General features: G+C 65.4%; 47 protein-coding genes and 5 tRNA genes (2 of these 52 running past the window's edge). 37 read left to right on the forward strand and 15 right to left on the reverse strand.

Translation table 11 applies throughout. From position 1 onward, the window contains the following. Positions 1–28, reverse strand: partial view of a helix-turn-helix transcriptional regulator gene (locus CHEID_RS10535; protein WP_112768876.1) — the start only. Its footprint begins 155 nt before the window's first position; only the first 28 of its 183 coding nucleotides appear in the window; it begins with the start codon at positions 26–28; the stop codon falls past the left edge of the window. 121 nt (positions 29–149) lie between these two features. Between CHEID_RS10535 and CHEID_RS03060 the strand changes: the two genes are divergently transcribed. Continuing rightward, on the forward strand, positions 150–455 hold the full coding sequence (locus CHEID_RS03060) for a helix-turn-helix domain-containing protein (RefSeq protein WP_112768907.1): 306 nt from the start codon (positions 150–152) through the stop codon (positions 453–455). Here CHEID_RS03060 and CHEID_RS03065 read toward each other — a convergent pair. Beyond that, positions 418–493, reverse strand: a tRNA-Lys gene (locus tag CHEID_RS03065). The genes CHEID_RS03060 and CHEID_RS03065 overlap by 38 nt on opposite strands. A gap of 458 nt (positions 494–951) precedes the next feature. Here CHEID_RS03065 and CHEID_RS03070 point away from each other — a divergent pair. Both CHEID_RS03070 and CHEID_RS03075 read left to right on the forward strand, forming a co-directional pair. After that, positions 952–2,256, forward strand: a complete 1,305-nt coding sequence (locus CHEID_RS03070; RefSeq protein ID WP_112768877.1) for a L,D-transpeptidase — start codon at positions 952–954, stop codon at positions 2,254–2,256. 45 nt (positions 2,257–2,301) lie between these two features. After that, on the forward strand, positions 2,302–2,526 hold the full coding sequence (locus CHEID_RS03075; protein WP_238599238.1) for a heavy-metal-associated domain-containing protein: 225 nt from the start codon (positions 2,302–2,304) through the stop codon (positions 2,524–2,526). Between the two features lie 137 nt (positions 2,527–2,663). Here the strand turns inward: CHEID_RS03075 and CHEID_RS03080 are convergent, their stop codons facing one another. The 5 genes from CHEID_RS03080 to CHEID_RS03100 form a co-directional block, all read right to left on the reverse strand. Then, positions 2,664–3,176 (reverse strand): flavin reductase family protein, encoded by a 513-nt coding sequence (locus CHEID_RS03080; RefSeq protein ID WP_112768878.1) that lies wholly within the window; start codon positions 3,174–3,176, stop codon positions 2,664–2,666. Positions 3,177–3,683: 507 nt separating this feature from the next. Then, a tRNA-His gene (locus CHEID_RS03085) sits at positions 3,684–3,759 on the reverse strand. A gap of 288 nt (positions 3,760–4,047) precedes the next feature. Then, positions 4,048–4,713: an oligoribonuclease gene (gene orn / locus CHEID_RS03090; RefSeq protein WP_420536394.1), complete on the reverse strand. Its 666-nt coding sequence runs from the start codon at positions 4,711–4,713 to the stop codon at positions 4,048–4,050. A gap of 71 nt (positions 4,714–4,784) precedes the next feature. Continuing rightward, on the reverse strand, positions 4,785–5,660 hold the full coding sequence (gene cmrA, locus CHEID_RS03095) for a mycolate reductase (protein WP_112768880.1): 876 nt from the start codon (positions 5,658–5,660) through the stop codon (positions 4,785–4,787). Positions 5,661–5,801: 141 nt separating this feature from the next. Continuing rightward, positions 5,802–5,875 (reverse strand) — tRNA-Arg (locus CHEID_RS03100). Positions 5,876–6,112: 237 nt separating this feature from the next. Between CHEID_RS03100 and CHEID_RS03105 the strand changes: the two genes are divergently transcribed. The 5 genes from CHEID_RS03105 to CHEID_RS03125 all read left to right on the forward strand — a co-directional run bounded on the left by CHEID_RS03105 (position 6,113) and on the right by CHEID_RS03125 (position 12,765). Further along, entirely contained in the window at positions 6,113–8,353 is a 2,241-nt protein-coding gene (locus CHEID_RS03105) for a bifunctional copper resistance protein CopD/cytochrome c oxidase assembly protein (protein ID WP_420536381.1), read from the forward strand. Between the two features lie 344 nt (positions 8,354–8,697). Next, positions 8,698–9,294 carry a single-stranded DNA-binding protein gene (locus tag CHEID_RS03110; protein ID WP_112768881.1) on the forward strand — a complete coding sequence of 199 codons (597 nt, stop codon included), beginning with the start codon at positions 8,698–8,700 and terminating at the stop codon, positions 9,292–9,294. A gap of 175 nt (positions 9,295–9,469) precedes the next feature. Next, complete coding sequence (gene ettA, locus CHEID_RS03115; protein ID WP_112768882.1) at positions 9,470–11,140, forward strand: energy-dependent translational throttle protein EttA; 1,671 nt, start codon at positions 9,470–9,472, stop codon at positions 11,138–11,140. A gap of 206 nt (positions 11,141–11,346) precedes the next feature. Beyond that, complete coding sequence (locus CHEID_RS03120) at positions 11,347–11,868, forward strand: acyl-CoA thioesterase (protein WP_112768883.1); 522 nt, start codon at positions 11,347–11,349, stop codon at positions 11,866–11,868. A 102-nt stretch (positions 11,869–11,970) separates the two neighbouring features. Continuing rightward, entirely contained in the window at positions 11,971–12,765 is a 795-nt protein-coding gene (locus tag CHEID_RS03125; RefSeq protein ID WP_146743817.1) for a DUF8185 domain-containing protein, read from the forward strand. Positions 12,766–12,907: 142 nt separating this feature from the next. On the opposite strand, the gene pepN is transcribed toward CHEID_RS03125, so the two are convergent. Next, complete coding sequence (pepN, locus tag CHEID_RS03130; protein WP_112768885.1) at positions 12,908–16,048, reverse strand: aminopeptidase N; 3,141 nt, start codon at positions 16,046–16,048, stop codon at positions 12,908–12,910. A gap of 200 nt (positions 16,049–16,248) precedes the next feature. Here pepN and CHEID_RS03135 point away from each other — a divergent pair, with 200 nt between their 5' ends. Continuing rightward, complete coding sequence (locus CHEID_RS03135) at positions 16,249–16,872, forward strand: mycothiol-dependent nitroreductase Rv2466c family protein (RefSeq protein WP_112768887.1); 624 nt, start codon at positions 16,249–16,251, stop codon at positions 16,870–16,872. 41 nt (positions 16,873–16,913) lie between these two features. Continuing rightward, complete coding sequence (locus tag CHEID_RS03140; protein ID WP_112768888.1) at positions 16,914–17,387, forward strand: ribose-5-phosphate isomerase; 474 nt, start codon at positions 16,914–16,916, stop codon at positions 17,385–17,387. A gap of 52 nt (positions 17,388–17,439) precedes the next feature. On the opposite strand, the gene CHEID_RS03145 is transcribed toward CHEID_RS03140, so the two are convergent. Beyond that, complete coding sequence (locus CHEID_RS03145) at positions 17,440–17,661, reverse strand: hypothetical protein (protein WP_112768889.1); 222 nt, start codon at positions 17,659–17,661, stop codon at positions 17,440–17,442. A 315-nt stretch (positions 17,662–17,976) separates the two neighbouring features. Between CHEID_RS03145 and CHEID_RS03150 the strand changes: the two genes are divergently transcribed. Both CHEID_RS03150 and CHEID_RS03155 read left to right on the forward strand, forming a co-directional pair. After that, positions 17,977–19,734 (forward strand): pyruvate dehydrogenase, encoded by a 1,758-nt coding sequence (locus CHEID_RS03150; RefSeq protein ID WP_112768890.1) that lies wholly within the window; start codon positions 17,977–17,979, stop codon positions 19,732–19,734. A gap of 73 nt (positions 19,735–19,807) precedes the next feature. Then, positions 19,808–19,882: transfer RNA gene (locus CHEID_RS03155), tRNA-Gly, on the forward strand. A 99-nt stretch (positions 19,883–19,981) separates the two neighbouring features. Here the strand turns inward: CHEID_RS03155 and CHEID_RS03160 are convergent. The 3 genes from CHEID_RS03160 to CHEID_RS03170 are packed head-to-tail and all read right to left on the reverse strand — an operon-like array spanning position 19,982 to position 22,977. Further along, entirely contained in the window at positions 19,982–20,656 is a 675-nt protein-coding gene (locus CHEID_RS03160) for a LutC/YkgG family protein (RefSeq protein ID WP_112768891.1), read from the reverse strand. Continuing rightward, entirely contained in the window at positions 20,657–22,156 is a 1,500-nt protein-coding gene (locus CHEID_RS03165) for a LutB/LldF family L-lactate oxidation iron-sulfur protein (RefSeq protein ID WP_112768892.1), read from the reverse strand. It lies immediately after the preceding gene. Then, positions 22,153–22,977 (reverse strand): (Fe-S)-binding protein, encoded by an 825-nt coding sequence (locus tag CHEID_RS03170; protein WP_112768893.1) that lies wholly within the window; start codon positions 22,975–22,977, stop codon positions 22,153–22,155. Before CHEID_RS03170 ends, CHEID_RS03165 begins: the two co-directional genes overlap by 4 nt. Before the next feature lie 225 nt (positions 22,978–23,202). On the opposite strand from CHEID_RS03170, the gene CHEID_RS03175 reads away from it, so the two are divergent. From CHEID_RS03175 to ndk, 10 genes are all read left to right on the forward strand, one after another. Next, a tRNA-Pro gene (locus tag CHEID_RS03175) sits at positions 23,203–23,276 on the forward strand. A gap of 221 nt (positions 23,277–23,497) precedes the next feature. Next, positions 23,498–25,123 carry a trigger factor gene (tig, locus tag CHEID_RS03180; RefSeq protein ID WP_112768894.1) on the forward strand — a complete coding sequence of 542 codons (1,626 nt, stop codon included), beginning with the start codon at positions 23,498–23,500 and terminating at the stop codon, positions 25,121–25,123. Positions 25,124–25,303: 180 nt separating this feature from the next. Further along, positions 25,304–25,900 carry an ATP-dependent Clp protease proteolytic subunit gene (locus CHEID_RS03185; RefSeq protein WP_112768895.1) on the forward strand — a complete coding sequence of 199 codons (597 nt, stop codon included), beginning with the start codon at positions 25,304–25,306 and terminating at the stop codon, positions 25,898–25,900. A 3-nt stretch (positions 25,901–25,903) separates the two neighbouring features. Next, positions 25,904–26,524 (forward strand): ATP-dependent Clp protease proteolytic subunit, encoded by a 621-nt coding sequence (locus tag CHEID_RS03190; RefSeq protein ID WP_112768896.1) that lies wholly within the window; start codon positions 25,904–25,906, stop codon positions 26,522–26,524. Between the two features lie 250 nt (positions 26,525–26,774). After that, on the forward strand, positions 26,775–28,049 hold the full coding sequence (clpX, locus tag CHEID_RS03195) for an ATP-dependent Clp protease ATP-binding subunit ClpX (RefSeq protein ID WP_112768897.1): 1,275 nt from the start codon (positions 26,775–26,777) through the stop codon (positions 28,047–28,049). A 149-nt stretch (positions 28,050–28,198) separates the two neighbouring features. Beyond that, positions 28,199–29,194 (forward strand): malate dehydrogenase, encoded by a 996-nt coding sequence (locus tag CHEID_RS03200; protein ID WP_112768898.1) that lies wholly within the window; start codon positions 28,199–28,201, stop codon positions 29,192–29,194. Between the two features lie 111 nt (positions 29,195–29,305). Further along, positions 29,306–32,068 carry a valine--tRNA ligase gene (locus CHEID_RS03205; RefSeq protein WP_238599241.1) on the forward strand — a complete coding sequence of 921 codons (2,763 nt, stop codon included), beginning with the start codon at positions 29,306–29,308 and terminating at the stop codon, positions 32,066–32,068. Beyond that, positions 32,065–33,585, forward strand: a complete 1,521-nt coding sequence (folC, locus tag CHEID_RS03210; RefSeq protein WP_112768899.1) for a bifunctional tetrahydrofolate synthase/dihydrofolate synthase — start codon at positions 32,065–32,067, stop codon at positions 33,583–33,585. The genes CHEID_RS03205 and folC overlap by 4 nt, the downstream gene beginning before the upstream one ends. A gap of 154 nt (positions 33,586–33,739) precedes the next feature. Beyond that, on the forward strand, positions 33,740–34,204 hold the full coding sequence (locus CHEID_RS03215) for a DUF4233 domain-containing protein (protein WP_112768900.1): 465 nt from the start codon (positions 33,740–33,742) through the stop codon (positions 34,202–34,204). A 70-nt stretch (positions 34,205–34,274) separates the two neighbouring features. After that, positions 34,275–34,685 carry a nucleoside-diphosphate kinase gene (ndk, locus tag CHEID_RS03220; RefSeq protein ID WP_112768901.1) on the forward strand — a complete coding sequence of 137 codons (411 nt, stop codon included), beginning with the start codon at positions 34,275–34,277 and terminating at the stop codon, positions 34,683–34,685. A gap of 190 nt (positions 34,686–34,875) precedes the next feature. On the opposite strand, the gene CHEID_RS03225 is transcribed toward ndk, so the two are convergent. After that, entirely contained in the window at positions 34,876–35,565 is a 690-nt protein-coding gene (locus CHEID_RS03225) for a hypothetical protein (RefSeq protein ID WP_146743818.1), read from the reverse strand. 556 nt (positions 35,566–36,121) lie between these two features. On the opposite strand from CHEID_RS03225, the gene CHEID_RS03230 reads away from it, so the two are divergent. From CHEID_RS03230 to holA, 14 genes are all read left to right on the forward strand, one after another. Continuing rightward, the gene (locus tag CHEID_RS03230; protein ID WP_238599239.1) at positions 36,122–39,460 is read left to right on the forward strand and encodes a translation initiation factor IF-2 N-terminal domain-containing protein; all 3,339 of its coding nucleotides are present in this window, start codon (positions 36,122–36,124) and stop codon (positions 39,458–39,460) included. A gap of 11 nt (positions 39,461–39,471) precedes the next feature. Continuing rightward, positions 39,472–40,266, forward strand: coding sequence for a hypothetical protein (locus CHEID_RS03235; RefSeq protein ID WP_112768904.1), 795 nt, complete (start codon positions 39,472–39,474; stop codon positions 40,264–40,266). 325 nt (positions 40,267–40,591) lie between these two features. Continuing rightward, positions 40,592–40,894 (forward strand): 50S ribosomal protein L21, encoded by a 303-nt coding sequence (gene rplU, locus CHEID_RS03240; RefSeq protein WP_112768905.1) that lies wholly within the window; start codon positions 40,592–40,594, stop codon positions 40,892–40,894. Positions 40,895–40,995: 101 nt separating this feature from the next. Next, positions 40,996–41,304, forward strand: a complete 309-nt coding sequence (rpmA, locus tag CHEID_RS03245) for a 50S ribosomal protein L27 (protein ID WP_112768906.1) — start codon at positions 40,996–40,998, stop codon at positions 41,302–41,304. Positions 41,305–41,492: 188 nt separating this feature from the next. Next, positions 41,493–43,001 carry a GTPase ObgE gene (gene obgE, locus CHEID_RS03250; protein WP_273661242.1) on the forward strand — a complete coding sequence of 503 codons (1,509 nt, stop codon included), beginning with the start codon at positions 41,493–41,495 and terminating at the stop codon, positions 42,999–43,001. 33 nt (positions 43,002–43,034) lie between these two features. Beyond that, a complete protein-coding gene (gene proB, locus CHEID_RS03255; RefSeq protein ID WP_112769802.1) occupies positions 43,035–44,399 on the forward strand; it encodes a glutamate 5-kinase in 1,365 nt (454 codons plus the stop codon). Between the two features lie 44 nt (positions 44,400–44,443). Then, positions 44,444–45,733, forward strand: coding sequence for a glutamate-5-semialdehyde dehydrogenase (locus CHEID_RS03260; RefSeq protein WP_112769803.1), 1,290 nt, complete (start codon positions 44,444–44,446; stop codon positions 45,731–45,733). Between the two features lie 32 nt (positions 45,734–45,765). Next, positions 45,766–46,374 carry a nicotinate-nucleotide adenylyltransferase gene (nadD, locus tag CHEID_RS03265; RefSeq protein ID WP_112769813.1) on the forward strand — a complete coding sequence of 203 codons (609 nt, stop codon included), beginning with the start codon at positions 45,766–45,768 and terminating at the stop codon, positions 46,372–46,374. Positions 46,375–46,497: 123 nt separating this feature from the next. After that, on the forward strand, positions 46,498–46,974 hold the full coding sequence (gene rsfS, locus CHEID_RS03270; protein ID WP_112769804.1) for a ribosome silencing factor: 477 nt from the start codon (positions 46,498–46,500) through the stop codon (positions 46,972–46,974). Positions 46,975–46,979: 5 nt separating this feature from the next. Then, a complete protein-coding gene (locus CHEID_RS03275) occupies positions 46,980–47,747 on the forward strand; it encodes a histidine phosphatase family protein (protein ID WP_112769805.1) in 768 nt (255 codons plus the stop codon). After that, complete coding sequence (locus tag CHEID_RS03280) at positions 47,744–48,655, forward strand: DegV family protein (RefSeq protein WP_112769806.1); 912 nt, start codon at positions 47,744–47,746, stop codon at positions 48,653–48,655. Before CHEID_RS03275 ends, CHEID_RS03280 begins: the two co-directional genes overlap by 4 nt. 231 nt (positions 48,656–48,886) lie before the next feature. Beyond that, complete coding sequence (locus CHEID_RS03285) at positions 48,887–49,771, forward strand: ComEA family DNA-binding protein (protein WP_238599357.1); 885 nt, start codon at positions 48,887–48,889, stop codon at positions 49,769–49,771. A gap of 181 nt (positions 49,772–49,952) precedes the next feature. Further along, the gene (locus tag CHEID_RS03290; protein ID WP_112769807.1) at positions 49,953–51,989 is read left to right on the forward strand and encodes a ComEC/Rec2 family competence protein; all 2,037 of its coding nucleotides are present in this window, start codon (positions 49,953–49,955) and stop codon (positions 51,987–51,989) included. Between the two features lie 43 nt (positions 51,990–52,032). Next, positions 52,033–53,001: a DNA polymerase III subunit delta gene (gene holA, locus CHEID_RS03295; RefSeq protein ID WP_112769808.1), complete on the forward strand. Its 969-nt coding sequence runs from the start codon at positions 52,033–52,035 to the stop codon at positions 52,999–53,001. On the opposite strand, the gene CHEID_RS03300 is transcribed toward holA, so the two are convergent. Both CHEID_RS03300 and rpsT read right to left on the reverse strand, forming a co-directional pair. Next, the gene (locus CHEID_RS03300; RefSeq protein ID WP_112769809.1) at positions 52,998–54,032 is read right to left on the reverse strand and encodes an ADP-ribosylglycohydrolase family protein; all 1,035 of its coding nucleotides are present in this window, start codon (positions 54,030–54,032) and stop codon (positions 52,998–53,000) included. The genes holA and CHEID_RS03300 overlap by 4 nt on opposite strands. A gap of 59 nt (positions 54,033–54,091) precedes the next feature. Further along, positions 54,092–54,355, reverse strand: a complete 264-nt coding sequence (gene rpsT, locus CHEID_RS03305) for a 30S ribosomal protein S20 (RefSeq protein WP_112769810.1) — start codon at positions 54,353–54,355, stop codon at positions 54,092–54,094. Between the two features lie 365 nt (positions 54,356–54,720). On the opposite strand from rpsT, the gene CHEID_RS03310 reads away from it, so the two are divergent. After that, positions 54,721–57,671 carry the 5' portion of an exonuclease domain-containing protein gene (locus tag CHEID_RS03310; RefSeq protein WP_112769811.1) on the forward strand. 850 nt of this gene lie beyond the right edge of the window, so only the first 2,951 of its 3,801 coding nucleotides appear in the window; the start codon lies at positions 54,721–54,723; the stop codon falls past the right edge of the window.

Genomic DNA, 57,671 nt, shown 5'->3' on the forward strand with positions numbered 1-57,671 from the left:
CCTCTTTTGTCGTTAGTGGCCGGGGCATGAACTAGAAGTTAGCGCAATCACTAGAAGTTCCGCAACCACAATTTAGTGAACTAGCTAAATTCATCCGCTCTAGGTGTGTCTCATTGCTAGAATCTGCGCTGGTGGGTAGAGTTAGCGACATGACTAATGCGACGCATTTAGCTGGCGTTATACCGGCCTGGGAAGTCCGTCACCGTATTCAGCGGGCTCGGGAAGTTGCGGGTTTACGGCAACCGCAACTCGCGGAGGCTATCGGCGTGTCACGTGCAACTCTTGCGAACGTTGAACAGGGTGTTCGCGAACCCCGTCGTGGTGAACTAATCGCTATTGCGTTCGCTACAGGGGTAGATCTTCAGTGGCTAGAGACGGGCAACGCCCCCGCCGGGAATGATCCCGAGGGGGGCGTGATGGTGGGTCATCAGGGACTCGAACCCCGAACCCGCTGATTAAGAGTCAGCTGCTCTGCCAATTGAGCTAATGACCCAAAGCGGAACACGATTGCTCTCGCGGAGACGGTAGCGCGAGGGCGTGTGCAACGAGAAAGAACTATAGCCCGCCTTGTGCTACGCAGCCAAATCAGCAGCTCCCGGCACTTCTTGGTTCATCCGGCGGGGCGCGTTCTCCCGCGGGGGGAGTGGAGGGGCGCTGGGTGAGGGTGGCGTCCTCAAGAGAAAACACATTGCCACCCCAGGCACCCGGCAATCGCCCCACGGCTTTCCGCCGGGCTGCAAACTCGCTGCGTAACGGTTTGGACACAAGTGCGCCGAAAAGCACCGTGATCGTAGCCACAGGCGCCGTCGTGGGTTTAAGGTTCCAAGAGTACGTCAGTAAGCCCCCTGGCCGCCGCCGGAAACTGCTCAAGCTGTGCAAAGACCTCGTGAGATGCCCAGCGCTGTGCACGCCCGGGGGCGGCCAGACACATCGACACGAGCTTGGAGCACCATGCCGCTAACCGGACCCCGCCAGCACCCAACCAGCCGCGCAAACCAGCGCCGTCTGGCGCTGTGGCGGAGGCAAACACCGGCGGCGTTCGAAACCCAGGCCGCCGGCACCCAGGCCCCCAAAACCCAGGCCCGCAAAGCCCCCGCCGTGACGATCGCTGCCCTCCTCGCCACCGGCGGCCTCCTAGCAGGCTGCACTGTCGGCGACCACGGCCAGGACAACTCCGGCAACGCCGGCAGCTCCGCCAAGCCCGGCGACGAAGCCGGCAGCATCAAGGCGAACATCAAAGACAAGGCCAAGGCCGCCGACGTCAACGAGCCTGTCACGGTCACCGCCGATGAGAAACTGGACTCCGTCAAACTCACCAACGACGCTGGCCAGGACGTCGCCGGAACCTACAACCAGGACCACACCAAATGGACCGCCAACGAAAAGCTCGGCTTCGGCCGCCAGTACAAGCTCGCCGTCAAGGCCGGGGAGCACAAACTAAACAACTCCTTTACCACTGTTAGCCCGGACTACCAGGTCAGTTCCAGCCTCGCCCCGGTGGAGGGGGCGACCGTCGGCGTGGGCCAGGTCATCGCCATCCGCTTCGACTCGGTCATCGAAGACCGCAAAGCCGCCGAAAAGGCCATCAAGATCGAGACTGACCCGCAGGTGGAAGGCGCCTTCTACTGGATCAACGGGCAGGAAGTGCGGTGGCGCCCGAAGGAGTACTGGAAGCCCGGCACCAAGGTGAAGATCAAGGCCAACCTCTACGGCACCAAGCTCGGCGACGGGATGTACGGCGCCGAGGATCTTTCCGCCAACTTCACCATCGGCGACGACGTGCGGGCCATCGTGGACAACAACTCGAAGACCATGAAGATTTACCGGAACGGCAACTTGCTGCAGACGATGCCCGTCTCCTTGGGCACTGACGGTGGCCGATGGGCCACCCCGAACGGCATCTACCGCGTCGGCGAGCAGAACGAGTCCCTCATCATGGACTCCGCCACCTTCGGTCTCCCGCAGTCCCAGGGCGGCTACCGGACCCCCGTGCAATTCGCAACGCAGTTAAGCTACTCCGGTATCTATATCCACGCCGCGCCGTGGTCCGTGTGGGCGCAGGGCAGCCAGAACACCTCCCACGGCTGCGTGAACGTCTCCACGCAGGACGCCCAGTGGGTCTTCAACAACATGAAGCGTGGCGACATCGTGGAGATCAAAAACACCGGAGGTGGCCAGCTCGATGGCACCGACGGCCTTGGCGACTGGAACATCGACTGGGCGACGTGGACCAAGGGAAACCCGGCGCAGGGATGAACGGGGCAGTGACTGGAAACCCGGCGCAGCAATGAGAGGAGCGCAATGATGCTAAACGGACCGACAACCTTCGACGTGAACGGCATGAGCTGCGAGCATTGCGTCCGCGCCGTCACGGAGGCGGTGAGTGCCATCCCCGGCGCCAGCGACGTGCGCGTGGATCTCAGCGGCGGGACGGTTGCGTTCGTGGCGGCCGATGTGTCCGAGGCCGCCGTCGTAGATGCGATCGATGATGCGGGGTACGACGCCACCCTCCACCACGCGCCCTAAGACTCCCCGCGGGGGTTGGTTGCTTCTTCGTGGGCGCAGTTCTGGGGCGCGGTGTTGGTGATCGCAGTGGGTGGACGTTGCTTCTCGGGGCGGTGCTGGAGCGCGGCGTTGGGGGCGTCCGGAAATGAGAAGAGCCGCTACTCGGAGGCCAACGGCGGGGTACGGCGCAGGCTGAAGAACCGGTGGTTTTTGTAGACGAGGGGGTCGAAGTGGGCGTCGGCGTTTTGGTTGAGGGTGACGCCGAGGACTTCCGCTGCGACGAGCGTGGCCGGGCCGCTGCGGATCGTATCCATGGTGCGCGCGCGGAGGACGGCGCGGGCGGCGGGGAGTAGCGGCTCGCCGGTCTCCGCCGTGGACCAGCCCTGATCGGGAGTGAAGCGGGGGCCGTCCGGGCGGGCGAAGGCGGCGGCGACCGCGGCTTGACCCGCGGTGAGCAGATGGATGAGGAACGTGTCCGCCGCCAGGAGTTTGCCCGCCGAGCCGGTGTGTTTCATCAGTGAGAAGCTGACGGCGATGGGGTCCAGGGAGAGGCTCGAGACGGAGGAGGCGGTCAGGCCGAACGGTTGGCCGTCGACAGTGGCCGTGATGATGCTGACGCCCGCCGGGTGCGCGCGGAAAGCCGCGCGGAACAGAGATTCTGTGTCCGGCACCGGTTCTCCTTCCGCGGGTAACGGGGCGGGCCTGTGGCTAGCAGCAACATAAGCTGACGCCGCCGACAACCTTCCGGGCCCATGGCATGTTTCCTCCAATTTAGCGGGCCACCCCGGCCCCTCTTTGAGGCGGGATAGCCCGTTTTATCGGTTCGATGTCGCGAAGTGGGGGATTTTCTGCACGAAACCGGTGAAAACGCAGGGCTCCCTACGAGTGATTCGGGGTGAGGTAGCGCTGAGGGGCGTTTTCCCGGACACTTCTGGCGGGTTCGAGGGGTGTTTTGCCAGGTGGTGGGTTCGAGGGTGTCCGGGGTTTCGCCCCTTTAAGCGCTTTCGTGGAGTGTGCGGCTGGCTGATAATGCGTCCTGAGCGTAGGGACGGGCTAGCTGGCACAGCACAGGTGGGAAACTAACGGTTACGGAGCGATTGCGGGAATGGGCCGGTGCGGGTTGGGGCGGACACGCGCTAGGCCCCGAACCAACATGATCGGTTCGGGGCCTGATGCTCTGGGGTGACTGACGGGACTCGAACCCGCGACACCCAGGATCACAACCTGGTGCTCTACCAGCTGAACTACAGTCACCATTGCGCCACCCTCGCGCCATAAGGCGCGTGAGCAGCGAGGTACATGTTAGACCAACCGCCGCCTAGCAACCAAAAGTGCTAGTCAGGCGGAGACTAGGTGGCTTGCACGGGATGCGTTGACGGGGCGCCGGGGTGGCTGCCGGCTGGGCGTGTTCGCACCGGCGGGATGCGTTGATGGGGCGCCGGGGTGGCTGCCGGCGGGGTTCGGTGGTGGGCTGATTGAGTGATTGCTCCGGTGGGATGCGTCGGTCGGCCGGGTGTCAAAGCCGCGCTCACCCAACCCCATCTACACCTGCCCGCCGGGCGCGCCGTCGACGTGGATCGCGTCGGCCGCCTGCCGGATGCGATCGGCGTCCGGCTCCTCGGGAACCAGCATCGTGCGACGGTAGAACTCCAGCTCGCCAATGGACTCCCGAATATCCGCCAGCGCACGGTGCGCCAACCCCTTCTCCGGCTGCCCGTTGTACACGGCGGGGAACCAGCGCCGGGCCACCTCCTTGAAGCTGGACACGTCGATCATCCGGTAGTGCAGGAACTCATCGAGCCGCGGCATGTACCGCGCGATGAAAGTCCGGTCCGTCGCGATCGAGTTACCAGCCAGCGGAGCGGAGCGAGCCTGCGGCACGAAACGCTGCACATACGCCAGCACCAGCCGCTCCGCCTCCGCGAGGCTCAGCGTCGACGCCCGGATCTGCTCCGTCAAACCCGAGTTGCCGTGCATCGCGACGACCACGTCATCCATCTGCGCCAGCTCCTCCTCCGTCGCGTGAATGACCAGGTCGATCCCCTCGTCCAGCGGCGTGAGCTGCGCGTCGGTGACGATCACAGCAATCTCCACCAGCACGTGCCGGTCCGGGTCCAAGCCCGTCATTTCGCAGTCCGCCCAGACGATGCGGTCGTTCTTCGCGATCTGGTTGGGGGTTGTGTACGCCTCCGGGTTACTGGACGCCAATTCCGGGGCGCCGGACCCGGCGCCTCGCTTCGGCGTTGACGAATCCTGGGTGGGGTGCTGTGTTGGGGGCGTCATGAAGACATTCCTTCCGATCCACTTTGACGGGCCTGCGCACTTTTCTGGGCTTGTTGCCCAGCGACCTCGGCCGCCATTTTCCCGTACAGCTTGCCCATGAGCGGGGCGGAGAGGCGGTGTGGAACATAAAGGCCAAAAACATTCATCAATTTGGACAGCGGGCCGGGGACCACCCGCACCTTGTTGGCGGCCAATGCGTTCAACGTATCCACCGCGCAATCCTCGTAGGTAGTCCAGATGAAATCCGGAGTAACCCGATCGATACCCGTTCGCTTTTCTTCCTCCTTGCGGGCCTCCCGGACCGGCCCCGGGGCCAGCAGCGTGCACTTCACCCCGGTGCCCAGCAGCTCGTAGTGCAGGGACTCCGTGTACAAGTTCACCATGGCCTTGGTGCCCACATAAGTCGCGTTATTCGGAATCACCATGTTCCCGGCAACCGAACCGACGTTGACAATGCCCCCCTCCCGGCGCTCCACCATTCCCGGCAGCACTGCTGCAGTGAGTTCGAATAGGGCCGTAGCGTTGAGTTCGAACTGGGAGCGCTCGAAATCGTAGGGCAACTGGTGGAATTTGCCGAACGTGGCGATGCCTGCAGAGTTGACGATCATATGTACCGTTGTGTCCCGCAATTCCGTAAGGAACTCGCCCCGGGCCGCCGCGTTTGCGAGGTCCACGCTGCGAATTTTCACGTCGCGCTCCGGCAACTGCTCCGCGATGAAGCTCATAGGGGGCACGGTGCGGGCGACCAGAATGAGGTCGTGACCCCGGCGGCCCAGCTCGAGGGCAATGGCCTGGCCGATGCCAGAGGAAGCCCCTGTCACCACGGCGTATGAACCCGGGCGGGGGGAGGGGAGGGAATTATTGTCAGACATGCGGTGGGGAACTCTCCTTCATCGGACTATTCGGTCAGCGGTGATCTGCGCCGATTTGCTGCCCACGTTACCGGGATGTTCTGAAGCACTCGAAGGAGGACACCGAGGCCAAACTGGCTGGCACATCGCGAAGAAACTTTGTGCCCCCGGCAGGATTCGAACCCGCGACACATGGGGTAGAAACCCACTGCTCTAATCCACTGAGCTACGGAGGCTGAGGGGCCGGGTCGGCCACGTTGGGTCGCCCCAGAATCAGAGACTAGCGGACCCCTCGCATCAACGGAAAAGGCCACCTGCGGCCGAACCGTCTCCGTATGGGGTTACAGACCGCGGGTATACCGCTCAGGGATCTCAGGCGACGGTGAGATCGAACATGGGCTTCAAATGTAAATTTGGGCATTCTGTTATCGGCCGGTAGGGGCTGCGAGGCCCTGGGCGGTAAGGTCAGACCTATGGCAACCACGCACGTGGAACAGCAACCCCGCACCGCTGACCAGCCCGCTGAGCGCCCGACCCCGGCGGGCCCAACTGTGATGCGTACCCCGGCCATCGTGTACCTCGCGGCGGCGCTGATCGCAGGCATCGTTGGAGCCCTGATCGGCTTCGTCTACCTCGGTGATTCGCTGCGAGCGCTCGGCATTCCCGACCCGGGAGCCCTAACTTCCGTGGGCCTGCCCTTCCTGCGGGCGGCGGCGACCGTCATCGCGTGCCTCGGTGTGGGATCGTTCCTCATGGCGGCGCTCGGGGCCCCGCCCCGCAAGGACGGCATGCTTGACCTCGACGGCTATCGAGCGTCCCGCACCGGCACATGGTGCATGTTCCTCTGGGCCGTCTCTGCGCTCGTGATGATCCCCCTGTCCATGTCTGACGTTTCCGGCGCGCCTCTATCCCAGACCCTGAAACCAGATTTGTGGGGGCCCGCTATCCAACAGGTTTCCGCAGCGCTGGCATGGCTGTGGGTGGCGATCTTCGCCGGGTTCCTGTGGCTCGTGTCCCTGCTGACCCGCCGGTGGATCTGGCAGCCAGTCTTTCTCGCACTCAGCGTGCTCACCCTCGTACCCCTCGGACTGGAGGGGCACTCCGCGTCCGGGGGTAATCACGATTTCGGGGTGAACTCGCTTTTGTGGCACATCGTCTTCACCGCGCTGTGGGTGGGCGGACTGATGGCGCTCATCGCCCATGCCAAGCGGCGGGGCCCGCACCTGGCGGTCATCACCTCCCGCTACAGTTTCCTGGCCCTGTTTGCAATCATCACGTTGGCCATCTCCGGTTTGGTGAACGCCGCGCTGCGGGTGAAGTTCAGCGAGTGGTTTACCACGGACTATGGTCGGATCATCGCTCTGAAAGCGCTACTGATCATCGTCCTGGGCGTTTTCGGATGGCGCCAGCGGCAGCGCATCCTGCCGCAGTTGCAGGCAGCCGAGGGGCCCAAGGGGGCCATGACGGATGCGCAGCGGGCACCCTTCATCCGGCTGGCAATCGGCGAAGTACTGGTCATGGCGGCGACAATCGGGGTAGCCATATCTCTTTCCCGAATTCCCCCGCCACTGCCGGAACAGCTGGACCTGACGGTTCAAGACGTCCTGCTGGGATTCACTCTGACCGAGCCCCCGTCGATCGGTGCTTATCTCACCCATTTCCGGTTTGACCTCGTCTTCGGAACGGGTGCGTTGATCTTCCAGGCTGGATACATGTGGGCTTATCTCAGCCTGCGGAAGAAGGGCGTAGAGTGGCCCATCTCCCGACTGATTTGGTGGACGCTGGGCAACATATCCCTCATCCTGGCGACCTGCACCGGGCTGGGCATGTATGCCATGGCAATGTTTGCCCCGCACATGCTGCAACACATGATGCTCTCCATGCTGATCCCCGTGTTCTGGGTGCTCGGAGGACCCATGACGCTCCTGCTCCGGGCGCTTCCCGCAGCCGGTCGGGATGGGGTGCCGGGACCTCGGGAGTGGCTCGTGGTCTTCATCAATAACCCGGTTTCTCGATTTCTAACCAATCCCATCGTGGCCGGGATTCAATTCGTCATCGGTTTTTACTACCTCTATCTCTCCTCGCTGTTCGATTGGATGGCGCCGGAGCACGCGGGTCACCTGTTCATGATGATCCACTTCATTATCTCCGGATACGTTTTCTACTGGGTGATCATTGGTGTAGATGCTGCCCCGCGGCAGCTAAGCCCGTTTATCAAGATGCTGACCCTCTTTGCAGTTGTGGCTTTCCACGCGTGGTTCGGCATCGCGATGATGCAGATGAGCACTCCACTAAACCAAGACTTTTACAACGAACTGAACCTTCCGTTCGCCGTGGACCTCATGCAGCAACAGAATACCGGGGGTGGAATTGCGTGGGGGCTGGGTGAGATTCCGCTTGTTCTGGTCAGCGCTGCCCACGCTGTGCAGTGGATGCGTTCAGATCGGCGGGAGGCCTCCCGCTACGATCGCAAGGAAGAGCGAACTGGTGACGCTGACCTCGAAGCTTACAACGCCATGTTGGCGGGCTTAGCCTCCGGCGAGGGGACAGAGGCCGATCGTGCCTACTACACAGGCGAGTACACCGACCAGCAGGTCCAATCCGCGCTGCACTCCGACCGACACCGTCATCAACACGCAGCGCGAGCACATGTAGCTAGGGCCAGGGAAGACTCCGGGCTTGATCGGCAGAAATCCGACGGCCAGAGTCAATAGGGGCTTAAACCGTTCGTAATCCGGCCGGCAGGCGTCAAGCACCTTGACTGCTAGTTGTGTAAAGACCCGCTCCGAACGCCGTTTTTCCCCACCGCTGTCGGACCGCGGCCGAGGTGCCACCCGCCCTGCGTGTCACGATGGTCTTACTGAAGCCACCGGGGAGCTAAGCGCCAGTCCGGCATCGGGAGATACACGAGCTGGGTGCCCTCCTCCTCGGCGGCCTCAGGGACATTAGGGCCCTTCGTCGCATCTGCGGCCACCGGGAAACGGTGGAGTTGTCGGGGATATTCCGGCTTAGCCCACCGCAGGGGCGGGGCCTACACCACATTAGGGAGGGGAAAACTATGGGCAGCAACGTTTCCAGCATTCACTTGACCGGCAATGTCACATCGGCGCCGTACATCGTCAAGAAGGACACCACCGGCACTCTCGTGGCTCTACGAGTCGCCGTAAACCACCGCTATCGCACGCCAGAAGGGGAGTGGCGCGACGGGGAGGCCATGTTCCTGGATGTGCAGTGTTGGGGCCAGCTCGGCCTCAACGTGCTGAGCTCCATTATTAAGGGCACGCCCATCCTCGTCATCGGTCGGCTGATTCAGTCCACCTGGAAGGTGGAGGACGCCAAAACCGGAGAATGCCAGAACCGCTCCGTGTTAAAGATCAAGGCCAGCCATGTGGGAGTGGACCTAAACACCCGCCGTGTGGATGCGTTCCGCGCTACCGCAGGGCGGGAGGAATCCGAGCGGGACGCCGCTACCGGGGCGCAGGTCGGTACCGAGCACAATGGTGCCGGCGGCCCTGCTCGGTCCACTGACATGAGCGGTGCCGGGGCCACTGGGTCCCCGCAGATGCCAGCCGAGGCGGAGGACAACGGTGCCGGGGAGAACCTGTGGGACGAAGTGGATCGCGGAGAGGGGGAGCGTGAGCTGAGCAGTATCTAGGCTGCGGTGAACACCTCGAGTCCCCGCAGCCTGGGCGAGGGCACTTCGGCACGTACACTAGACCGCTAGATGCAGTGGCGGGTTGATCGTCGCGGCTTGCGGGAGCACCTAGCTCCGCGGGCCGCGCAGCCGCCACGGAGCTGGGACTACGACGGAAAGGTGTGCAGAAGTCACCGTGGGCGAATTCATTTACACGATGAAAAGCGTGCGCAAGGCGCACGGGGATAAGGTCATTCTGGACAACGTCACGATGGCGTTCTACCCGGGGGCCAAGATTGGCGTGGTGGGACCTAACGGTGCCGGTAAGTCCTCCATCTTGAAGATCATGGCGGGGCTGGACCAGCCCTCCAATGGGGAGGCGTTCCTCGATCCCGGCGCGACGGTGGGGATTCTTCAGCAGGAGCCGCCCCTCAACGAGGACAAGACGGTGCGCGAGAACGTAGAAGAGGGGATGGGGGAGATCTTCCAGGTTCGACAGCGCTACGAGGCCATCGCCGAGGAAATGGCCACCAACTACACCGATGAACTCATGGAGGAGATGACCGAACTCCAGGAGAAGATCGACGCGGCGGACGCGTGGGAGCTGGATTCCAAGATCGAGCAGGCCATGGATGCGCTGCGTTGCCCGCCGGGGGATTCGGGTGTGACAAAGCTTTCCGGTGGCGAGCGCCGCCGCGTCGCCCTGGCCAAGCTGCTGCTCAGCGAGCCGGATCTGCTGCTGCTGGATGAGCCGACCAACCACCTGGACGCAGAAAGCGTTCTGTGGCTCGAGCAGCACCTGGCCAACTACCCGGGCGCCGTGCTGGCCGTCACCCACGACCGTTACTTCCTTGACCACGTCGCCGGCTGGATCTGTGAGGTGGACCGAGGCAAGCTCTACCCCTACGAGGGCAACTACTCCACCTACCTGGAGACGAAAGCGAAGCGCTTGGAGGTCGCCGGACGCAAGGACCAGAAGCTGCAGAAGCGGCTCAAGGAGGAGCTCGCCTGGGTTCGTTCTGGTGCCAAGGCTCGCCAGGCCAAGAACAAGGCTCGCCTCCAGCGCTACGAGGAGATGGCCGCGGAGGCTGAGCAGTACAAGAAGCTCGACTTCGAGGAGATCCAGATTCCCACTCCGCCGCGCCTGGGCAACCAGGTGGTGGAGGTCACCGGGCTCAACAAGGGTTTCGATGGCCGAACCCTCATTAAGGATCTCTCCTTCACCCTCCCGCGCAACGGGATCGTGGGCGTGATCGGGCCGAACGGTGTGGGTAAGACCACCCTGTTCAAGACCATTGTGGGCCTGGAGCAGCCCGACGGTGGCGAGGTGAAGGTCGGCAAAACCGTCAGCCTTAGCTACGTGGATCAGAACCGCTCTAACATCGACCCGGAGAAGACCGTGTGGCAGGTCGTGTCGGATGGCTTGGACCACATCGTGGTGGGCCAGAATGAGATGCCTTCCCGCGCATACCTCTCCGCCTTCGGATTCAAGGGCCCGGACCAGCAGAAGCCTGCGAAGGTTCTCTCCGGTGGCGAGCGCAACCGGCTCAACCTCGCACTCACCCTCAAGCAGGGCGGAAACCTGATCCTCCTCGACGAGCCGACCAACGACCTCGACGTGGAGACCCTCAGCTCCCTGGAGAATGCGCTGGAGAACTTCCCCGGTTGTGCCGTGGTCATCTCCCACGACCGCTGGTTCCTCGACCGGACCTGCACGCACATTCTGGCGTGGGAGGGCAATGTCGCCGAGGGGCAGTGGTACTGGTTTGAGGGCAACTTCGAGGACTACGAGAAGAACAAGGTGGACCGGTTAGGCCCCGAGGCCGCCCGCCCGCACCGCGTCACTCACCGCAAGCTCACTCGCTAGCTTCCCGCCCAACCCCGAGCAGCCCAAGCCGGTTCTTGTCCGGGGCCCACCCAACCCCGGGGTAGCCCAAATCGGCTTTCGCCCGGGGCTCCTGGGGCCAGTGTGACCCCTGAGGCGTGTTGGTCGTTGACGTGACCCACACCTCTGCCGCTATAGTTTCTGTTCTGCAACCATAGGAACTATTGGTAAGAGGACGGTGACGGACTATGCCCTTCGTTGACCACGAGGCCACGTCCACGCGTTGGCATAGCTGCCACCGCGAACTCCGCTGGTCAGATTTTGACCAGTATCAGCACGTAAACAACGCAAAGTACCTCGAGTTCGCCCAGGATGCTCGCATGGTTTTCCTCCGCGATGTTCTCACGGAGATGGACATCGCCGTGCCCCCCTTCTTCGTTCGGCACACCACCATCGACTACCCCCGGCCCCTCTCGCCGGGGGAGTCCGAAGTGGCGGTGGGAACTTTCGTCACCCACGTCGGCACGAAGTCCTGCACGATGCGCCAGGAGATCAAAGACTCCCTCGGCGAAGTGGCGTGCACCGTGGACACCGTCATGGTGGGGGTGGACATGATGACCGGCAAGTCCCGGGAATGGTCGGAGCGCGATATCAACAACCTCATGATGTTCTACATCCCCCTCGAGGACGAAGACTCCGCCGAGGCCGTCACCAGCACCGCCCACGCGCACTCGCAGCCTGAGCCCGAGCGCCTCAACCGCACGGCATAGCCCCAACCCTCAACCGTTCGGCATAACCCCACCGCCCAGGCCGGTCGGTCTCGCTCCAATCCCACTTCGCGCGGTCCACCCCCGCTAGTACCCTGGGGTCCCATGACCGCAGCACTCGAGCTTGTTGGCCCCGCAGAATCCGCTCTCACCTCGCTAAAACGAGCGGCCACGCTGGCCCATCGGGTGTTGAAAATGGACGGCGCTGCCCTCGTCCGGGTCCGTCAATTCACTGTGGACGCCAGGAGCCAGGGCGCCGAACTCTACTTCTCGACCCCGCTGCACAGTCTGCTGGCCGTGCGGCTGCGGGCGGTGCGCCCGGCAGCGAAGGACAACGGCGCGGTAATGTCGGCGGAACACGCTCTTGCGGCGCTAAAACACGCCATTGCCCAGTCCTGCGTGGATGGCGTGATCCCGTTAGGTCCGCGCATGGACGTGATGTGGGCAGGGGCCCTGCCTGCGCCGACGGGATACCAGTTGGTGGACTCGGTCCCCGGGTCTGTCATCCGTGATCTCTACCGGCAGATGGGCCGGGAGGCCTCAGAGAATGCGGGTCCCGCCGGGATGCCTCCCTCTTTGTTGGAGCAGGAGCTGCTCTCGGTGACGGCTTCCAGCGGTACTTCGAATACCGCAGACTCGGCTCAAGCCAGCACCGGGCCCGGCGCGCCGGTCGGGGGCAGCTCACAGCCGAGTGCACTGGTGGTCCCCACGGTGGGCTTGACGGGTCGGGTCATCGCCGCACTCGGGGCCACTGGGTTGAGCGCGGCTCCGACTGCGCCTGAACTGGGGAAGTACGACTACGTCCGCGTGAGTACGAACGGGCAGTGGAACCGGGTGGATGCGCTCCAAGGCACGGTCTATACCCCGCGGCCTGGCTCCCTGGCGCGCACGCCTTCCTGACTTTCGACGAAGGTGCGGAGGCGGTTGGGTCGGCGCCGCTTCCACCGGCGTGGGCCGGCACCACCTACGCCCGCTTCCACCGGCGTGGGCCGGCGCCGCTTACGTGGCTGCCCCGGCACCTTCCACCTACCACTCAGCCCAGCTAGGCGCGCCACCCACGATTCGTCGGCGCTGTGTTCACGAGCATGTGAGCCACCCGCTCCATGTGCTCCCACATCGCCGCCCGCTGAGCATCGGGAAGAGTCTGCCGGTCGATGGTGTCCATGGCATTGCGCATGAGGGTCAGCCACCGGTCCCGGGCGGCCTCGTCGATCGCGAAGGGAGCGTGGCGCATCCGCAACCGCGGATGCCCCCGCCGGGCATTGAACTCCTCCGGCCCGCCCCAGTACTGCGCGAGGAACCACCGCAGGCGATCTTCAGCCCCGGACAAATCCTCCTCGGGGTACATGGGCCCCAAGATGTCATCCGTGCGCACCTGCCGGTAAAACTCTCCCACCAGCTTGCGGAACGTCGCCTCCCCACCGATGGACTCGTAGAAGGTGGCCTGAGCATCCGCCGCCTGGGCCGCCCGCGCCCGGGCCACGCGATCGCGTCCCTCCTGCAGGGGACGGCGAAGCCCGGCCGGGGTATCTTCCGCAGCGATGAGCTGTGCCACGGCCTGATCGGTCTGCTCGGAAAGGTCCCAATCCGGGTACATACCCTCCGCAGTGCGCAGGGCCATTTCCGGGGACAGGGAGTTCCACAAATCCACGGCGTGGGCGACATACTCCGGCCCGAACGGCTCTCGGAGATCCCGCTGGCCCATCCGGTTGAACCCGGCAATTCGGTGCCGCAACTCCAGATTGGTCATGGTGGCACCGTCGCGCACAATCGAGTCGTAGACCTCGCGCTTGGTTCCTGGCGTCGCCACACCACATCGGGCCTCAACCGCCAAAGCGGCCCCGGAGGAGGACCGATCCCGCTGCTCCTCCGCCGCAATGAGCGCCTCCACCTCTTCGGCAGAATCACCGCTCACCCGACCGGACGCGGCCACGGCCATGACCAGCAACCACCGCAAATCCTGGTCCACGGTGAGCCCCGGGACCAATTGCTCGGCCTCGGCCCCGCCGGCGAGCAGAGTCCGCAGCACCTGCACAGACTCGGCGCTATGCGCGCACCCCGCATACGCCCGCACGAAGGCCAACTGCGCCGCCGACCCTTCCCGCAACTGGGCGCCGGTGAGGAAAGCCTCCCGGAGGATCGTCCACCCGGTTGCGGCCCACCGCGGATCGGCGTAGTTCTCCACCGCGAGCCGCGCCTGGGACAGGATTTGCTCCAACACCGCCAGCTCAGTCTCCGCAGCGGCTCCCCGAGCGACGAGTGCCACGAACTCCCGCGCCCGCATCTGGGCATTGCGGGTCATCTGCCAAGCCGCAGACCAAATGAGGGACCGAGCCATGGGATCGGCGATCTTGTCGATCTTCGCCGTCGCGTGGGTCAGGGAGGTGCGATCTAAGCCCATCAACGCGTACGTGAGATCCCGGTCGTTGACCAGCACGATCTGTCCGGCCGGGGTGCCGACGAGCTCCGGCACGTCCGTGACGGCACCGGTGACGTCGATGTCCACGCTGCGTAACCGGACGATTGCCTCGCGGTGGTCCGCTGCGTCACTGTTGCCGTTGTTCGCGCCCTCGGCCCCGGCCGGATCGGCCACCCCGTACACGCCGATCCCGATGCGATGCGGGCGCAGCTCATCGGCGCCCGGCTGCGCCCCCGTCTGCACAACCCGGAAGGAGGAATACACCCCATCCGTCACCGTTGCCTGCGGGTGCAGGGTGTTGATGCCGGTCGTCTTCAACCACGCATCGGCCCAGTGGGACAGGTCCCGGCCGCTCGTGCGCTCCAGCGCGCCCAGCAGGTCGTCGAAGGTCGCATTGTCCCACGCGTGGGACACGAAGTGCGCGCGAATCCCCGCCAGGAAGGCGTCCAGGCCCACGTATTCCGCCAACTGCTTGAGAACGCTGGCCCCCTTGGCGTAGGTGATGCCGTCGAAGTTCGCGTCCACGGTGACGATATCGCTGGCATTGGAGAACACCGGGTGCGTGGAGCTCAACTGATCCTGGCTGTACGCCCAGGCCTTCTCCTTACTCGCGAACGTCACCCACGCGGTGGTGTACTTCGTTGCCCCTGCCTGGCTCATCGCCGCAGACCAGGTGGCGAAGGATTCGTTGAGCCACAGATCATCCCACCACGCCATCGTCACCAAGTCCCCGAACCACATGTGTGCCAACTCGTGGAGGATGGTGTCCGCCCGCCGCTCGTATTGGTAGTGACTGGCGGCGGAGCGGAAGATGTACTCGTCGCGGATGGTCACGCACCCGGCGTTCTCCATCGCGCCCATGTTGTACTCGGGGCAGAAGACCTGGTCGTACTTGTAGAAGGGGTAGGCCACCCCGAAGTGCTCCGCGTACCAGTCGAACCCCTGCTTGGTGATGGTGAACAACTCTTCGGCGTCCAGGTACTGCGCCAGGGACTTCCGGCAGTACAGGCCCAGGGGCACGGTCAGCTCCCCGCTGGTCTGCAGGTGCCCGCGCTCCCGGGCCGCTGCGGTGTGCTCCACCGCGCACTCCGGGTGCCGCGTGATCGTCCCGGTCCAGCTATCCCGCACCTCGTGCCACGGGCCCACGCAGAAGGCGATGAGGTAGGTGGACAGGCGGTAGTCCACCCGGGAGGTATGCACGACGGTGCCTGCACCGCCGCTGGTCGGGGAGCTGTGCACCGCGTTGTTGGTCACCAGGGACCACTGGGGGTCGGTGGTGACGGAGACTTCGTAGGTGGCCTTGATATCCGGTTGATCGAAGCAGGCGAAAACCCGCTTGGCATCCGCCGTCTCGAACTGGGTGTACAGATAAACCTCCCCGTCCGCCGGATCGGTAAAGCGGTGCAGCCCCTGCCCGGTGGTGGAGTATTCCCCCAGCGCCTCCACCCGCAGCTCGTGTTCCCCGGCTGCGAGGTCTTGAAGGAGCACGCCGGTGGTGGCGTCGTACAATCCCCCATCCCCGACCGGCACGGCCGAGGCGGTGATATCGGTGCCATCCAAGACCACAGAATTGACCGTGGGGACGCGCGCGTCCAGGAAGGTCGAGCCTGCCTGGGAGGTGAACCTGACCGTCGTGACCGTGGGGAACGTGGTGATCTCCGGGTCGGCCGCGCGGGACAGATCCAAGTCGATGATGTAGCTGACGTTGGAAATGAGCGCGGATCGCTGCTGGGCTTCGGTGCGGGTCAGGTTCGTGGACGTCATGGCCAACAGGTTACGCAAGGCCCTGCTCAGCCGCGCTGGGGAGGTGCCCGGGGGCCAGCCGACGATCGCCGCAGATCGTCGTAGACTCGGGGAGCATGACACACAACGCGCAAGAAACCGCCGCCACGAACGACTCCGCCACGGTCACCGCGCCGGGCGCCTCTTCCGCCCCGTCCGGCGGGCAGTCGAAGACGATCACCATGTTTTTCGACGCCACCTGCCCCTTCGCCTGGGTCACCAGCCGCTGGCTGCTGGAGGTGGAGAAGGTCCGGGATATCCAGGTGCAGTGGGCTCCGATGAGCCTCGGGGTGCTTAACGAGGACAACGACTTGGACGAGGGTTACCGCCAGATGATCGACGCGACGTGGGCCCCAGCCCGCGTCTGCGCTGCGGTGTCGGTGGAGCACCCGGACAAGCTGGGAGAGCTTTACACCGCCCTGGGTACCCGCATCCACGACCGGGGCGAGGCCGACAAGCAGGATCCCCACGGCTACGACCGCATTATCGTGGCCGCGTTGGCGGAGGTGGGGCTTCCGGCCGAGTTGGCCGCAGCCGCCGAGGTCCACGGCAGCGAGGGCGGGACCTACGATAAGCAACTGCGCGAATCCCACGAACGGGGTATCTCCCTGGTCGGGGATGATGTGGGAACCCCGGTGGTGCAACTGGGGGAGCGGGCCTTCTTCGGGCCGGTGTTGACTCGGATCCCACGGGGCGAGACGGCCGGCAAGCTCTTCGACGCCGCCGTGACGTTGGGGACCTACGCCCACTTCTACGAGCTCAAGCGCAGCCGGGATGAGGGGCCGAAGGCCGAGTACGCCGACTAACCGGTCGATTGGGCGGGGGCCCGCCGGGATACAATCGCGCCATGCGTATTTACCTTGGCGCCGATCACGCCGGTTTTGAAATGAAGAACGTCATCGCGGAGCACCTGCGCGGTGCGGGACACGACGTTGTGGACTGCGGTGCCCACACCTATGACGCGAATGACGACTACCCCGCCTTTTGCATCGAGGCGGCCCGCCGCACTGTTGCCGACGAGGGGTCCCTGGGGATCGTCCTGGGCGGATCGGGCAATGGGGAACAGATCGCGGCCAACAAGGTGCCCGGGGCGCGCTGCGCCCTCGCCTGGTCGGAGGGGACGGCGAAGCTCGCCCGCGAGCACAACAAGGCGCAGCTCATCGGCTTGGGCGGCCGGATGCATTCGCAGGAGGAGGCGCTGAAGATCGTCGACGCCTTCGTGAGCCAGCCCTGGTCCGGGGAAGAGCGCCACCAGCGGCGCATCGACATCCTCGCCGAGTACGAGCGGACGGGACAGCCGCCCGCTCTCCCGGAGGACTAGGCAACCGGGGGAGGGCCAAACTGGGCGGACGATCAGCGCCCGGCGCGGACGGTTAGCGGTCCGACTTCAGCGTCCGGTCCCGGCCCTTTTTCCATTCCTTGATGACCTCTGCATCCCAGAGGGTCAAGCCGTGTAGCCGGGCGGACGGCTTGGGGGCGCGATCCCGGCCGGCATAGCTGGTAAAAGTGCCGCGCGCCATTCCGGCGTATTCGGCACACTCGGCGGCAGTCCACATGCGGTGGCCGCTATCGCGGTTAATGATTTCAGGTTTCATGGTGTTTTAGTTTAGTCGGGGATAACATCCGCAAACGCTCAACTGCCGTGTTTGCGTTTCGACTAGTAGTAGGGGCTCCCTGCTTGCACTATCGGGGGCCCACCTGAAGTGTTAGCACCTGTTGGGCGTGTCCCAAAAACAATCTTGCTCCACTTTTAGTTCGCGGGAAAACAGCAGGTTAAATCGGTTTTTCCCCGCTCGAATTCATGCCTGCCGAGCGCAGGAAAATTGCTCCCGGAGTAAACTCGATCCGGTCTCAACTTCGGTGCCGATCGTCGGCACCGCTAACCGCGCCATCTTCGAGGAGAGCAGTATATGGCGAAGAATTTTGCGCAGCAGATCATCGACACGCTGGAAGCCCAAGGGGTCCAACGAGTGTTCGGCATCGTCGGCGACAGCCTCAACCCCATTGTCGCCGCCGTGAAAAACAGCGATCTCGAGTGGGTTCACGTCCGCAACGAAGAGGCAGCGGCCTTCGCAGCCGGAGCCGAATCCTTGGTCACCGGAAAGCTCGCCGTCTGCGCGGGATCCTGCGGCCCTGGCAACACCCACCTCATCCAGGGGCTCTACGACGCGCACCGGAACGGCTCCAAGGTCTTGGCCATCGCCAGCCACATCCCCAGCCAGTTCATCGGGTCCAAGTACTTCCAGGAGACCCACCCGCAGGCCCACTTCCAGGAATGCTCCGGCTACTGCGAAATGGTCAACTCCGCCGCTCAAGGCGCGACGATCCTCCACCACGCCATCCAGTCCACCATGGCGGGCAAGGGCGTGTCCGTTCTCGTCATCCCTGGGGACCTGGCGCATGACGACGCGGAAGATTCGCCGTCCCTGGCGTCCACAATCCACACGACACAACCCACCGTGGTCCCCGCAACCGAAGACGTCGAGGCCCTGGCGCAGGCCATCAATGATGCTGATAAAGTCACGCTCTTCGGCGGGGCGGGGTGCCGGGACGCGCGCGATGCTGTCCTGCAACTGGCTGAGAAGATCAAGGCCCCCCTCGGCCACGCCTACGGCGGCAAAGAGTACCTGCACTACGACAACCCCTATGACGTCGGCATGTCCGGGCTGCTGGGGTACGGGGCCTGCACCGAGGCCTTCGAAGAAGCAGACCTGCTGATCCTGCTGGGCACCGACTTCCCCTACACGGAGTTCCTGCCGAAGAGGACGCGCACCGCCCAGGTGGACAACAAGGGGCAGAACATCGGTCGGCGCACCCACGTGGAGGTGCCCGTCGTGGGAGACGTCCGGGCAACGATCGACAAGCTCCTGCCGTTGCTGCGCGAAAAGACCGACCGTAGTTTTCTGGACAAGATGCTCAAGCAGCAGGAGAAGAACCTGCGCCACGTCATCGAGGCCTACACGAAGGACCACCCCGGACATTCGCCGATTCACCCCGAGTACCTCACCTACATCCTCGATGACGTGGCCACCGAGGACGCCATCTTCACCGCCGACACCGGCATGTGCAACGTCTGGCACGCCCGCTACGTCAATCCCAATGGCAAGCGCAGCCTGCTGTGCTCGCTGCGGCACGGCACGATGGCCAACGCCCTGCCGCAGGCCATCGGGGCCCAAATGGGCAACCCCGACCGCCAGGTCATCGCCATGTGCGGCGACGGTGGGCTCGGCATGCTCATGGGTGAGCTGCTGACCCTGAAGTACCACAACATTCCCGTCAAGACGATCGTGTACAACAACTCCTCGTTGGGCATGGTCAAGCTGGAGATGCTGGTGGAGGGTCTGCCGGACCACGGCACCGACTACGCGGAGGTAAACTACGCCGCGATCGCGCAGGGGGCTGGGATCAAGTCCTTCCGCATCGAACGTCCAGAGGACATTCGCCCCATGCTCACTGAGGCTTTGGCTTACCCCGGCCCCGTGCTCGTGGACGTGGTCACCGACCCCAACGCGCTGTCCATTCCGCCGGACATCTCCCTCGAGCAGGTCGCCGGGTTCACCCGGGCCGCCACCAAGACCGTGCTGGAAGGGGGAGTGGGCAAGATGTTCGAGCTGGCCAAGTCCAACCTGCGCAACGTGCCTCGCCCCTCCGGCTTTAAGGGGCTGTAGGGACGGTTTAGGTGCCCGCAGAGGCGGTGGTGTAAGCTCGTCAGCCGTGGTGCCGCACAGCGGGTGCCGCAATGGGAACGTCGTATAGTGGCTAATACCTCAGCCTTCCAAGCTGAAGACGCGGGTTCGATTCCCGTCGTTCCCTCCACGACACGGCGAAACCGCCGATGAGATCGGTGCCTGGCGGTACTGCTCATCGGCGGTTTTCTTGCTCCATATGGCCGATTGGTGGGGCGGGTCGCCGGGCCTAATCCTCGAGCAAGATCACATCCAGGTTTCTCGGCCCATGGACCCCATGAACGCGGATGAGCTCGATATCCACGGTCGCGCTCGGCCCGGAGACGAGCGTCATTGGCTGATCCTCCCACCCCTGTTCCACTAACCGGGAGATAGCTTCCGGCACGAGGTGCACCACGCCGCTCACGGGAACCACCACGACGTGATGATCCGGCAGCAGGGTGATGATGCGACGGCCGGACTCCGGGCCAACGAGGACGATCGTTCCCGTATCCGCGATGGTCACCCCGGAGCTAGTAACCACAGCATCCACGGCGTCGATCTCCTCCGTGCTAAGGGGGTCAGCCACGCTATCCACGAGCCTGCGCGCGGAGGTCTCGGCGAACCACTGTTCCGGCAGCTCCGCCGGTGTGACAATGCTCTGCGCGTCCTGCAACAACCGCGCGATCGTCGTCGGGAGTTCGTCGCGGGAGGAGCTGGTCACCGTGGCGTCGTAGTCCTCGAGGCGGTCGGTGAGGGCGTCCAAAATCTCCGCGCGCTCGGCGGATGAACGGTGCCTATAATCGCGCGGGATGCCCACGGGGGGCGTTGAGTTGTCGCCCTGCGCCCGGGTGCCCGCGTGGTCATAAGCCGCCCGGATGCGCCCGAGGATGTCGGCCTTCGCGCTGCCTGCTGTGCTGCTCATCTACTCGTCCCCTTTCCGGTTCTGCTTCCACCACCGGCGGAAGGACTGCTTCGGGGGGAGGGGAATGTCGCGGCTGCTGGTCCACTTCCCGCCCACACCGGGCAGCGCGAAGATGCCCGCGGCGGGCAGCACCTTGTTGGCCAGGGGCAGACCGCGCTCCACGAGGTCCATGCGCTTGCCCGCGCTCATCATCCAACTGGCCCCGGCCAATGCCACGTCCAACTGGCTCGTCGGCACCCGCCCGCCACCGGGGTGATTGCGCTCCACGTCTTGCGCGCGCAGTCGCACGAGCATCTCCGGGATGTTGATCTTCACCGGGCACGCGTCGTAGCAGGAGCCGCACAGGCTGGAGGCATAGGGCAGCGACCCGTTCTCGGCGGCCTCCACCCCGGTGAGCAGGGGAGTGAGGATCGCGCCGATGGGGCCGGGGTAGATGGACCCGTAGGCGTGGCCCCCGGTGCGCTCGTAGACCGGGCAGACGTTCATGCACGCCGAACAGCGGATGCAGTGCAACGCCTGGCGGCCGTGTTCGTCGGCCAATGCCCGGGTGCGGCCGTTATCGAGCAGCACCACGTGCACATTCTGCGGCCCGTCGCCCGCGGCCACACCGGTCCACAGGGAGCTGTAGGGGTTCATCCGCTCCCCCGTGGAGGACCGCGGCAGTAGCTGCATGAACACTTCCAAGTCCTGGAAGGTGGGCAGCAGCTTCTCAATGCCCATCACGGTGATGAGGGTTTCCGGCAGGGTCAGGCACATCCGCCCGTTGCCCTCGGATTCCACCACCGAGAGCGTGCCCGTGTCCGCGATGCCGAAGTTGGCTCCGCTGACGGCCACTTTGGTGTCCAGGAACTTCCGGCGCAGGTGCTTGCGGCTGGCTTCGGCCAGTTCCGTGGGCTCGTTGCTCAGCTCGGGGTTGACGTCTGTCATCTTGCGCAGGAAAATGTCCCGGATCTCATCCCGGTTGCGGTGGATGGCAGGGACGAGGATGTGGGAGGGTTTGTCCCCGCCAAGCTGGACAATCAGTTCGGCCAGGTCCGTCTCGACCGCATCGATGCCTTCGTCGTGGAGGTATTCGTTCAGGCCGATCTCCTGGGTAGCCATCGACTTGACCTTGATGACCTCCCGCCGACCGTCGGCCGTGATCGGGGCGTTTTCGCGGATCAGTTGCCCGATAATGTCATTGGCCTCTGCGGCGTCCCGAGCCCAGTGGACGGTCCCGCCGCGCCGGGAGAATTGGCGCTCGAACTCCTCGAGCAGCTCCGGCAGGCGAGCCATGACGTCCTGCTTGATCGCGCTGCCCGCCTCCCGCAACTGTTCCCAATCCGGCATTTCCTCCACCCGGGCGGCCCGCTTCGAACGGATCGTCTCCGTGGCGTGGCGGAGGTTCGTGCGCATCTGCACATTGCCCAGTTCGTGTTCGGCGACCTGGGGGAAGGGGTGCTCCTCGAAGAGGTTGCCGTGGCCGGCTACTCCCGGCATTCCCAGTGGTGTGGTGGTCATCGCAGCGTCCCCCCTGTCATGTGGGCTCCTTGGTCTGGCAGCAGGAGCGGTTGTTCTTTTGTGGACGCCAGAATCCTCGCCATGTGGACCGTCACCGGGGCCCGACCATCCGACGGAACCAGGCGAGAACTCCGCGATAATCCGCCGCCGATGTGCATGAGGCAACTGGCATCACCGCCGGAGCACACGTCCGACTGAGTGCCGATAAGGGCCTCCACCTTGTCGGAGAGCATGGCCCCGGAAACCTGCGGGTTCTTCACACTGAAGGTTCCGCCGAAGCCGCAGCAGATGTCCTCGTGGGCGATGGTGCGCATCGTGATGCCCTCCACGGTGGCCAGGAGGTTACGCTGCCGGTCGCCCAGCCGCAGCAGGCGCATGCCGTGACAGGAGGGGTGGAAAGCGACGGCGTGGGGGAAATAGCTGCCCAGTTGCTCGGCGGAATCGGTGATACCGCAGATGTCGGTGAGGAACTGGGCCAGCTCGTAGGAGCGATCGGCGATCTGGGTGGCGCGGACGGCGAGATCCTCGTCGCCGGCGTGGCGGGCGACCATGGGGTGTTGGTGGCCCAGGGAGGCGATGCACGAGGCACTGGGGGCCACGGCGTAGTCCCAGTTAGTGTCCTCGAAAGACCGGACGTGGTTGGCCACCACTGGGTAGGCCTGGCGGAACTTGCCGCTGTTGATGTGCATCTGGCCGCAACAGGCCTGCCCCTCGGGGAACACGACCGTGTGGCCGAGCCGTTCCAGGATGCGGACCGTATCTTGGGCTACTTCGGGGTACATCGCGTCGACGATGCACGTGGCAAAAAGGGCGACTTTCATAGGTGCCTTTCCGCGCGCAAGGGCAGTTGGGGATTGGTGGAAAATCTTCCGTCGAGCTGTGGGCCAAGGGCTGTCCGGCTGCGGCGGGAGCGTCACAGCCGATCGTAGTGCTGGATTTGCCCGGGGTTAGCCGTGCTCCGTAAAGTAACCCCCGCATACCGCGAGGTGGGCTGCCGTGGGCACCACAGCTACCGATTCGCCTCGCAGATGGCGGTAGGCCTTCTCCGGGATATGGCGCAGCTTGGTAGCGCACTCGCTTTGGGAGCGAGGGGTCGCAGGTTCAAATCCTGTTATCCCGACATACGGTGGGGCATCCAGATGAACTCTGGGTGCCCCATTCTTCGTCCCTGGGGCAAGGGGAACCCCACTGCGAACCGGCGCAAAAGCCACCCGATAAACTGGGCAACCAACTGTGGCGCGGTCTTGGCCCTGGAGCAGCCGGAAAACCCGGCGACTGTCAGCCGAGCAGGAACCGCCCGAACATCTACGAATCTAAGACGACAAACAGGAGAGTGCATCCGTGAAGAGCTCTGTTGAGAAGCTGAGCGCTACCCGCACCAAGCTCACCGTGGAGGTGCCGTTCGAGGAGCTGAAGCCAGAGTTCGACAAGGCCTATGCCTCCCTGGCCCAGCAGGTCAACATGCCCGGCTTCCGCAAGGGGAAGGTCCCGGCAAGGATCCTGGAGGCCCGGCTGGGCCGTGGGGTTGTCCTGGACCAGGTCATCAACGAGATGCTGCCGTCTCGCTACAGCCAGGCGGTTGACGAGCACGAGCTTAAGGTCCTCGGCCAGCCGGAGATCGACATTGCGGAGCTCGAAGACGGCAAGCACGTGACCTTCACGGCGGAAGTGGACGTGCGCCCTGAGATTGACGTCCCCAATTTCTCGGATATCGCCGTGGAGGTCAGCCCCCTCACCGCCGATGAGGATGCTGTCGAGGCGGAACTAAAGAACCTTCAGGCTCGTTTCGGCACCCTCAAGCCCGTCGAGCGCCCGGCGCAGAAGGGCGATTTCGTGTCCATCGACCTGTCCGCCACCGTGGACGGGGAGGCCATCGAGGAGGCGGCAACGGAGGGGCTGTCCCACGAGATTGGCAACGATGCCCTGGTGGAGGGCCTGGACGAGGCCCTCGAGGGGATGAGCGAGGGGGAGGAAAAGACCTTCGAATCCAAGCTCGTCGCCGGTGAGCACGCCAACGAGCCCGCCGAGGTCACGGTGAAGCTCAACAGCGTCAAGGAGCGGGAGCTGCCGGAGCTCGACGATGACTTCGCCGAGCTCGCCAGCGAGTTCGACACCCTCGCGGAGCTGCGCGAGTCCCTGGCGGGTCAGGTTGAAGAGCGCCAGCGCAACACCCAGGCCGGGGAGATTCGGGACAAGGTGCTGGCCGCCGCTTTGGAGAAGACCGAGGTGCCCCTGCCCGAGAGCGTGGTCAAGGAGCAGGTGGAGGGCCAGATTCAGCAGCTCATCCAGCAGTTCGGTGGGGACGAGAAGGTCTTCGAGACCATGCTCGCCGAGCAGAACATGAGCCGGGCGGACTTCGAGGAAAGTTCCCGGGAGGGCGCGGAGGAGTCCATCCGTACTCAACTGTTCCTCGACGCGTTGGCGGATATCGAGCAGCCCAACGTCTCCCAAGACGAGCTCATGGATCACATCGCCTTCACCGCCAGCCAGTACGGCATGGATCCCAACCAGTTCATCATGCAGTTGCAGCAGGCTGGCCAGCTCGGCAGCCTCTTCGCCGATGTGCGCCGCGGTAAGGCCCTGGCGCTGAACATTGCGAAGGTGAGCGTCAAGGACACCGACGGCAACGAGATCGACCCCAAGCAGTTCTTCGGTGTGGAGGATGCGGCCGAGGGGGAGGAAGCTATTGAGGACGCCGGGAGCACCGCGCCGGTGAGCGAGGAGTCGGCGGAGGCGTCCACCGAGTCCGGGTCCGAGGAGCCGACAGAGTCCGCTGAGGCTGCAGAGGTCGCAGCGCCCGCTGATTCCGGCGAGGTCGCAGCGCCTGCAGAAGCCGGGAAGAGCGGCAAGTCTGGCAAGAAGAATAAGTCGGACAGCAAGGGCAAGGACGGCGCAAAGAAGGACAAGGCCAAGGACAAGGACAAGAAGAGCAAGAAGGATAAGAAAGACAAGAAGGACAAGAAGTAGCCTTCCTGCCTGATCCACCCCCGGGGGCCCCACGCATCCTCTGCTTGCGCGCGGGGCCCCCTTTTGCATCACGCACCGCGTGCGCTGAGAGCGAACAACCCCGCCAAGAGCCCCAAGGGGACCGGTAGCGCCGTTACCCTGGGGGACAACCATTACTGCTAAACCCACTCAAGGAGCACAATGAGTTCTCTTTCGAGCACCCAGGCCTCCGGCGACAACGCCGGGTTGAGCTTGAATGACTCCGTCTTCGAGCGCTTGCTGCGCGAGCGCATCATCTTCCTGGGCAGCCAGGTTGACGATGACATCGCCAACAAGCTCTGCGCCCAGATCCTCCTGCTCTCAGCGGAGGATCCCACGCGCGACATCTCGCTCTACATCAACTCCCCGGGTGGATCCGTGACTGCAGGGATGGCCATCTACGACACGATGCAGTACGCCCCCTGCGATATCGCGACGTACGGCATGGGGCTGGCAGCCTCTATGGGCCAGTTCCTTCTATCTGCGGGGACGAAGGGCAAGCGTTACGCTCTGCCGCACGCCCGCATCATGATGCACCAGCCCAGCGCCGGAGTGGGCGGCACCGCTGCGGATATCGCCATCCAGGCGGAGCAATTCGCTCACACTAAGCGAGAGATGGCCGAGCTCATCGCCGAGTTCACCGGCCAGCCGCTGGAGCAGATCGTTAAGGATTCGGACCGCGACCGCTGGTTCACCGCCGAGCAGGCCAAGGATTACGGATTCGTGGACCACGTCATCACCTCTGCGAAGGAGAAGTAACCCATGCAGATGCCAGAAATGCGCTACATCCTGCCGTCCTTCGTGGAGCACTCTAGCTACGGGGCGAAGGAATCCAACCCCTACAACAAGCTGTTTGAAGAGCGGATCATCTTCCTGGGAACTCAGGTGGATGATGCGTCCGCCAACGACATCATGGCCCAGTTGCTTGTACTGGAGGGGCTGGACCCGGACCGGGACATCACGATGTACATCAATTCCCCCGGCGGTTCCTTCACCTCTCTGATGGCCATCTACGACACGATGCAGTACGTCCGCCCCGATGTGCAGACTGTCTGCCTGGGTCAGGCCGCCAGTGCGGCGGCTGTGCTGCTGGCGGCCGGTACCCCCGGGAAGCGAGCCGCGCTGCCCAATGCCCGCGTGCTGATCCACCAGCCGGCTACCGGCGGGGTGCAGGGGCAGGTCTCTGACCTGGAGATTCAGGCCAAGGAGATCGAGCGGATGCGTACCCTCATGGAGACCACGCTGGCCCGCCACACGGGCAAGGACGCCGAGCAAATCCGAATCGACACGGACCGCGACAAGATCCTTACCGCCGAAGAGGCCAAGGAATACGGCATCATCGATCAGGTCTTCGAGTACCGCAAGCTCTCCGCCCAGCAGTAATCCACTACGGGTGTAGAGCCCGTCAGCCCCGGTTGGTCCCGTGCGTCGGGCCCGGCCGGGGCGACATTCGTTTTCTCGCCGGCGTGGTCATCGGCCCGGAAGGCTGGGGCGTGCATACGCATGCGGACGATGGCGGCCGTCGACACGCACGCGCGCGGCGCACTACGAAGCCCCGGCGGGTCCAGGGGTAACCTGGTCACGATCGGCACCCTACGTGACACACAGACGATAGAAAGCAAGGCCTTACTTCATGCCAGAAAGCGCTGAACTGCTGAAATGCTCTTTTTGCGGAAAGAGCCAAAAGCAGGTGCGAAAGCTCATCGCCGGCCCCGGCGTGTATATCTGCGATGAGTGCATCGAGCTGTGCAACGAGATCATCGAAGAGGAGATGCTGCCCGCAGGGTCGACGGACAGCGGCGATAAGCTGCCCCGCCCCTCGGCGATTGCGAAGTTCCTGGACAACTATGTCATTGGCCAGGACGAAGCCAAGCGCACCCTCGCTGTTGCGGTCTACAACCACTACAAGCGCATCCAGGTGGAGGAGGCCAGTGCCACCGCCCGGCGCAACGATGAGGAAGTGGAGCTGAGCAAGTCCAACATCCTCATGCTGGGCCCCACCGGCTCGGGTAAGACGTACCTCGCCCAATCCTTGGCTCGGATGCTGGATGTCCCCTTTGCCATAGCGGATGCCACCAGCCTCACCGAAGCCGGGTACGTGGGCGAAGACGTGGAGAACATTTTGCTCAAGCTGCTGCAAGCAGCGGACTTCGACGTAGCCAAGGCACAGCGCGGGATCATCTACGTGGATGAGGTGGACAAGATCTCCCGTAAGTCGGAGAACCCATCCATCACCCGGGACGTCTCCGGCGAAGGGGTGCAGCAGGCCCTGCTGAAGATCCTCGAAGGCACCGTTGCCTCCGTCCCCCCGCAAGGCGGCCGCAAACACCCCAACCAGGAGTTCATCCAGTTCGACACGAGGAACGTTCTCTTCATCGTGGCGGGCGCCTTTGCCGGGCTGGAGAAGGTCATCGCCGAACGCCGCGGTAAGAAGGGGCTGGGCTTCGGTGCGGAGGTGGCCAGCAAGGCCGATGAGGATCCCAACCCCTTCAAGTTTGTCGAGCCGGAGGACCTCGTGAAGTTTGGGCTTATCCCCGAACTCATCGGGCGCCTTCCGGTGCTCACCCATGTGGGGCACCTTGACGAGGACAGCCTCGTGCGCGTTCTGACGGAACCGAAGAATTCCCTCGTACGCCAATACCAACGGCTCTTCGACATGGACGGTGTACGCCTCACGTTCGAACCGGGAGCCCTGCAGGAAATCGCCAAGCAGGCCCTCGCCCGCGAAACCGGGGCACGCGGGCTGCGTTCCATCATGGAGGCCATACTCTTGCCCGTGATGTTCGATATTCCGGAAGACGAGAACACCGGGGAAGTCATCATCACCGCCGAAGCCGCAAAGGGGGAGGGGGAACCCACCCTGCTGAGCCACGCGGAGGTTGCAAAGCGGGACCAGAAGTCCGCGTAATCCCCGTCAAAAAGGGGAAAGGCCCGGTGCTCGGAGCTGGTAAAAAACAGCATCCGGGCTGACGTGCCGTTAGGCTGGTTGCGGTAACTAGACGTGGCCCCCAGCGGTTTAATCACCGCGCCGGGCGCCGAGGAAAGGGGAGACCCCACATGTCCACCCAGACGACTGCTACTCCGGTCACCGTCACCGTCACCGGTGCTGCCGGCCAGATCGGCTACTCACTGCTGTTCCGCATCGCCGCTGGGGAGGTGTTCGGCAACCGGCCGGTCAACCTCCACATGCTGGAGACGGCCAACGGCGCCAAGTCCGCCGAAGGCGTTGCCATGGAGCTCGCGGACTGCGCATACCCGCTGCTGAACCGCGTGCTCATCACCAGCGACGCCGCCGAGGGCTTCAAGGGAACGAACGCCGCTTTCCTCGTGGGTGCCAAGCCGCGCCAGGAGGGTGAGGAGCGGGCAGACCTCCTCGCCGCCAATGGGCGCATCTTCGGCCCTCAGGGGGAGGCCCTTAACGACGTCGCCGCCGACGATGTTCGAGTCCTCGTGGTCGGCAACCCCGCGAACACCAATGCGGGCATCCTTCACGCCCATGCCCCCCGCATTGATCGCACTCGGATCACCGCCCTCACCCGCTTGGACCACAACCGCGCGCTCGCCCAGGTGGCAGCCAAGCTGGACGTGCAGGTGGACGACCTCACCCAGATGACGGTGTGGGGCAACCACTCGGCCTCGCAGTTTCCAGACGTTTCCGAGCTGCAGCTCAATGGCGAGCCGGTGGCGGAAAAGCTGGACCGGGAGTGGCTGACCGGAGAGTTCATCCCCCGGGTGGCCAAGCGAGGGTCCGAAATCATTCAGGTTCGCGGCCGTTCCTCGGCGGCCTCGGCCGCCTACGCCGCAATCGACCACATGCGGGACTGGGTCGTTGGCACCCCCGACAACGATTGGGTGTCCGTGGCCCTGCCCTCCGACGGCTCCTATGGCGTCCCCGAGGGGATCGTCAGCAGCTTCCCCTGCCGTTGCGTCAACGGGGAGTGGGAGATCATTCAGGGGCTGGAGATCAACGAATTCCAGCGTGAGCGCATCGACGCCTCCGTGGCGGAGCTCAGCGAGGAATGGGCGGCCGTCAAACAGGCCGGGCTAGTCTAGTCCGGGCACATCCGGTGGTGTCCGCCCGGTCGTTTAGACTGATACACCGTGACTGAGCTGAGTACAGGTGCAAAGGGCGAGGACGCTACCGGAACCGACCAGGCCGCCGGGGTGGACGGCGGGCAACAGGTAGGGGTGGACCGCTCCGGGCTACTGCCATCGGCGTGGGATCCCGCGGCCGTGGAGGGCACTCTCTACCAGGAGTGGGTGGACGCGGGGTACTTCACGGCCGATCCCACCAGCTCGAAGCCACCGTTTTCCATTGTCCTGCCGCCGCCTAATGTCACCGGTCAGCTGCACATGGGGCATGCCCTGGACCACACCCTCATGGACCAGATGGCGCGCCGCAAGCGCATGCAGGGATACGAGGTGCTGTGGTTGCCCGGCTCCGACCACGCGGGCATCGCCACCCAAACCAAGGTCGAAGCGAACCTGAAGGAGACCGAGGGCAAGGATCGCTTCGACTACGGGCGCGAGGAGTTTACCGACCGCGTCTGGGAGTGGAAGGACAAGTACGGTTCGGGTATCACCAGCCAGATGCGGGCCGTCGGAGACTCCGTGGACTGGTCCCGCGAGCGGTTCACTCTGGATGAGGGGCTCTCCCGCGCGGTCCAGACAATGTTCAAGGCGCTCTACGACCGGGGCTTGATCTACCGGGCTAACCGCATGGTCAACTGGTCCCCAGTTCTTCAGACGGCAATCTCGGACATCGAGGTGACCTACTCCGAGGACGAGGGGGAGCTGGTCTCCATCCGCTACGGTTCCCTCAACGACGCGGAACCTCACGTTGTTGTCGCCACCACCCGCGTGGAAACGATGCTGGGCGACGTGGCCGTGGCCGTGCACCCAGACGATGAGCGCTACGCCGACCTCGTCGGCACCACCTTGCCGCACCCCTTCTTGCCCGACCGCCACATGGTCATCGTCGCGGACGACTACGTGGATCCGGAGTTCGGTACCGGGGCAGTGAAGATTACCCCCGCACACGACCCCAACGACTTCGCCCTTGGACAGCGGCACAACCTGCCGATGCCGACCATCATGGACACGCAAGGTCGAATCGCGGATACCGGCACCCAGTTCGACGGGATGGATCGCTACGAGGCACGCGAGAAGATCCGGCTTGCCCTGGAGGAGCAGGGGCGGATCGTCGCTCGCAAGCACCCCTACGTGCACTCCGTGGGACACTCCGAGCGTTCCGGGGAGGCTGTGGAACCTCGCCTGAGCCTGCAGTGGTGGGTCAAGGTTGAGGAGTTGGCCCGCATGGCCGGTGAGGCCGTGCGGCACGGAGATACCGTGATCCACCCCGCCAGCCAGGAACCGCGCTGGTTCGAGTGGGTGGACAACATGCACGACTGGACGATCTCCCGCCAGTTGTGGTGGGGGCACCGCATCCCCATCTGGTACGGGCCCGACGGGGAAGTGGTGTGCTGCGGGCCGGACGATGAACCGCCGCAGGGGGAGGGCTGGTACCAGGATGAGGACGTTCTGGATACCTGGTTCAGCTCCGGCTTGTGGCCCTTTTCCACGATGGGCTGGCCGGACCACAGCGAGGAGCTCAAGCGCTTCTATCCCACGTCCGTGCTGGTCACCGGCTACGACATCCTGTTTTTCTGGGTGGCCCGCATGATGATGTTCGCCACCTTTGCGGACACCCTCGAGGACTCCCCGCTGGTCGGGCAGGGCCCCCGCCCCCAGATCCCGTTCCGCGATGTGTTCCTCCACGGGCTCGTGCGCGACGAAAAGGGGCGCAAGATGTCCAAGTCCCTGGGCAACGGAATCGACCCCATGGACTGGGTGCGGGACTACGGCGCGGACGCCCTCCGGTTCACCCTGGCCCGCGGCGCGAACCCCGGCGTAGACCTGCCCGTGGGGGAGGACTCCGCGCAGTCCTCCCGCAACTTCGCCACCAAGCTGTTCAACGCCACGAAGTTTGCCCTCCTCAACGGGGCCCACGTCGGGGAGCTGCCGGACCGCGCCGCGCTGACGGATGCCGACCGGTGGATCCTGGACCGGCTGGAAGCGGTGCGGGCACAGGTCGACGATGCCCTGGACCGCTACGAATTCTCCGTGGCCAACGAAACCCTGTACCGTTTCGCTTGGGGTGAGTTCTGCGACTGGTACCTGGAGATCGCCAAGGTGCAGATCCCCCGAGATTGGGGCGAGAACCTCCCGGAGGCAGAGCGGGTCCGCGGCATCACCACGCAACTGGTGCTGGGGCGGGTTTTGGACGCGGTACTGCGCCTGCTGCACCCGGCAATGCCGTTCGTTACGGAGGTCTTGTGGCGCGCTCTGGTTGATGGCGTCCCCAATTATCCAGAATCCCTGACCATTGCTACCTGGCCCACCGCAGACATGACCAATGGGGGTGTGGAGGCAGACGCCACTGCGGCGCGCCGGTTGAAAGACGTTGACCAGCTAGTCACACAAATCCGCCGGTTCCGCTCCGATCAGGGAGTCAAACCCTCCCAGAAGGTGCCCGCGCGGATGGACTTCGCTGCGGCAGACCTGGCGGAGCTGGAAGCTGCGGTGCGCTCGCTGGTGCGACTGGAGACCCCCGGTGCGGACTTCGCGGCCACGGCCTCCATCGAGGTGCGGCTGTCCCAGGCGACGATCACGGTAGAGCTGGATACCTCCGGAACCGTGGACCTGGCCGCCGAGCGCAAGCGGCTGGAAAAGGACCTGGCCGGAGCGCAAAAGGAGCTGGACAACGCGGCGAAGAAGCTGAACAACCAGGGCTTTCTGGCCAAGGCGCCGGAGAAGGTGGTCGAGGGGATTCGGAGCCGGCAGGCTGTGGCTCGTGAGGAGCACGAGCGCATCAGTGCCCGACTGGCCCAGATTGCGGAGCAAGAGCAACGGCGGGCCGGTCAGTGAATGACCACCGTGGCGAGGAGCCGCGCGAAGTTCGGCTGGAAGACACGGGCCTTGTACTACCCATCGACGACATCGAACCGGCCGTCGATACGGACCAACCGGCACCCGAGCGGCCGGTCACGCCCGAGGACCTGGCCATCCTCGTCAGCGTGGAGGAGGAACTGAATCAACGCTGGCCGGAGACGAAGATTGACCCCACCCTCTCCCGGGTGGACATGCTCATGGACCTGCTGGGCCACCCCGAACGCTCCTTCGCGGTCATCCACGTGGCGGGGACGAACGGAAAAACCTCCACGGTGCGGATGATCGAAGCGCTGCTGCGCGCGTTCCACCGGCGCACCGGGCGGGCCACCAGCCCCCACCTGCAGTTAGTCACCGAGCGCATCGCCATCGACGGTGCCCCCGTCCATCCCCGCGACTTCGCGGACACGTGGCTGGAGATCAAGCCCTATGTGGAGATGGTGGACGCCCACAGTCAGGCCGACGGGGGCCCGCGGATGAGCAAGTTCGAGATCCTCGTGGCGATGGCCTACGCGATGTTCGCCGACGCTCCGGTGGATGTGGCTGTCGTGGAAACTGGCATGGGTGGGCGATGGGATGCGACCAACGTGGCGAACGCGGACGTGGCCGTCATTACCCCCATTGGCCTGGACCACACGGACTACCTGGGGGAGACCATCGAACTCATCGCCGCGGAGAAAGCTGGGATCATCAAGTCCCGCTGGAATGCGGACGATTTGCTGAGCCCGCCGGACAACGTGAGCGTCATCGCAGAACAAGATCCCGCTGCCATGCAGGTCATCCTGCAGGAAGCCGTTGCGAAGGATTCCGCGGTTGCCCGCGCCGGGGCGGAGTTTCAGGTGGAGGAATCCGCCATTGCCGTCGGTGGCCAGCAACTCAAGATACGCGGCCTCGGCGGCGCGTACACGGACATCTTCCTGCCGTTGTCGGGCGAGCATCAGGCCCGCAACGCCGCAGTGGCGCTGGCGGCGGTGGAGGCGTTCTTCGGTGCGGGTGCGCAGCGCCAGTTGGACGTGGAGACGGTTCGCGCGGGCTTCGCCTCCGTGGCCTCCCCCGGGAGGTTGGAGCGGGTGCGATCCGCGCCGTCAGTGTTCGTGGACGCTTCCCACAACCCCCACGGTGCCCAAGCTCTGGCCGCGGCGGTGGGGCGTGATTTCGAATTCCGGCGGTTGGTGGGGGTCGTCGGGGTTTTGGGGGATAAGGACGCCAGGGGCATCCTCGCGGCCCTGGAACCGGCGCTCGATGAGGTAGTGGTCACCGAGCCGAAGTCGCCACGGGCGCTGCCGGTGGACGTGCTCGTAGAGTACGCGAGGGACGCTTTCGGGGAGGAGCGGGTGCACGTGGCCGAGGGGCTACCGGGGGCCATCGAGCTGGCCACGGAGCTGGCGGAGGACGATGGCGGCGACGGGTTGGTGCACGGCGCGGGCGTGTTGATCACTGGGTCCGTGGTGACCGCCGGGGAGGCGCGTGCACTGTTCGGCAAGACGCCGGAGTAGCGGGCTTGGGCGCCCCCGGGCTGGGTGCTGGCGGTGTTTGGCTGCCGGTGTTCTACAGTGTCAGCAGCGCCCTTTTCCCCCTACGCACGCGAAACGGCTATGGCGCGGATAGAGCGGTTGCAGCAGATGAACAGCGAAAGGTGAGCCCAGGAGCATGGCACAGCGAGCGCGGCGGGATGACCGGGGTGGCGAAAGCGAAATCGAGTACGGGCCGCTCGGGCCGGGGCATGCCCCGGAAAACGACCCGCTCAAGGGGCTGCGCGGGGTTATGGCGGGCACGCTCATCATGGAAGCCATCGTGGTGCTGTTAGTGCTGACCGTGATCACGCGCATCGACGACGGCGCGGCTGGAACGCCGGGCAAGATTGGCTACGTTGTAGCCCTGGGGGTGGCCATGGTCGTCGCCGCGTTTCTGCAGAAGCGCCCGTGGGCAGACAAACTCAACATGGCCCTGCAGGTTTTGACGATCGCTGGGGTGTTCGTTCACGTCTCCATGGCTGTGATGGGGATCCTCTTTGCCGCAGTGTGGTGGTACGTCTACCACCTGCGGAAAGTGCTGATTGAGCGAATGCGTCGGGGGTTGCTTCCCGCCCAGCACATCGGCCCGTCTGCGCGTTAGCACCTCTCGGCGCTCCGGTGCGACCGCCGCCGGGTTCGATGAAACGTGGCGGTCGGTACACTACGGAATTATGACTGAACGCACTCTCATCTTGATTAAGCCCGACGGTGTCCAGCGTGGACTGGTTGGCGATATCATCGCCCGAATCGAGCAAAAGGGCCTCAAACTGGCCGCCCTGGACCTGCGGGTCACCGACCGCGAAACCGCAGAAAAGCACTACGCCGAGCACGCGGACAAGCCCTTCTTCGGCGAGCTTGTGGACTTCATCACCAGTGCTCCGCTGGTCGCGGGGATTGTCGAGGGGGATCGTGCGATTGAGGCTTGGCGCCAGCTGGCCGGTGGGACCGACCCGGTGAGCAAGGCAACTCCCGGAACGATCCGTGGGGACTTGGCCCTGTCCGTGGCTGAGAACGTTGTGCATGGCTCCGATTCCCCGGAGTCGGCGGAGCGGGAGATCTCCATCTGGTTCCCTAACCTGTAAGTCCAGCAGACACTACTCGCCCGCGCGGTCGCGCAGCAACCGTGTGGAGTTCGACAAACCCAAAGGGTGCTCGCGAACGTGAGCCAAAGCCCCCACCGTGATTGGTGGGGGCTTTGGACGTCTCCTGAGAGGGTGTTTAGTCAAGCCTCTCCGGCGTTCAAGGATGTTCGGCCGTCATAACTGCCGGTCTCTAGGCTTGGATGGCGGCTAGCCCCTCGTCAGTCAGTCCCACCCACTGGATGTACGCGCCGTTCCTCTGGCGCTCCCGGAATGGAACTGCCCATTGCTTTTTGAGCGCTTCCTGTAATCCTGTGGTGGCCACTTCCGGTGGATAGCCAGTGCTCTGGAGTAGGTTGACGAATTGTTCCTGCTGGATCTGATACCTGCCGGGGATAGCTTCGCAATCACTCAGAGCGGCGCACGCGAGCCGCGCTGCGTGTTCCCCGGTGAACTCCGAACCCGCCAGGGGCGCCCCATCGCCCTTAATACCCATCACAGACGTGGTGTTGTAACGAGCCGACGGTATCGCTCTCCAATTGTAAAAACCCAGCATGTACCAGGCTGCACATGCACCTACCACTGCGAAAATGATCGCGAGAGCGAACGAGACCGCGTTGTCTGCACCTTTTGGGAGCCAGTGATAAGCCATAAAGACGATCACTGGGTACAGTACCGGGAGAATGGTGGTGCGAGCGTCAAGCCGATTCGGCGGGTACTGACGAAGCTTCCTTTTGCGCGGCCAATAAAAAGCCCACAAGGTGGACAGTGCTAGCACGACGATTATCACCGGCCAGGCTATGGCGAAGTCGGGGTGCGACAGCAGGAACTGGAGCAGGACACCGAAGCCAGTGCTGGATACGATTCTGGCGCCAACGGACATGTGGGAGTACCGGCGAAGGGCCTCCGCGTTCGGCGAGGGTGCGAGGGGCGCTGTGGTTGGGGGCGTCATGAATCAAGTATCTAGCAGATCCGATTCGATTGCACAGGACAACAATGGACCGGCTTGGCTCCCCGGATCCCCGGGGTCGTCCCCGCCCCCAGGGACCCCAGGCGTTTGGGCCATTCGCGGTTGGCAAACCCAGCGGGACCCTCACGGTGCGCATCCCTGTTCGGTGCGTGTGACACAATGGTCTGCAGGATCGACCGGCCCACAACGACGATGTGGCTGCGCGGTCCAATGACAGTCTTATACCAACCGCAAGAGACCCTCCCCGGGGGACCGCAAGCAGGCCGAAAGAACATCCGGCCATCGCCGCCGGTGATCCGCAGCCACCGCTGCGCACCTACTGATACCTGGCAAGCGCGAGTATCCCGGAGGGGGAGCACCACCGCAGCTCGATCGGGGTTGCTGGAGTAGGGGAGCGAAAACATCCCCACCACGAAAGCCCCCGTGCTACGGGCCTACGCGGGTGGAGCGCACACAAGCAAGGAGAACAGTGGCTACGACCGCTACAAAACAGCAGGGGATAGACCTAGACAACCTGGGGGCTAAAGTCCGGGTCCACGCGCTAGCGAAAATGTTGGGCATGAGTTCCGCCGAGCTCATCGGGGTGCTGGGCGACAACGGTTACCCCGGGAAGAAAGCCGCCTCCACGCTGGCGAAGGAGGATGCGGCGAAGATCACCGAGTTGGTGCGGCCGCAGAGCCCCAAGCCAGCCGGGAAGCGGGGGCAGAAGGCGGAAAAGGACGAGGCTGCGCTCGGCGAGGAACGGTCGGAGCCCACCGCACCAAGGAAGACCGGGCGGAAATCTACCAAAAAGGCAGCCAAAAGCGCAGCACCGAAGGCGACGAAGCGAGCCCCGAAGAAGGCGGTGAAGAAGCCCTCCACGGACCAGGACGCCGATGTACCTGCGAAGGATGAGGCTCGTCCGCAATCTAGCGGCGGCCCGTCGGCTGAGCCCGAGGACGCGGCCCAGTCTGTCGAGACCGGTGAGCCCCGGCCGGATGTCGAGACCGGTGAACTCCGGCCCGATGTTCCGATGGAGGCCACTGAGGAGACGACCGAGGAGCCCACAGAGCAGGCCGCCCAGGAGCCCGAAGAAAACGCCGCCAACGAGTCTGTAGAGAAGGCCACCGAAGAGGCCGCCGACCGCGCTACGACCACGGTGACAACTCCCCGCCGACGGGTGCGCCGCATCGTCCGCCGAGTCGGGGCTCGCTCCGCGCAACAGCAGGCATCTACCCCCAGCGGTCGGGATAATCGGGAACCGCTGCCGCCCGTCATCGGCGGGGCCGCCTCCCGCGGCGGTCAAGAAGCGGAGGAGGACGCCACCCACCTGCACCCCGCCGAGAGGGACAGCGCCGACTTCGCCACCGAACCGGTTCGACTCAAAGGCTCCACGCGACTTGAATCCCGCCGCCGCTGGCGCGCCGAAAACAAAGAAGAGACGAAGATTGTCAGCCGCTCCGAGTTTCTCGCTCGGCGGGAATCAGTTCACCGCGTCATGGTGGTGCGGGACTCCGAGCGCAGCGACCGGCCCGGCCTGACCACCCAAGTGGGCGTGGTGGAGGACGGCATGCTCGTCGAACACTTCGTCACCAGCGACAAGCAGCAGTCCATGGTGGGCAACATCTACCTCGGGCGGGTACAAAACGTGCTGGCCAGCATGGAGGCTGCCTTCATCGACATCGGGACAGGGCGCAACGCCGTGCTCTATGCCGGTGAAATGAATTGGCGCTCGCCGCACCTCCACAGCCGCAACCGCCGGATCGACTCCGCCCTGCACTCCGGCGACCAGATCCTGGTCCAGGTCATCAAGGATCCCCTCGGGCACAAGGGGGCGCGACTGACCAACCGCATCAGCTTCGCCGGACGCTTCCTGGTGTACTTCCCCGGCGGCACCACTGCCGGCATCTCGCGCAAGCTCCCCGAGCCCGAGCGCAAGCGCCTGAAAACGATTCTTTCTCACGTCATCCCGGGCGAAGGCGGAGCTATCATCCGCACCGCCGCCGAAAACGCGCCCGAGGAGCAGATTGGCGAGGACGTCCAGCGCCTCCACGGCCAATGGGAGGAGATCGAGCAGGAAGAGGCCAAGCTGCGCGCCGCCAAGGGCGCCAAGCCGCGCACCCTGTACGAAGAGCCGAACATGCTGGTCAAGGTCGTCCGAGACCTTTTCAACGAGGACTTCGCCGAGCTGTTGGTAGACGGGGACAAATCCTGGCGCATCGTGGACAACTACGTGCGCCGGATGGCCCCGGACCTCCGGGATCGCGTGAAGCGGTGGGACCCGCACCAACATGGCGGCCAGGACGTCTTCGCTGCCTCCGACCTAGACGAACAGCTGCAGAAGGCACTGTCCCGGAAGGTGTGGCTACCCAGCGGCGGCTACCTCATCTTCGATCGCACGGAAGCCATGACCGTCATCGACGTCAACACCGGATCCTTCGTCGGAGCGGGCGGCAATCTGGAAGAGACCGTTACCCAGAACAACCTGGAAGCCGCCGAGGAAATCGTGCGCCAAATGCGTCTTCGCGACCTCGGCGGGATGATCGTTGTCGACTTCATCGACATGGTCCTCCAGCAAAACCAGGATCTGGTGCTGCGGCGACTCTCGGAATGCCTCGGCCGCGACCGCACGCGCCACAAGGTCAGCGAGGTCACTTCTCTAGGCCTCGTGCAGATGACCCGCAAGCGCCTGGGTACCGGCCTGCTAGAGACCTTCACCACCACCTGCCAAACCTGCGATGGACGCGGAGTGATCGTCCATGCCGATCCCGTGGAACAGGACTTCACCGAACCGGTGCGCCGGGACCACGGCGGGCGCAAGGAACGCCAGCAAGCCAAGCGTGAGCAGGCGAAGCGGGAGGAACACATCCGCCGCGGCGAACCCGCCCGCGATAGCTCGAGTGCAGACGCGCCCGAGGACCGTAGTGGTGCCACCGCACCGGACCAGCCGCGGGAGCAAAAGGACCAACGGCGAGAAGAACGCAAGCCCCGCCGGAGGACCGTCCGCACGGAGGACCGCAAGACGGACCGGCCAGCGGTCGAACAACCGACCCAAGCCCAGGCGAGCCACGGTGAAGACAGCACGGCCGAGCACAAGTCCGGGGCGACGGCGGAGGCCCCCGCTGGAACGCGCCGCTCCCGGCGTCGTCGACGCATCGTGCGCCGAAGTGTCGCGGACATCGCCGCCGAGGCCCTTCGCACCTCGCGGGAAGCTGACCCCGAAGAACCGTCCAACGAGGACTACGCTTCGCCCGAGGCTCACTCCGAGCAGCCTGAGCCGGCCGGGCGGGCAACCGGGCGGTCGACACAGTCCGGACCCGCCGAACAACCACCAGCAACCGGCGTCCATGGCGATCCCGGCGCCACTGGCGGGACCGCAGGTGGGGCCGGGGCGGCGCGCCGTCGTCGGCGTCGGATAATCCGCTCCGCACCCCCCGCCACCGCGATGGAGACCCGACCAGCGGGCACCCGCCGCAGCCCCGCCGCGAAACAAAACAGCGCGTCGGGCAGAGCGCAGGACGCCCCCCGAGCGGACGAGTCCGGCGGAGCCCGGGAGAAGACGGGAGGGGGCAACGGCGGCGGCCGCCGGACGTACTCCCAGGCCAAGGCGGAGTTCGACAACTCCCCGCGACGAAAGCGCAAGACGCGGGGCAACTCCCGGTCCGATGTACCACCTCGTCCCGAGGACTTCGACGCGAGTGCGGACGCTAGCAAGGGGAATCAGAACCCCGAACGGGCCCCTCGCCGCGGTGCTGAGACCAAGACACCCCAGAGTGGCAACCGATCCCGTCGCGCCCGCCGCGGGCGCCGCACGGTGCGCCAGGGCTAGGGGAGGAGAAAATGGGGCGCCGCGACCGGGTCGTGCGGACCCCCTGGGATGAAATCCGGCGGCTCGCCCGGCCCCCGTTCAAGGACGTCGCCGTTGTCGCGCTCAACGCGCTGCTGGCCTGCGCATCGTGGTGGATCGTGCCCGAAGGGCTGCGGGACTGGGTCTTCGACTACTACCGCGGCAGAATCGGCTTCGCCGTCGTGCTTGGCACCTGGATGCTGGCGGACACAACCACCACCAACCTGCTGGGCAACGACGTTCCTTCCGCAGTGGCAGCACTGCAATCCGAGATCTCCCTAGCTCAGCTGCTCCGAACAAAGGCCCTCGTGCTGGGCGGCGGAATAGCCGCGGTCACCGCAGCGGTGGGCGCCAGCCTCGCCGCCGCCAGCAGCGCCCGAAACTGGATCTTCCTCGTCGGACTGAGCGCGCTGCCCATAGGAATAGTGGCACTATTCTCACTCCTCGGAGTCGTCCTGCCCCACCGGACCCGCACCCTGGAATGGCGATGGCGCAAGAGGGGGCGCAGGCTCATGACACTGCGCTGGCTCAGCTTGGTGTTGCTGCCCTGCCTCGGTGTCGGGGTAGTAGTTAACGCCGTAATCGTGGCGCTTCGGGCTTTGGCGAAACTCGTCACGGTGGCAGACGATGCCGATCGGCTGGGGATCACCGGTTATCTTGTGCTCACCGTCTGCTGCGTGGCGGTCTCCGTGGCTGCCTATCGATTAGCTCCGCTGCTCGCCGAACGCCTTGTAAAACACCGACGGAAACGGCTGTTGCGCTACCTCCAAGACCCCACCGCCGGATAGCGATCCCCGTCGCAAGAAGGGCGGAGGCGTTTTGGCTTTGCAAACCCCAGCGGGTATCGTTGAGCAGTCGCTGTTCGATTGTGCCGTGGCCTGCCGCTTTCGCGCGCCGAGGCCAGGCCCGCGCGGGTGGGGTGCACAACGCGAACAACGCGGGAGCGTACGCACTACCTCGCCGCGTCTAGCACACCGAACATACAAGTCCAGTCAGTGCGTCCGCGCCGACTAGCCCCTTGACTTCCCCCCTTGGCGGGGCGAGGCCAAGGCCCGTTAGCGGAGGCGGTAAGCCCTGAGCCGAATGAGAAACGTTAAAAGGGGTAGCCCTACCATGTACGCGATCGTCAAGACCGGCGGAAAGCAGTACAAGGTTGCCGAAGGTGACCTCGTCAAGGTCGAGAAGATCGAGGGTGAGCCGGGTTCCACCGTGGCTCTCACCCCGGTTCTCCTCGTTGATGGCGCGGACGTCACCACCGGCGACAAGCTGCAGTCCGTCGACGTGAATGCCGAAATCGTGGAACACACCCGTGGACCCAAGATCCGCGGCATGCACTACCGCAACAAGACCGGTTACAAGCGCCGCTACGGCCACCGCCAGGCCGTGACCGTGCTCAAGGTCACCGGAATCAAGTAAACTGCCGAGACACCGCCCAACCCCAGGGGCGCGCGCGGCAACAGCCGCCACATATCACCCCGGGGCACGGGACCCATCTTCCTTAAGGAGGGGAGAGACACATGGCACACAAGAAGGGTGCATCAAGCTCCAACAACGGCCGCGATTCTGAGGCCAAGCGTCTCGGCGTTAAGCGCTTCGGCGGCCAAAAGGTCAAAGCCGGCGAGATCCTGATCCGCCAGCGCGGCACCTCGTTCCACCCGGGCGAGAACGTCGGACGAGGCGGGGACGATACCCTCTTCGCCCTCAAGGCCGGCGAGGTCAAGTTCTCCATCAAGCGCAAGCGCCGCATGATCAACATCGTGGAGAACGCAGAGGCCACCACCGCAGGCACCACCGCCGTGGAGGCAGCCGAAACCGCATTCGCCTAACGCAGGCACCGCAGCTTTCACGCTGCCGAATGAAACCCCGCTGGCACACTGTGGCTAGCGGGGTTTTACTCAACCTTGGGGCTCGGCGTCCGAGACTCCTCCCACCGGAGGTGTCCTCGCGACTCCTTCCCCCTCCTCACCCAGTCTCCCTCCTCACCCATCAGGCTTGTGAAAGGCACCGTGTACCCATGGCCCGCTTCGTAGACCGCGTTGTTCTCCACCTCCAAGCCGGCGACGGCGGACACGGTTGCTCCTCCGTGCGCCGCGAAAAGTTTGTCCCCCTCGGCGGACCCGACGGAGGCAACGGCGGCCACGGTGGGGACATCCTGTTGGAGGTAGACCCCCAGGTGCACACCCTCTTGGACTTCCACTTCCACCCCCACATCAAAGCCCCCCGCGGCAACAACGGCGCCGGGGATCACCGCCACGGAGCTCGCGGCGAGGACCTCGTTGTCAAAGTCCCGGAGGGGACGGTTGTCATCGACGCTGACGGGACGGTCCTCGCCGACCTCACCGGGAAAGGCACGCGCATCATCGCTGCAGCCGGAGGGCACGGTGGACTGGGCAACGCGGCGTTGGCGTCCAAAACCAGAAAAGCCCCCGGATTCGCCCTCCTGGGAGAACCGGGCGAGACCAAAGACATCACCCTCGAACTCAAATCCATGGCGGATGTGGGGCTCGTCGGTTTTCCTTCCGCCGGCAAGAGTTCGCTGATCTCGGTTCTCTCGGCGGCACGGCCGAAGATCGCGGATTACCCGTTCACAACGCTTGCCCCCAACCTGGGTGTGGTCACCGTCGGCCACGACACCTTCACCCTCGCCGACGTGCCCGGCCTCATCCCCGGCGCCTCCGAGGGCAAGGGCCTGGGCCTGGACTTCCTCCGGCACATCGAACGCACCGCCGTGCTCGCCCACGTCGTGGACGCCGCCAGCCTGGAATCTCAGCGCAACCCCGTCGATGACATTCGCGCGCTCGAGGAGGAGCTCGCCCGCTACCAATCCGAACTGGCCACGGACTCCGGCCTCGGGGACCTGCGCGACCGCCCCCGCGTCATCATCCTCAACAAGATGGACGTCCCGGAAGCCGCAGACATGGCGGACCTCCAAGAGGAGGAACTGGCCCAGTTCGGCTGGCCCATCTTCCGTATCTCCACCGTCGCCCGCCAAGGGCTCAAAGAGCTGAGCTACGCCCTGATGGAGGCAGTCCGCGAACACCGCGAAACGGTGACAACTGAGCCCAAGCCCGCCCCCGTCATCACCCCCAAAGGCCTCCGCAAACACGGCGGGCGCTTCGCGGATTTCACCGTCCGAGCCGATCCCACCGAGCCGGATGCCTTCATCGTCAGCGGGGAAAAGGTGGAGCGTTGGATTCGGCAGACCGACTTCGAAAACGACGAAGCGGTTGGGTACCTCGCCGATCGCCTCGCCAAGGCGGGTGTGGAGGAGGCGCTGTACAAGGCCGGAGCTCAGGCCGGATTGGAGGTCACCATCGGCGCCATCACCTTCGAATGGGACCCCCAAACCGCCGCGGGCGTGGACATCACCCGCACCGGCCGGGGCACCGACATGCGCCTGGAACAAACCCAGCGCTCCACCGCGGAACAGCGCAAACGCGACTCTCAGGCGCGCCGCGGCCTCATCGACGAACTGGACTTCGGCGAGGGGCAGGAAGCCGACACCGAGCGCTGGCAGGGCTAAGAAATCGCTGGGTCGTTTGGCATACTGGACCCTATGGCCTCGTCAAAACACCCGCGGAATACCGATCCAGCGTCCCACCAGACCGACGGCGACCGCGCCTTCGACAGTGCCGCGCTCGGTTTGGCCCACTCCGGTCCGCTGGAAGGGCCCATCGAACCCGCGTACCCCGTGCCCAGCTACGGAGTACGCCCCATTCACCGCCCCGGCCCGGTCATCCCAGCAACCACCATCGAGTTTCCAGAGCCTGCGGTGGATCCCGAGGACCCAGCGATGGGGCACAGCTCGACGGTGCGACAGGACATCGCCCGGGCCCGCCGATTGGTAGTCAAGATCGGATCGTCCTCCCTGACCGACGAGGATGGGCTGGTTAACCCGGACCGGATCGACATTATCGCTGATGCGCTGGAAGCCCGGATGGACCGCGGCACCGACCTCATCGTCGTGTCCTCCGGTGCCGTTGCCTGCGGGATGGGCCCCCTGGAGCTATCCCAGCGCCCCACTGACCTGGCCACCAAGCAGGCCGCGGCCTCCGTGGGGCAGGTGTTGCTCGCCCAGGAATGGGCGCGCTCTTTCGCACGCTACGGGCGCACCATCGGCCAGGTCCTGCTCACCGCCTCCGACGCGGGGCGCCGCGACCGGGCCCGCAACGCCCAGCGCACCATCGACCGCCTGCGGCAACTGGGGGCGGTGCCGATCGTCAACGAGAACGACACGGTGGCGACGTCCGAAATGAGGTTCGGTGACAACGACCGGCTCGCGGCCCTCGTTTCCCACCTGGCCTTCGCCGACGCCCTCGTGCTGCTCTCCGACGTGGATGGCCTGTACGACCGGAACCCCGCCGAGCCGGACGCCAACTTCATCCCGGAGGTCCGTGGCGCCAAGGACCTGCGGGGAGTGGTCGCCGGGGATGGGGGACGCCTGGGCACGGGCGGCATGGCAGCCAAGGTCTCGGCCGCCCGATTGGCATCCCGCGCGGGTGTGCCCGTGCTGCTGACCTCCACGGAGAACGTGGGTGCCGCCCTGGATGCGGCGAACGTCGGCACCGCCTTCTGGCCCCAGGAGGACCGCCTGAGCGCCTGGAAGTTCTGGGTGCTCTACGCGGCCAGCTCCGAGGGGCGGTTGCACCTGGACGCCGGCGCGGTGGAGGCTGTGACCCGCAAGCACCGATCGTTGCTGCCCGTGGGAATTACTGCGATTGAGGGCAAGTTCACCCAGGGCAAAATCGTGGACATCGTGGACCCGGAGGGCAAGCTCGTTGGCCGCGGTGAAGTGAACTACGACTCGGAGATGTTGGAGGGCATGATCGGCAAGTCCACCGCCGACCTGCCGGATATTGCCAAGCGACCGGCGGTGCACACCGATTACCTCTCCACATACTCCAACCGGCACCGTCTGTAGTCGGCGGGCCGGTGCCGGGGGAGCCGTTGATACCATGGAAAACCATGACTGACACGCAGACGCTGACCCCAGAACGCCAAGCCGAACGCCAGGAGGTGCTGGATAAAGCCACCAAGGCGAAAGAGGTAAGCCGCGCGGTTCTGCTGTCCACCGAGCAGAAGAACGATCTGCTGGAAGCTGCGGCGGACGCCCTGGAGGCCAACACCGACACCATCATCGCCGCCAACCGGGAAGACATCGCCGCCGGTAAGAAGCGCGGTTTTGCCGATTCCCTGCTGGACCGCCTGGCCCTCGACGCCGACCGCATCGCCGGGATCGCCGGAGGGTTGCGCCAGGTGGTGGGCCTGCCGGATCCAGTCGGGGAAATCGTCCGCGGTCACACCCGCCCGAATGGTCTCCGCCTGAAGCAGGTGCGCACGCCGCTGGGCGTGATGGGGATGGTCTACGAGGCCCGCCCGAATGTCACAGTCGACGCTTTCGGCCTCGCCATCAAGTCCGGGAACGTCCCCCTGCTGCGGGGTTCCAAGTCCGCCCGCGCCACGAACACGAAGCTGGTGGAGATCCTGCAGGATGTCGCCGAGAGCAAGGAGTTGCCCCGCGAGATCGTGCAGCTTCTGCCGTGCGCGACGCACGATTCCGTCCAGGATCTCATCACCGCCCGGGGGTTGGTGGATCTCGTCATCCCGCGGGGCGGGGCGGGGCTCATCAACGCGGTGGTCACAAAGGCGACGGTGCCGACGATCGAGACGGGCACCGGCAACTGCCACTTCTACATCGATGCCTCCGCGGATCTGGACCAGGCCATCGACCTGCTCATCAACGGTAAGACGCGCCGCGTTTCGGTCTGCAACGCGACGGAGGTTGTCATTTTGGACGCCAACCTACCCAGCGCCGATAAAACCAAAGTCCTGCAAGCTCTCCAGGACGCCGGGGTGACGATCCACGGCGACAAAGCCCAGTTGGACGATCTGATCGGGGATGTGGTGCAGGCCGAGGAGAAGGACTGGACTGACGAGTACCTCTCCATGGACATCGCCGCGGCCATCGTCGACGGAGTCACCGGCGCCGTGGAGCATATCCAGCGCTACTCCTCCGGCCACACGGAGGCGGTTGCCGCCCAGGACTACTCGGTGACCAGCTTCTTCGAGCAGCACGTGGACTGCGCCGCCGTGATGATCAACACCTCCACGGCCTGGACGGACGGGGAGATGTTTGGCTTCGGCGCGGAAATCGGTATCTCCACCCAGAAGCTGCACGCCCGCGGCCCCATGGGTCTGCCGGAGCTGACCAGCACGAAGTGGGTCATCAACGGTGAGGGGCAGGCCCGCCCCTAGTGTCCGCAACGCAACGGCCCCGGGGTACCGCGATGGACCGCGTGGGCATCATGGGCGGCACCTTCGATCCCATCCACCATGGCCACCTCGTCGCCGCCAGCGAAGCCGCCGAACGCTTCGAACTTGACATAGTGGTCTTCGTGCCCACCGGCCAACCCTGGCAGAAGCGCAACCGGGTGGTCTCCCCGGCGGAGGACCGCTACCTCATGACCGTCGTGGCCACGGCCTCTAACCCGCGCTTTTTGGTTTCTCGCGTCGATATCGACCGCGGCGGCGATACCTACACGGTGGATACCCTCGCCGATATCCGCCGCGCCTATCCCACGGCCGAGCTGTTCTTCATCACCGGTGCCGACGCGCTGGGGAAGATCATCACCTGGCGGGACTGGGAGAAGATGTTCGACATGGCCCATTTCGTCGGGGTCACGCGGCCCGGCTATGAACTGCCCGCCGCCGATGGTTCCGATCCGCTGCGCCGGGAGGTCGATGCCGGTCGGCTGTCTCTGCTGGCAATCCCCGCGATGGCTATCTCCTCCACGGATTGTCGGCAGCGCGCTGCGGCTGGGCGTCCGGTTTGGTATCTCGTGCCCGATGGCGTGGTGCAGTACATCGCCAAACACGGCATGTACCGATCGGGATAAGCACCGGCTGCCCACCGTGGCCCGGTAAACTATTTCCGTTAGCCTCCAGCCCGAGCAGCACAGCGCCCACATCGGGGTGCCCAACCCTGCTCCTTGTACAAGACCGTGAAAGGTTCCCTCCGCTTGACTGCCACTGCAGAAGCCATCGCCCTTGCTTCCACCGCCGCCCGCGCCGGGGCGGAAAAGCTGGCCGAGGACATCTTGGTCCTTGACGTTTCCGACCGCCTGGCCATCACCGATTGCTTCGTGCTGCTGAGCGGCGACAACGAGCGCCAGGTGAACTCTATCGTGGAGGAGGTGGAGTTCCAGCTCTCCGAGGACGGCGGCCCCAAGCCGACCCGCCGGGAGGGCCGGGGGGACGGCCGCTGGGTGCTGCTGGACTACGGCACGATCATCGTCCACGTCCAGCGCCGGGAGGAGCGCGAGTTCTACGCCCTCGACCGCCTGTATCACGATGCCCCCCAGATCCCGGTGGAGGGCGTGGAGCAGGTCCAGCGCTCCGGGCACTGGGACGCCGATGTGGATGTGGACGTGCTGGAGGCCCTGTCCATTGACGATCTGCCGCTGGCGGGCCCCACCCCGGATAGCAACGAGCTCTAGCCGTCATGTCCGAACGCAGGCTCATCCTCATCCGCCACGGTCAGACGGAGTACAACGCCACCGGCCGGATGCAGGGGCAGCTGGATACAGACCTCTCCGAGACGGGGCTGGCCCAGGTGCAGGCTGCGGCGCAGGTTGTCGCGGATTGGCCGGTGTCCACGGTGGTGGCCTCCGACCTGCGCCGAGCCCGGGACACCGCGAATGTGCTAGCGGCTCGGTGGGGTGTGCCGGTCGCGACAGATGCGCGCCTGCGGGAAACTGATCTGGGCCGCTGGCAGGCGGCGTCCCACCACGAGATCGACCGGGACTACCCGGGACAGCGAGCATACTGGCGCCACGATCCCACCTGGGCACCCCCGGGCGGTGAGACCCGGCTGCAGGTTGCCGACCGCGCGGAGGCGGTTGTGCGGGAGTTGCTGGCGGGGGGAGCCTTCGATGGGGGTCATGTGGTTCTGGTGGCCCACGGCGGGACGATCGCCGCGCTGACCGCCCGATTGCTGGGGGTGCGGCACGAGGACTATCCCATGCTCTCCGGTCTGGGCAATGTGTGCTGGGCCCAATTGGTTGCCAGGCCACGGTTTATGGACGCCAGGGACCACGCGCCCCATCAACCCGCCGTGGACGGCAGCACGGTCCCCATGGCCCCGGCGCTGGGGAAGGAGGCGCAGGTGAATCCGAGATGGCACCTGGAGGGGTGGAATGTGGGCGTCAACGCCGCGGCCCCGATGAGCGCCCCAAGCCCGGACGAGGGTGGGGAGGACGCGCCATCATGACGGTTCACGTGGTCACGGATTCTTCCAGTTGTCTGCCCGCGGAGGCAGCGCAGCGGGCAGGGGTGACCGTTTTACCCCTGCACACGAGCGGGGAGGACGAGGAGCGCAGCACGGCCGGCCTGGGTTCGTTGGAGCTCGCCGCGGCGTATGCCCGCTTGCTGGAGCGCGGCGGGGACGAGGGGGTCGTGGCCATCCACGTGTCCAAGGAGTTGTCGGCGACGTGGTCTAACGCTGTGACGGCGGCAGGTGTGTTCGACCACACGGTGAAGGTGCTGGATACCCAGAGTGCCGGGATGGTGCTCGGCTTCGCCGCGGTGCGCGCCGGGGAGGTGGCCCAGGCAGGTGGGGACCTGGAGGAGGTGGAGGCGGCCGCGCGGGCCGTGATCCACAGCGGGAACACCTGGTTGTACGTGCACAAGCTGGAGGCGCTGCGGCGCGGGGGTCGGCTGTCTACCGGGCAGCGGCTGCTCAGCACCGCGCTGGCGATCAAGCCAATCTTGCACCTTGGCGAAGGCCGACTGGACCTGGCGGCCAAGACGCGGACGAGGGCGAAGGCCTTCGACAAGCTCGTGGACATGGTGCGCACGGTCGTGGTGGGGGAGGCCGAGCACGCTGCCTCTGTGGGTGAGTCGCCCCGGGTTGTGCTGGTGGCCATCCACGATTCGGAGGCTGTGGAGGCGGCCGATGCGCTGCGGGACCGCATGGTGGACATGATCGCCGCGGTGCGGGAGGAAGCCGCAGGCGGTGGTGCGAGGAGAGACGGCGGCGGAAAGAAAGACGAGGGAGCCGGGCTGAGCAGCGAACTCCCGCGGGTGGAGTTCATGCGCGTGAAGCTCAGCGCGGCGGTGGCGGTGCACACTGGCCCCGGCGCGGTGGCGGTGAGTACGGCGCTGGTGCCCGCGGAGTAGGTGTGCCGGTGACGGTTGAGAATCGTCGCCTCGCGTCAAACCGTCGTCCACAGGGAGGGGGCACTGCGCGATACAAGTGCCCCGTTATCCACAACCCGGAAGCCGGGAGACGAAAACGGGTTGCCCCGGTGTGCCACGGTGGTCGGCGTGGGAGGGGACACGAGGAAACACAACACACGGGCGGCCGAACGGGTCGGCGACAGCACCGCGATTAAGGTGCCGTTGGCCGGGGTGGGGCAGCGCGCCCGGACGTATCTGCGCCAGCAGGGGGCAGGGGCCACGAATCAGGTGCGGAACCGGGTGGAGGCTCTGGCGCAGCCCATGCCGGGGCACGAGATCGCCAGTGTGGATGTGGAGACCCGGGCAACGCTATCGCCTTTGTCAGCCAAGGCATTGGTCCTCGTTGTGGGGGTGGCTGCCGCCGTAGTGTTCGCCATTGTGCTGGCAGGCTTTTTCTTTTCGGGGGAGGATCCCGGCGAGAAGGAAGCGGCTTCAGGTGCCGGACTTATCGCCGCACCCGGGCCGGGGGGATCATCGGTCAGCGGCGCGAGCAACACGGGGGAGGCGATGGCAACGCTCACCCACTCGCGCGGGGGTGGCAACCAGGACGTGGAGCAGGGCGGACCGGTTGTGGTGGCGGTCCAAGGGATGGTCGCACGCCCTGGATTGCTCACCGTGGATGGGAAGACGCGCGTGGGCGAGGTCCTCGAACGCGCAGGCGGTACCCAACCGGGAGCGGTTGTTACGGGTATCAACCTCGCCGAGCTGGTATCCGATGGGCTGCAGATCGTCGTGGATGATCGCGGGTCCAGCGTTGTCCTGCCCGGTAGTGCCGGTGGCACGCAATCGGGCCCGGCAGCCAGGGCAGGGGGTGGTGCCGGGGCCGGTGGGGCAGGGGTAGGCGCGGCCCCCGGGAAAGACCGTGGGCTGGTCAACCTCAACACCGCCGATGCCACCTTGCTGCAAACCCTGGAAGGGGTGGGCCCGGCCACCGCCCAAGCGATCATCACGTGGCGCGAGGCGAACGGGGGCTTCCGCAGCGTGGAACAGCTCATGGAGGTGCGCGGCATCGGGCCGGCCAAGTTCGAGGCGATGCGCAGTGGCGTCACGGTGTAGGACATCCCGTTCCCGCCTGTTGATTGCCTCGGGCGGTCCGGAAGCCCCTCGTGTGGTGGAGGATTGCTCGCCGGAGGCGGTGCAGGCTCGCCGGGGGCCGGATATACGACTCGTTCCTGCCGCACTAGCCACGTGGGTGACCACGGGTGCGACGGTAGGCACACGATCCGCCTGGCCACTGATGCTCCTGGTGATTGTCTGTTCGCTCGGCGTGGCTTGGGCCAGCGTGAGCCCCCGGCGCGTGCAGTTGCCGCGAGCCTGGCGGCCCTCGCTGGTAGCCAGTGCGGTGTGTGCCTTAGTTGTCGGCTCGGTGGCACGGGTGCGGCTGTGGATGATCGATGCCCAGGACCTGATGCAGCGCATGTCGGCAGCAGCGGGCAAACCCACCCATTTTCACGGCCGGGCAGAGGTTGCCGGGGTGGCGAAGCCGGTGGCTGAGGGGGCCACGATGGTTCCCGTCTCCGTGGATGGTGTGGGCAAGGTCCCGATGTTTCTGCGCGGCGGGCACCCAGGGGCGCCGCCGGGCTCGCATGGACGCACACCGCCGGGGGCCTCGGGGTCTGCCCTACCGCAGGACCTGCAACCGGGAACGGTGCTGGACGTCGCAGCAACTGTGCGCGCTAGCGATCGCCCGGCCTTAGCCCCCGTCACCCTAAGCGCCACCCGCCCTCCGGAGGTCCTCCACGAGCCCAGCGGTCTATGGGCGGTTGCGGCCGCCCTGCGCCGGAGCCTGCGGGCGGCCTGCGAGCCGCTCACCCGGGATGTGGCCAACCTTGTTCCGGGGATGAGCGTGGGGGATACGTCCCACCAAGACGCGCAGATGAGCCAAGACTTCCTGGCCACGGGGCTCAGCCACCTCACCGCCGTTAGCGGGGCAAACGTCACGATCGTGATGTCCACAGCGGTGATCATCGCCACGTGTTGCAGGGCTGGCCGAAGGGCCAAGCTGGCTGTGGCGGCCATAGCCCTACTTTGCTTCGTGACCGCCGTCGGCCCCGACGCGAGCGTCCTGCGCGCCGGGGTGATGGGATCCATTGGCTTGATTGCTACCTGGAGTTCCCGGTGGGGGGATTCCATCGCGGCGGCCTGCGCTGCCGTCATCATCCTGGTACTTGCTGATCCGGGGCTTGCCGTCAGCTACGGGTTTGCGTTATCCATCGCCGCCACACTGGGCATTGTCGTGTTGGCACCCCTGCTCTACCGGCCCATCCTGCGGCGCTGGGCGTCCTTGTGCGAGCGGCGCTGGTCGCGGGCCCCGCGGGTGGGGGAGGCCATGTGTGTCCGGGCCGTCGGGGTGGCCGTGGCGGCGGACCTTGTCACCGCGCCCATCATCGTGCACATGACTGGGCGCTACTCGCCGGTATCGGTACTAGCCAATCTGGCGGTCCTCCTCGCCGTACCCCCGATCACCGTCCTGGGGCTCACGGCGGCGTTAGCAGCCACAGTGCTCTCCGCCGCGGGGTTCGCGCCAGGTATCGCCGCGGTCCTCCTCGCGCCGGCCGTGCCCTGCGCCTGGTGGGTGTCCACAGTCGCCCGGACCTTCTCCGCAGTAGACGTGGTCCATACATCGGGGGGAACCTGGTTTGCTCTAGCCTTCGTGCTGGTCGGGGTGCTGTTGGTGGGGACACTGCGGCTGCTCAACGATGCCCGGCGCGTGAGGTGGCGCGCATTGCGGTGGGGCTGGATGGCCACGTGCATCGCCGTGGTCGGCTTGGTACGCGCGCACGGTATTGGCGTCGCCCCCTATGCGGACACAGCAACCACCGGATGGGCCGAAGATTTGCGCGAGATCGACGATTGGGACGTGGCCATTTGCACCGCGCAGGGCCCACCAGCGCGGGGCCAGGCAACGAAAGGCCAAGCAACGCAAGGCCGAGGGGAGATCCTCGTCGCGGCGGGCGGCAGACGCGTGGGGTGCCCGGCTACCCTCGGCAGGCCGCGCCGGGTGGAGGGGGGATCGGTGCGAGTCGGCCCGGGAGCAGAGGTCTGGCTGGCCGCCGAACAGCGGCGGCTGGTCGTGGTCCGCGATGAGGCGGCGGCCGTGCGGGCCGCAGAGCACGTGGGCCGGGAGGGAATCATCGTCGTCACGGACTGCACGCGCAGCCGGGGGCGGCCCAGCCGGACGGGCGAGGGGGCGCCCGTGGTGTTCCCGTGCGCCGATGGCACCATCGTGGCGGTCGGTGGGGAGATCCACGCCTCCGGTGCGGGCACCCGGTGAGGTGGGCGCGGTGGCCCGGTGACCTTCTGGCAAGATCGACGTCATGACCCAGGCGCCCGCACCGGCCAACCTTATCCTCGGCACGGAAACCTTCCTCGCCGAGCGGCGGCGATCCGCCATCGTTGCGGCAGCCCGCGCCCACGCCGACGCGCCGGACGTCCCAGTAGAGATGCACAAGGCCACGGACATCACCGCCCCTGAGCTGGCCGAACTGCTCTCCCCGAGCCTGTTCTCGGAGGATCGGATCATTGTCGTCACCGGCGTGGAAGATGCCGCGCAGGACACCGTCAAACTTCTGGAGCAGGCAATCGCGGACCCGGCTGACGGGGTTGTCCTCGTCATGATCCACACCGGCAAGGGGCGGAACAAGAAGCTGGTGAACACCTGGCCGAAAATGGGCGTCCAGGTGCATTCGGCGGGGGAGCTTAAGGGCCGCGACCGCCACGCCTTCGTAGAACAGGAGTTCCGCAGCCACGGAGTGCGGGTTTCCCCGGACGTCGTGAGCCTCGTCCTGGATTCGGTGGGCAGCGGTCTACGCGAACTCGCCAGCGCCATCAGCCAGCTCGCCGCCGATACGGGCGGGAACGTCACCGCAGACAGCGTGCGCAAGTACTACCAGGGACGGGCGGAGGTCACCGGGTTCGAGGTCGCCGACCTGGCGGTGACCGGGCGGCTCTACGAGGCGGTGGTCGCTGCCCGGCGGGCGCTGCAACTGGGTGTTCCCCACGTGCTGCTCGCCGCAGCGATGTGCGGAGCCGTCGCGGACATCGCGCGGGTCGCCGGGGCCCGCCGGATCGATCCTCGCCGGGACGCCGCAGACTACGGCATGGCCCCGTGGAAGCTGGAAAAGACGATGCGGCATGCGCGGATGTGGTCCCCGGAGGCTATCTCGGAGGGCCTGCAGGTCGTCGCGCATCTCGATGCGGACGTCAAGGGCCGAAGCCAGAGCGCGGATTACGCCGTGGAGCACGCGGTCCGCCGCATTGCCTCCCTCGCCGCTGGCCAGGGCTAAGCCTGGGCGAAGCCCTCCCACACGCCGGAGTAGATGGCGTGGTGATAGCGGCGCTCGAAGTCGTAGTGGCGGGCCGTCTTCCAGCTCTCCATATTGTCCATGTGCGCCCCCATCAGCGCCCCGGTGAGGGAGGCACGAGTCTTCCGGTTGCCCGGCCAGTTAACGGCCACGTGCAGGAAGTCATGCGGGTCGTAGCGTTCCTGGTGGTCCAGGTATAGCTGCGCCAGCAGGAGCGCGGAGGCGGTACAGGAGCCCGCGTCCCACCCCAACCCCAGGGTCTGCTTGACCTTGAGGCGTTCCCGGTAGAGCCGCTCGAAGTCGCCGTCGCCAAGGATGGGGGAGAGCGCCCGACGCACCTCGCGCACCCGCTCGATGAGCACGGTGAGCGGTACATCCTCCCCGCGTAACCGACGCACATGCGCGGTCCGCAGATCCTCGAGGAGCCCGCGCTTCTCGTGGTCGGTGAGGACGGTATCGGCGCGGAGGTTGGGGTCCAGGCGGATGTTTCCGGCCACCTCGGTAAGATCCTGGCCGGGTTCGGCGCTGAATAGACACCCCAGCACGAGGCATGCGGCGCGGGCCACGCCGGAATCGTGCGTGATCACCCCCTGCAAGACACTCCACCCAACCCGTTGGCGCCGGGGTGCCAACATCCCCGCCGGGCTGAGCCGCATGACGGCGCAGGAACCACCGGAGTGGGTGGCGCATCTATGCCATTCCTCAATGCCGCGCTCCTCCATGCGCTGAAGGGCTTCCTCGGTGGCGTTGCCGCGGTAGCGGTTGTAATCCCGGTCCCGGTGATAGTCCAGGAACTGTTGGGCGATTTCCAGCAGGCCGTCTTTCCGGGATAGGTCCCGGTCCGCGATCGCCCCGATCGCAGTGGACAGGGCCAGCGTCATGAGGGTGTCGTCGCTGATCCGCAGCTCATCGGGCAGCGGAGTGCGTTCGGTCTGCGGCGGCAGTTGATAGGGGTAGCCCCAGGCGTCTCCAAGGGCGGTGCCGAAAAGGGCGGAGGCGAATCGGTTGTCCACGGGCTGTCTCCTCGCGTTCGGCCCTTTGTGGGGAAGGCCCGGGTCCGCGTGCGGGGGCCTTAGGCCATCTGGTTGAAGCGGGCCGCCATGTTGGATTTCTTGTTGGCGGCGTTGTTGCGGTGGATCGTGCCCTTGGTCACGGCCTTGTCATAGAGCCGGGCGGCGACCCGCATCTGAGCTTCAGCGCCGGCCTTGTCCTCGGCGGCGACGAGCTCGTTGAACTTGCGGGTTTCGGTGCGCAGGCGGGAGCGGATTGCCTGGTTGCGGCGCCGGGCGATCTCGTTGGTGCGGATGCGCTTCTTCTGCTGCTTGATGTTTGCCATCGTGGCGTACCTCTTAAATCCGGTTGAGAATAGTCTTCTGGTCAATCATCCGGCGGGTGCGGCTCGGCGCCGTCGCGATGGGCAGCACCGTGGTTGCGGCACTCGGCAGGCGGTCTCTAACACCGGCGATCAAGGTCGTTCGCGGTGCGGTCTGCCGTTTCCGGGCCGATGATGAACCTTGACGACGCTACCAGCCCGGCGACGCCCGGACCTAATCGCGCAACGCCCGCACGGGGGCTCAACGCACCCGCCAGATAGGGGTGCTGGCTTACCGGGTGTTCGACTTCCACGCCGGAGCGTGTCCCACGCGGTGTCTAGCATGTGCGGCAGTTGCCCATACATAGCTAGCGAACGAGGAGAACACCGTGCAGCCAGAGACCGCACCGAGGTATGCCGTGGTGGATGTAGAAACCACCGGCTTTGGACAGCACGACCGGGTGCTGGAGGTCGCCATTGTTCACCTCAACGCCGCCGGTGAAGTGGAGGGCACCTGGAGCACGCTGATCAACCCGGGGCGGGATATTCCCAACTCCCACATCCACGGCATTCATGCCAGGGATGTGTTGCACGCGCCGAGCTTTGGTCAGATTGCCGCGGAGGTTGCGGGTCGGTTGGGTGGTCGAGTTTTCGTTGCGCACAATGCATCCTTTGATTCGCGGATGCTCAGGGCAGAGTTTGATCGTGCGGGCCTGGAGCTGGAGGGGTTGGGCCGGCACTACCACTGCACGATGGTGATAACGGGGGAGGTGCACCCCTACTCCGGGCGCAGCCTGGAGGCGGCGTTGAAGCGGGCGGGGTTGAACAACGAGTGGGCGCATTCGGCCGAGGGGGACGCGCGGGCAACTGCCGCACTGTTTCGCCACTACCTGGACATCGGTGCGCTGAATCCCTCGAGTGCGGTGACTGCCCTGGGGTGGGCGGGAGATAGCGAGCTGAATGAGTCCGGCGCTCCGCGGTCGGTTGCCGTTGTGCAGCGGGAGGATACTCGTTTGCGCATGGGCACCTGGCTGTACCAGCTAGCTTCCGGGTTGCCGTTCAAGGGTCGGCCGCACGTCGACGCGTACGTCGAGCTGTTGCAGCGAGCCCTGGCTGACGAGCAAATCGACGGCGAGGAAGTCGAGGAACTCCTGGACCTGGCCAAGGGGTTGGGAATCAGTCGGGAGGAGGCTGTGCAGATCCACCGGGAGTTCGCCCATTCGCTGGCGCTGCTTGCGTGGGCCGACGGGGTTGTCACCCCCGAGGAGAGGGAGCAGTTGGCGACTACGGCATGCCAGCTCGGGGTCCCGTGGCACGAGGTGGAGCAGTGGCTAGTAGCGCCGCCGGAGCAATCCGATGCGGCCACCGGCCAGGGTGCGGTGAGCCTGCGCGCCGGGGATCGGGTCACGTTCACCGGGCAGTTGGAACTTCCCCGCGAAGTCTGGGAGGAGCGCAGTCGGCTGGCCGGGCTGGAGGTGGGCGGGGTGAGCCGAAAGTCGTCCTGCCTCGTTGCGGCAGACCCCGATTCTGGCAGCGGGAAAGCTCGGCGCGCCAGAGAATTGGGCATCCCCATCATCGACGAGGTCACCTTCGCGTACCTATTGGGCCAGTTGAGCCGGGAACCCGTGGAGGACGACGAGAATGGGCAGCGATTCGACGCGACCCAGGCCGTGCTGGACCGCCAAGACCGGGAATGCCAAAAGCAGGCAGGCGAGAACCAGGCAGGCGAAGACCTGGAATGCAAGGACCGGGCAGGTGAAGACCTAGAAGACAGAGATCAGGCAGGCGAGGACCAGGCAGGCGAAGAGGGGGAAGGCCCGGGCGGGCAAAACCAAGCGGAGCCAAAGCACCACGAGCCGTCGGTCGTTTCTGTGGATGCGCCGGCGAAGGTGGTCGACGTTGTGGCGCGGGTGTTCCCCTGGCTGGCCGAGATCTCGCCGGGGCCGGCGGCTGCCGTCAACGAGCACGGTGAGGCCGATCCCGAGTTGGTTGCGGACCTCTGGATCACCTCGCGGGCCGAACAACCCCTCTCTCGGATGTCGCCCGAGCTCAGCAGCGATACGCTGCCCCGTCTGCTGGAAGGCACCAAGCCCCTCGTTCAGCGGTGGCGGGCGGCCTACCCAGAGCCGCTGAACGCGTCGGTGGAGGACCTCACCCAGCTTGCCGGGGTGGAGCCCACGGCCGTTCGTCACTGGGCGATCGGTGTGGCCCACGAGGCGCTGCACAGTGATGCCTACGCCCGTAGTGCCGAGGCCGACGGTGGGCAAGGCGCGCGGTTGGTGGCGTCCGATATCGAAGACGACCTGGTGGGAGCGGTCTACGACGATTGGAGGCTCTACGACGCAACCGTCGACCAAGGGCTCAAAGAGATGGCCGACGTGCTCAGTTACCTGCGATACCGCAACGGGGACCTGGCCCGGCTGATCGGTCCGGCAACGGGTGATGGGCCTCAGGATCGTCGTCGGGCGCGTTTGCTTGCGCTGCTCGAGGACAAAGACAGCCCGCTGAACGCCGTCCTCGCCAGCGAACGCCCCGCTGCGGCAGAAGTGCTGCGGATGGTCTATCTGGAGGCCGATGAGCGGGAACGGGACCTCATACGCGACCGGATCGGCGCCGTAGAGCCCAAGACTCTGCAGGTCATCGCGGAGCGTTTCGACGTGTCCAGGGAACGGGTGCGCCAGATTGAGACGAAGGTCCGCAAGCGCTTGAGCAAGCTGCTGGAGCAGGGGAGCGTGGCGGATCTGCTGCTGGGGATTCGCGCTCACGCTCACCCGGTGAACTCGCAGGTCGCGATCCTCCAACTGTTTCCGGAACTATCTACCCACGTGGAGGGGTGGGATGCCCCCTTGTGGCAGATACTGGATCAACTGGACGACTCCTTCACCGTCGAGGACGGATGGGTGTGCTACCCCGACTTGGCCGGGGCGGTAGCCACCACGCAACGGGAGCTGGAGGCCGCAGAGAACGAGGATGGGATCGTGGCTATCGATGCCATCGACGATCAACTGGGTGTGCCGCCGGCCCTGGCCCGCGAATGGTTGCTTGCCTGCGGGTTCCCCATCGTCCAGGATCATGTGATCAACCGGAGGGATTCCCAGTCGATCCGCTCCGTGGCGGTGCTGTCCATCGCCGGGGAACCCATGACGGCGGAAGCGATCTTCCGGAGCGCCGGCTCCAGCGTGACCCTCCGAGCCCTGAAGAACGCGCTGAGCGTCAACGACCGCGTTGTGCGGACTGGTGTAGACACCTTCGGCCTGCGGCGGTGGGGACTGGAGGAGTGCACGAAGCTCACCGACATCATCGGGCGGCGCGTGGACGCGGCCGTGGAACAGGCGAGGGC

It is taken from the genome of Corynebacterium heidelbergense (assembly GCF_028609845.1).
In the GTDB taxonomy this organism is placed as follows: Bacteria; Actinomycetota; Actinomycetes; order Mycobacteriales; family Mycobacteriaceae; genus Corynebacterium; species Corynebacterium heidelbergense.

Coding starts and splice junctions, on each gene's coding strand:
- CHEID_RS03060 (WP_112768907.1), top strand. CDS start 150: ATGACTAATGCGACGCATTTAGCTGGCGTTATACCGGCCTGGGAAGTC.
- CHEID_RS03070 (WP_112768877.1), top strand. CDS start 952: ATGCCGCTAACCGGACCCCGCCAGCACCCAACCAGCCGCGCAAACCAG.
- CHEID_RS03075 (WP_238599238.1), top strand. CDS start 2,302: ATGATGCTAAACGGACCGACAACCTTCGACGTGAACGGCATGAGCTGC.
- cmrA (WP_112768880.1), bottom strand. CDS start 5,660: ATGTCTGACAATAATTCCCTCCCCTCCCCCCGCCCGGGTTCATACGCC.
- CHEID_RS03105 (WP_420536381.1), top strand. CDS start 6,113: ATGGCAACCACGCACGTGGAACAGCAACCCCGCACCGCTGACCAGCCC.
- CHEID_RS03110 (WP_112768881.1), top strand. CDS start 8,698: ATGGGCAGCAACGTTTCCAGCATTCACTTGACCGGCAATGTCACATCG.
- CHEID_RS03120 (WP_112768883.1), top strand. CDS start 11,347: ATGCCCTTCGTTGACCACGAGGCCACGTCCACGCGTTGGCATAGCTGC.
- CHEID_RS03125 (WP_146743817.1), top strand. CDS start 11,971: ATGACCGCAGCACTCGAGCTTGTTGGCCCCGCAGAATCCGCTCTCACC.
- pepN (WP_112768885.1), bottom strand. CDS start 16,048: ATGACGTCCACGAACCTGACCCGCACCGAAGCCCAGCAGCGATCCGCG.
- CHEID_RS03135 (WP_112768887.1), top strand. CDS start 16,249: ATGTTTTTCGACGCCACCTGCCCCTTCGCCTGGGTCACCAGCCGCTGG.
- CHEID_RS03140 (WP_112768888.1), top strand. CDS start 16,914: ATGCGTATTTACCTTGGCGCCGATCACGCCGGTTTTGAAATGAAGAAC.
- CHEID_RS03145 (WP_112768889.1), bottom strand. CDS start 17,661: ATGAAACCTGAAATCATTAACCGCGATAGCGGCCACCGCATGTGGACT.
- CHEID_RS03150 (WP_112768890.1), top strand. CDS start 17,977: ATGGCGAAGAATTTTGCGCAGCAGATCATCGACACGCTGGAAGCCCAA.
- CHEID_RS03160 (WP_112768891.1), bottom strand. CDS start 20,656: ATGAGCAGCACAGCAGGCAGCGCGAAGGCCGACATCCTCGGGCGCATC.
- CHEID_RS03165 (WP_112768892.1), bottom strand. CDS start 22,156: ATGACCACCACACCACTGGGAATGCCGGGAGTAGCCGGCCACGGCAAC.
- CHEID_RS03170 (WP_112768893.1), bottom strand. CDS start 22,977: ATGAAAGTCGCCCTTTTTGCCACGTGCATCGTCGACGCGATGTACCCC.
- CHEID_RS03185 (WP_112768895.1), top strand. CDS start 25,304: ATGAGTTCTCTTTCGAGCACCCAGGCCTCCGGCGACAACGCCGGGTTG.
- CHEID_RS03190 (WP_112768896.1), top strand. CDS start 25,904: ATGCAGATGCCAGAAATGCGCTACATCCTGCCGTCCTTCGTGGAGCAC.
- clpX (WP_112768897.1), top strand. CDS start 26,775: ATGCCAGAAAGCGCTGAACTGCTGAAATGCTCTTTTTGCGGAAAGAGC.
- CHEID_RS03200 (WP_112768898.1), top strand. CDS start 28,199: ATGTCCACCCAGACGACTGCTACTCCGGTCACCGTCACCGTCACCGGT.
- CHEID_RS03215 (WP_112768900.1), top strand. CDS start 33,740: ATGGCACAGCGAGCGCGGCGGGATGACCGGGGTGGCGAAAGCGAAATC.
- ndk (WP_112768901.1), top strand. CDS start 34,275: ATGACTGAACGCACTCTCATCTTGATTAAGCCCGACGGTGTCCAGCGT.
- CHEID_RS03225 (WP_146743818.1), bottom strand. CDS start 35,565: ATGTCCGTTGGCGCCAGAATCGTATCCAGCACTGGCTTCGGTGTCCTG.
- CHEID_RS03235 (WP_112768904.1), top strand. CDS start 39,472: ATGGGGCGCCGCGACCGGGTCGTGCGGACCCCCTGGGATGAAATCCGG.
- rplU (WP_112768905.1), top strand. CDS start 40,592: ATGTACGCGATCGTCAAGACCGGCGGAAAGCAGTACAAGGTTGCCGAA.
- rpmA (WP_112768906.1), top strand. CDS start 40,996: ATGGCACACAAGAAGGGTGCATCAAGCTCCAACAACGGCCGCGATTCT.
- obgE (WP_273661242.1), top strand. CDS start 41,493: ATGGCCCGCTTCGTAGACCGCGTTGTTCTCCACCTCCAAGCCGGCGAC.
- proB (WP_112769802.1), top strand. CDS start 43,035: ATGGCCTCGTCAAAACACCCGCGGAATACCGATCCAGCGTCCCACCAG.
- CHEID_RS03260 (WP_112769803.1), top strand. CDS start 44,444: ATGACTGACACGCAGACGCTGACCCCAGAACGCCAAGCCGAACGCCAG.
- nadD (WP_112769813.1), top strand. CDS start 45,766: ATGGACCGCGTGGGCATCATGGGCGGCACCTTCGATCCCATCCACCAT.
- CHEID_RS03275 (WP_112769805.1), top strand. CDS start 46,980: ATGTCCGAACGCAGGCTCATCCTCATCCGCCACGGTCAGACGGAGTAC.
- CHEID_RS03280 (WP_112769806.1), top strand. CDS start 47,744: ATGACGGTTCACGTGGTCACGGATTCTTCCAGTTGTCTGCCCGCGGAG.
- CHEID_RS03290 (WP_112769807.1), top strand. CDS start 49,953: ATGCTCCTGGTGATTGTCTGTTCGCTCGGCGTGGCTTGGGCCAGCGTG.
- holA (WP_112769808.1), top strand. CDS start 52,033: ATGACCCAGGCGCCCGCACCGGCCAACCTTATCCTCGGCACGGAAACC.
- rpsT (WP_112769810.1), bottom strand. CDS start 54,355: ATGGCAAACATCAAGCAGCAGAAGAAGCGCATCCGCACCAACGAGATC.